Annotated in this window: 52 protein-coding genes (1 of these 52 running past the window's edge); 35 read left to right on the top strand and 17 right to left on the bottom strand. The window is 42.6% G+C overall.

Translation table 11 applies throughout. From position 1 onward, the window contains the following. The 6 genes from waaA to rfaD form a co-directional block, all read right to left on the bottom strand. A protein-coding gene (waaA, locus tag BLS03_RS18695) for a lipid IV(A) 3-deoxy-D-manno-octulosonic acid transferase (RefSeq protein ID WP_093277651.1) crosses the window boundary here: on the bottom strand, window positions 1-872 show its 5' portion. It extends 388 nt beyond the left edge of the window; 872 of the gene's 1,260 nt are visible here — the first part of the coding sequence; it begins with the start codon at window positions 870-872; the stop codon falls past the left edge of the window. Between the two features lie 5 nt (window positions 873-877). Then, window positions 878-1,912 carry a lipopolysaccharide heptosyltransferase II gene (gene waaF / locus BLS03_RS18690; protein ID WP_093277649.1) on the bottom strand — a complete coding sequence of 345 codons (1,035 nt, stop codon included), beginning with the start codon at window positions 1,910-1,912 and terminating at the stop codon, window positions 878-880. Further along, a complete protein-coding gene (locus tag BLS03_RS25920) occupies window positions 1,909-2,730 on the bottom strand; it encodes an O-antigen ligase family protein (RefSeq protein ID WP_281241243.1) in 822 nt (273 codons plus the stop codon). Before BLS03_RS25920 ends, waaF begins: the two co-directional genes overlap by 4 nt. Window positions 2,731-3,320: 590 nt before the next feature. Then, a complete protein-coding gene (lpxM, locus tag BLS03_RS18680) occupies window positions 3,321-4,298 on the bottom strand; it encodes a lauroyl-Kdo(2)-lipid IV(A) myristoyltransferase (protein WP_093277643.1) in 978 nt (325 codons plus the stop codon). Window positions 4,299-4,519: 221 nt separating this feature from the next. Beyond that, window positions 4,520-5,686, bottom strand: coding sequence for a nucleotide sugar dehydrogenase (locus tag BLS03_RS18675; protein ID WP_093277640.1), 1,167 nt, complete (start codon window positions 5,684-5,686; stop codon window positions 4,520-4,522). A 304-nt stretch (window positions 5,687-5,990) separates the two neighbouring features. Continuing rightward, window positions 5,991-6,932: an ADP-glyceromanno-heptose 6-epimerase gene (gene rfaD, locus BLS03_RS18670; RefSeq protein ID WP_093277638.1), complete on the bottom strand. Its 942-nt coding sequence runs from the start codon at window positions 6,930-6,932 to the stop codon at window positions 5,991-5,993. Window positions 6,933-7,140: 208 nt separating this feature from the next. On the opposite strand from rfaD, the gene BLS03_RS18665 reads away from it, so the two are divergent. The 21 genes from BLS03_RS18665 to BLS03_RS18565 all read left to right on the top strand — a co-directional run bounded on the left by BLS03_RS18665 (window position 7,141) and on the right by BLS03_RS18565 (window position 30,456). Next, on the top strand, window positions 7,141-8,331 hold the full coding sequence (locus BLS03_RS18665; RefSeq protein ID WP_093277635.1) for a UDP-N-acetylglucosamine 4,6-dehydratase: 1,191 nt from the start codon (window positions 7,141-7,143) through the stop codon (window positions 8,329-8,331). A 12-nt stretch (window positions 8,332-8,343) separates the two neighbouring features. Then, window positions 8,344-9,495: a LegC family aminotransferase gene (locus tag BLS03_RS18660; RefSeq protein WP_093277633.1), complete on the top strand. Its 1,152-nt coding sequence runs from the start codon at window positions 8,344-8,346 to the stop codon at window positions 9,493-9,495. A gap of 16 nt (window positions 9,496-9,511) precedes the next feature. Further along, on the top strand, window positions 9,512-10,687 hold the full coding sequence (gene neuC / locus BLS03_RS18655; protein ID WP_093277630.1) for a UDP-N-acetylglucosamine 2-epimerase: 1,176 nt from the start codon (window positions 9,512-9,514) through the stop codon (window positions 10,685-10,687). A gap of 25 nt (window positions 10,688-10,712) precedes the next feature. Beyond that, window positions 10,713-11,786, top strand: a complete 1,074-nt coding sequence (neuB, locus tag BLS03_RS18650) for an N-acetylneuraminate synthase (protein WP_093277628.1) — start codon at window positions 10,713-10,715, stop codon at window positions 11,784-11,786. Beyond that, on the top strand, window positions 11,779-12,432 hold the full coding sequence (locus BLS03_RS18645; protein ID WP_093277625.1) for an acetyltransferase: 654 nt from the start codon (window positions 11,779-11,781) through the stop codon (window positions 12,430-12,432). Before neuB ends, BLS03_RS18645 begins: the two co-directional genes overlap by 8 nt. Before the next feature lie 16 nt (window positions 12,433-12,448). Further along, window positions 12,449-13,510 carry a nucleotidyltransferase family protein gene (locus tag BLS03_RS18640; protein ID WP_093277622.1) on the top strand — a complete coding sequence of 354 codons (1,062 nt, stop codon included), beginning with the start codon at window positions 12,449-12,451 and terminating at the stop codon, window positions 13,508-13,510. Continuing rightward, window positions 13,510-14,505: a Gfo/Idh/MocA family protein gene (locus BLS03_RS18635; RefSeq protein WP_093277621.1), complete on the top strand. Its 996-nt coding sequence runs from the start codon at window positions 13,510-13,512 to the stop codon at window positions 14,503-14,505. The genes BLS03_RS18640 and BLS03_RS18635 overlap by 1 nt, the downstream gene beginning before the upstream one ends. A gap of 7 nt (window positions 14,506-14,512) precedes the next feature. Beyond that, a complete protein-coding gene (locus BLS03_RS18630) occupies window positions 14,513-15,202 on the top strand; it encodes an acylneuraminate cytidylyltransferase family protein (protein ID WP_093277618.1) in 690 nt (229 codons plus the stop codon). Continuing rightward, window positions 15,202-15,972, top strand: a complete 771-nt coding sequence (locus BLS03_RS18625; RefSeq protein WP_218122023.1) for an oxidoreductase — start codon at window positions 15,202-15,204, stop codon at window positions 15,970-15,972. The genes BLS03_RS18630 and BLS03_RS18625 overlap by 1 nt, the downstream gene beginning before the upstream one ends. A gap of 101 nt (window positions 15,973-16,073) precedes the next feature. After that, entirely contained in the window at window positions 16,074-17,645 is a 1,572-nt protein-coding gene (locus BLS03_RS18620) for a capsular polysaccharide export protein, LipB/KpsS family (RefSeq protein WP_093277613.1), read from the top strand. Continuing rightward, entirely contained in the window at window positions 17,638-18,819 is a 1,182-nt protein-coding gene (locus tag BLS03_RS18615; protein ID WP_093277611.1) for an MATE family efflux transporter, read from the top strand. Before BLS03_RS18620 ends, BLS03_RS18615 begins: the two co-directional genes overlap by 8 nt. After that, window positions 18,813-20,018: an O-antigen polymerase gene (locus tag BLS03_RS18610; RefSeq protein ID WP_093277609.1), complete on the top strand. Its 1,206-nt coding sequence runs from the start codon at window positions 18,813-18,815 to the stop codon at window positions 20,016-20,018. Before BLS03_RS18615 ends, BLS03_RS18610 begins: the two co-directional genes overlap by 7 nt. Before the next feature lie 10 nt (window positions 20,019-20,028). Continuing rightward, window positions 20,029-21,123, top strand: a complete 1,095-nt coding sequence (locus BLS03_RS18605) for a glycosyltransferase family 4 protein (RefSeq protein WP_093277607.1) — start codon at window positions 20,029-20,031, stop codon at window positions 21,121-21,123. 8 nt (window positions 21,124-21,131) lie between these two features. Then, window positions 21,132-22,169 carry a polysaccharide biosynthesis protein gene (locus tag BLS03_RS18600; protein ID WP_093277604.1) on the top strand — a complete coding sequence of 346 codons (1,038 nt, stop codon included), beginning with the start codon at window positions 21,132-21,134 and terminating at the stop codon, window positions 22,167-22,169. Further along, complete coding sequence (gene wbjC, locus BLS03_RS18595; RefSeq protein WP_093277602.1) at window positions 22,170-23,276, top strand: UDP-2-acetamido-2,6-beta-L-arabino-hexul-4-ose reductase; 1,107 nt, start codon at window positions 22,170-22,172, stop codon at window positions 23,274-23,276. An 18-nt stretch (window positions 23,277-23,294) separates the two neighbouring features. Next, window positions 23,295-24,428 carry a non-hydrolyzing UDP-N-acetylglucosamine 2-epimerase gene (gene wecB, locus BLS03_RS18590; protein ID WP_093277599.1) on the top strand — a complete coding sequence of 378 codons (1,134 nt, stop codon included), beginning with the start codon at window positions 23,295-23,297 and terminating at the stop codon, window positions 24,426-24,428. Next, window positions 24,428-25,642, top strand: coding sequence for a glycosyltransferase family 4 protein (locus BLS03_RS18585; RefSeq protein ID WP_093277597.1), 1,215 nt, complete (start codon window positions 24,428-24,430; stop codon window positions 25,640-25,642). Before wecB ends, BLS03_RS18585 begins: the two co-directional genes overlap by 1 nt. Before the next feature lies 1 nt (window position 25,643). After that, window positions 25,644-26,516, top strand: coding sequence for an NAD-dependent epimerase/dehydratase family protein (locus tag BLS03_RS18580; RefSeq protein ID WP_093277594.1), 873 nt, complete (start codon window positions 25,644-25,646; stop codon window positions 26,514-26,516). Continuing rightward, entirely contained in the window at window positions 26,509-27,057 is a 549-nt protein-coding gene (locus tag BLS03_RS18575; RefSeq protein WP_093277591.1) for a sugar transferase, read from the top strand. The genes BLS03_RS18580 and BLS03_RS18575 overlap by 8 nt, the downstream gene beginning before the upstream one ends. Before the next feature lie 31 nt (window positions 27,058-27,088). Beyond that, window positions 27,089-29,020, top strand: a complete 1,932-nt coding sequence (locus BLS03_RS18570) for a nucleoside-diphosphate sugar epimerase/dehydratase (RefSeq protein WP_093277587.1) — start codon at window positions 27,089-27,091, stop codon at window positions 29,018-29,020. Window positions 29,021-29,139: 119 nt separating this feature from the next. Next, window positions 29,140-30,456, top strand: a complete 1,317-nt coding sequence (locus tag BLS03_RS18565; protein ID WP_093277585.1) for an MBL fold metallo-hydrolase RNA specificity domain-containing protein — start codon at window positions 29,140-29,142, stop codon at window positions 30,454-30,456. An 87-nt stretch (window positions 30,457-30,543) separates the two neighbouring features. On the opposite strand, the gene pssA is transcribed toward BLS03_RS18565, so the two are convergent. Next, window positions 30,544-31,884 carry a CDP-diacylglycerol--serine O-phosphatidyltransferase gene (pssA, locus tag BLS03_RS18560; protein WP_093277583.1) on the bottom strand — a complete coding sequence of 447 codons (1,341 nt, stop codon included), beginning with the start codon at window positions 31,882-31,884 and terminating at the stop codon, window positions 30,544-30,546. Between the two features lie 89 nt (window positions 31,885-31,973). Beyond that, window positions 31,974-32,408 (bottom strand): GNAT family N-acetyltransferase, encoded by a 435-nt coding sequence (locus tag BLS03_RS18555; RefSeq protein WP_093277581.1) that lies wholly within the window; start codon window positions 32,406-32,408, stop codon window positions 31,974-31,976. Between the two features lie 150 nt (window positions 32,409-32,558). Between BLS03_RS18555 and murB the strand changes: the two genes are divergently transcribed. Further along, a complete protein-coding gene (gene murB, locus BLS03_RS18550; protein WP_093277579.1) occupies window positions 32,559-33,602 on the top strand; it encodes a UDP-N-acetylmuramate dehydrogenase in 1,044 nt (347 codons plus the stop codon). Next, the gene (gene birA, locus BLS03_RS18545) at window positions 33,599-34,561 is read left to right on the top strand and encodes a bifunctional biotin--[acetyl-CoA-carboxylase] ligase/biotin operon repressor BirA (protein WP_093277576.1); all 963 of its coding nucleotides are present in this window, start codon (window positions 33,599-33,601) and stop codon (window positions 34,559-34,561) included. Before murB ends, birA begins: the two co-directional genes overlap by 4 nt. 68 nt (window positions 34,562-34,629) lie before the next feature. Here the strand turns inward: birA and BLS03_RS18540 are convergent, their stop codons facing one another. Together BLS03_RS18540 and BLS03_RS18535 are read right to left on the bottom strand one after the other, a co-directional pair. Then, the gene (locus tag BLS03_RS18540; protein WP_093277573.1) at window positions 34,630-34,980 is read right to left on the bottom strand and encodes a DUF3135 domain-containing protein; all 351 of its coding nucleotides are present in this window, start codon (window positions 34,978-34,980) and stop codon (window positions 34,630-34,632) included. Window positions 34,981-35,185: 205 nt separating this feature from the next. Next, window positions 35,186-35,803, bottom strand: a complete 618-nt coding sequence (locus BLS03_RS18535; protein WP_093277571.1) for a helix-turn-helix transcriptional regulator — start codon at window positions 35,801-35,803, stop codon at window positions 35,186-35,188. Between the two features lie 275 nt (window positions 35,804-36,078). Between BLS03_RS18535 and BLS03_RS18530 the strand changes: the two genes are divergently transcribed. From BLS03_RS18530 to groL, 3 genes are all read left to right on the top strand, one after another. Next, window positions 36,079-37,164, top strand: a complete 1,086-nt coding sequence (locus BLS03_RS18530; protein ID WP_093277716.1) for an LPS O-antigen chain length determinant protein WzzB — start codon at window positions 36,079-36,081, stop codon at window positions 37,162-37,164. A 238-nt stretch (window positions 37,165-37,402) separates the two neighbouring features. Continuing rightward, window positions 37,403-37,693 carry a co-chaperone GroES gene (locus BLS03_RS18525; protein ID WP_068330739.1) on the top strand — a complete coding sequence of 97 codons (291 nt, stop codon included), beginning with the start codon at window positions 37,403-37,405 and terminating at the stop codon, window positions 37,691-37,693. 75 nt (window positions 37,694-37,768) lie between these two features. Beyond that, window positions 37,769-39,415, top strand: coding sequence for a chaperonin GroEL (gene groL / locus BLS03_RS18520; protein ID WP_093277568.1), 1,647 nt, complete (start codon window positions 37,769-37,771; stop codon window positions 39,413-39,415). Window positions 39,416-39,484: 69 nt separating this feature from the next. Here the strand turns inward: groL and BLS03_RS18515 are convergent, their stop codons facing one another. Beyond that, window positions 39,485-39,943 (bottom strand): hypothetical protein, encoded by a 459-nt coding sequence (locus BLS03_RS18515; protein ID WP_218122022.1) that lies wholly within the window; start codon window positions 39,941-39,943, stop codon window positions 39,485-39,487. A gap of 294 nt (window positions 39,944-40,237) precedes the next feature. On the opposite strand from BLS03_RS18515, the gene BLS03_RS18510 reads away from it, so the two are divergent. After that, window positions 40,238-41,683: an ATP-binding cassette domain-containing protein gene (locus tag BLS03_RS18510; protein ID WP_093277562.1), complete on the top strand. Its 1,446-nt coding sequence runs from the start codon at window positions 40,238-40,240 to the stop codon at window positions 41,681-41,683. 140 nt (window positions 41,684-41,823) lie between these two features. Here the strand turns inward: BLS03_RS18510 and glpX are convergent, their stop codons facing one another. Then, a complete protein-coding gene (gene glpX, locus BLS03_RS18505) occupies window positions 41,824-42,831 on the bottom strand; it encodes a class II fructose-bisphosphatase (protein WP_093277559.1) in 1,008 nt (335 codons plus the stop codon). A gap of 297 nt (window positions 42,832-43,128) precedes the next feature. On the opposite strand from glpX, the gene zapB reads away from it, so the two are divergent. Then, window positions 43,129-43,371 carry a cell division protein ZapB gene (zapB, locus tag BLS03_RS18500; protein ID WP_093277557.1) on the top strand — a complete coding sequence of 81 codons (243 nt, stop codon included), beginning with the start codon at window positions 43,129-43,131 and terminating at the stop codon, window positions 43,369-43,371. A gap of 130 nt (window positions 43,372-43,501) precedes the next feature. Here zapB and metF read toward each other — a convergent pair whose 3' ends face one another. The 3 genes from metF to BLS03_RS18485 all read right to left on the bottom strand — a co-directional run bounded on the left by metF (window position 43,502) and on the right by BLS03_RS18485 (window position 48,288). Next, a complete protein-coding gene (gene metF, locus BLS03_RS18495) occupies window positions 43,502-44,392 on the bottom strand; it encodes a methylenetetrahydrofolate reductase (protein WP_093277554.1) in 891 nt (296 codons plus the stop codon). A gap of 318 nt (window positions 44,393-44,710) precedes the next feature. Continuing rightward, window positions 44,711-47,122, bottom strand: a complete 2,412-nt coding sequence (locus BLS03_RS18490; RefSeq protein ID WP_093277551.1) for a bifunctional aspartate kinase/homoserine dehydrogenase II — start codon at window positions 47,120-47,122, stop codon at window positions 44,711-44,713. Then, window positions 47,122-48,288 carry an O-succinylhomoserine (thiol)-lyase gene (locus BLS03_RS18485; RefSeq protein ID WP_093277548.1) on the bottom strand — a complete coding sequence of 389 codons (1,167 nt, stop codon included), beginning with the start codon at window positions 48,286-48,288 and terminating at the stop codon, window positions 47,122-47,124. The genes BLS03_RS18490 and BLS03_RS18485 overlap by 1 nt, the downstream gene beginning before the upstream one ends. A gap of 262 nt (window positions 48,289-48,550) precedes the next feature. Between BLS03_RS18485 and metJ the strand changes: the two genes are divergently transcribed. Next, on the top strand, window positions 48,551-48,871 hold the full coding sequence (metJ, locus tag BLS03_RS18480) for a met regulon transcriptional regulator MetJ (protein WP_093277546.1): 321 nt from the start codon (window positions 48,551-48,553) through the stop codon (window positions 48,869-48,871). 113 nt (window positions 48,872-48,984) lie between these two features. Here the strand turns inward: metJ and BLS03_RS18475 are convergent, their stop codons facing one another. Both BLS03_RS18475 and rpmE read right to left on the bottom strand, forming a co-directional pair. Next, the gene (locus BLS03_RS18475; RefSeq protein ID WP_093277543.1) at window positions 48,985-50,259 is read right to left on the bottom strand and encodes a malic enzyme-like NAD(P)-binding protein; all 1,275 of its coding nucleotides are present in this window, start codon (window positions 50,257-50,259) and stop codon (window positions 48,985-48,987) included. Window positions 50,260-50,487: 228 nt separating this feature from the next. Then, window positions 50,488-50,706: a 50S ribosomal protein L31 gene (gene rpmE, locus BLS03_RS18470; RefSeq protein ID WP_093277540.1), complete on the bottom strand. Its 219-nt coding sequence runs from the start codon at window positions 50,704-50,706 to the stop codon at window positions 50,488-50,490. A gap of 300 nt (window positions 50,707-51,006) precedes the next feature. On the opposite strand from rpmE, the gene priA reads away from it, so the two are divergent. The 6 genes from priA to tnpA form a co-directional block, all read left to right on the top strand. Next, entirely contained in the window at window positions 51,007-53,208 is a 2,202-nt protein-coding gene (gene priA, locus BLS03_RS18465; RefSeq protein ID WP_093277537.1) for a primosomal protein N', read from the top strand. 334 nt (window positions 53,209-53,542) lie between these two features. Next, window positions 53,543-54,550: a DNA-binding transcriptional regulator CytR gene (cytR, locus tag BLS03_RS18460; RefSeq protein WP_093277534.1), complete on the top strand. Its 1,008-nt coding sequence runs from the start codon at window positions 53,543-53,545 to the stop codon at window positions 54,548-54,550. A gap of 112 nt (window positions 54,551-54,662) precedes the next feature. Next, window positions 54,663-55,220 carry a cell division protein FtsN gene (gene ftsN / locus BLS03_RS18455; RefSeq protein ID WP_093277532.1) on the top strand — a complete coding sequence of 186 codons (558 nt, stop codon included), beginning with the start codon at window positions 54,663-54,665 and terminating at the stop codon, window positions 55,218-55,220. Window positions 55,221-55,352: 132 nt separating this feature from the next. Continuing rightward, the gene (gene hslV / locus BLS03_RS18450; protein WP_093277529.1) at window positions 55,353-55,898 is read left to right on the top strand and encodes an ATP-dependent protease subunit HslV; all 546 of its coding nucleotides are present in this window, start codon (window positions 55,353-55,355) and stop codon (window positions 55,896-55,898) included. Between the two features lie 38 nt (window positions 55,899-55,936). Beyond that, window positions 55,937-57,268: an ATP-dependent protease ATPase subunit HslU gene (gene hslU / locus BLS03_RS18445; protein ID WP_093277527.1), complete on the top strand. Its 1,332-nt coding sequence runs from the start codon at window positions 55,937-55,939 to the stop codon at window positions 57,266-57,268. Between the two features lie 185 nt (window positions 57,269-57,453). Then, a partial coding sequence (tnpA, locus tag BLS03_RS18440) for an IS200/IS605 family transposase (RefSeq protein ID WP_143015644.1) occupies window positions 57,454-57,671 on the top strand: 218 nt, incomplete at its 3' end.

Raw genomic sequence — 57,671 nt, 5'->3', positions numbered from 1 at the left:
CGACGTTGAGTCTCAAAGCCTTGCTGCTGACACAGTTCAAACATAGCGTCAAAACGTTCTGGATGACGTGGAACCAAAATTAATAGCGCGCTGGGTTGCTTAGCAAGGACAGCTCGGTGGGCACTAAGTACCTGTTCGTCTTCGCCTTTGTGAGTGCTTGCGGCTATCCAAACCGGGCGGTTTTTTCCAAGTTGATGGCGCAGTGCGCTGCTTTGCTCGCGAATTTGCTTAGGAACTTGAATATCGAACTTTATTGAGCCAGTGACGGCAAGTTTGCTACTGTCGATGCCTAAAGCGGCGAAGCGCTCGGCGTCGGCCTCAGTTTGGCATAGGACTTGGCTTAACGTTGGTCGAACCAAGTTAAATATCGGTTGAATGCGTTGATAGCTTTGGCGTGATTTTTCCGATAAGCGCGCATTGATGATGGTAATCGGTATATCTGCTTTGGCGACGGTTTGCAGAGTATTGGGCCACAGCTCGGTTTCGATAATCAGTAATTTCTGCGGTTTGACTGCTTTGAGAAAACCGCGCACCGCGAAAGAAAAATCGATCGGCATGTAGCGATGTTCAACTAAATCGCCCAGCTTCTCGACTTGTTCAGCGCCGGTGCTGGTGGTGGTGGATACCACAATATCTTGTTCTGGATGTGCAGCTTTGAGTTCTTTGATAAGTGGTATCGCAGCAATGACTTCGCCAACGGAAACCGCATGAATCCACACAGGTGAGTGAGCGCTGACTTTTGGTGTCACGCCAAAATGCTCTTTCCAACGCTTCCCAAACGCGGGTTTGCCGGGCTTTTTTTTGTATAAAGATAACAGTAAAAAAGGCGCGACGAGCACAAGGACAGCGGTGTAAATAACTCGAGTTAACATAGCGATTAAATGATTCGATCCATTTTTTGAATGCCATTAATCACTTGCTGAGGCGACAATTCAGTTAAACACTTCAGGTGGTTAAAGCGACACTCACGTTTAAAACATGGTCGGCATTCAATATCGGTATGCACTATCTCAACGTTTTCAGCTAATGGTGGCGTGTATTTCGGCGATGTAGAGCCATATATCGCAACAACGTTGCATCCAACGGCTGCCGCTACATGCATCAAACCTGAGTCATTGCTTGCAACTGTCGAGCATGCAGCAAGAAGATCAACCGCTTCAATAAGAGACGTTTTGCCTGCTAATACGGTAACTTTTTCTGAGTTCGATACTTGGGCTTTGATTGACTCACAGGTTTGTAAATCTTTTTGCGATCCAAAAAGCCACACTTGTTTGCCATTTTTAACCGCAAATTCAGCTACTTCAGCATAATGGTTTTCTGGCCATTTTTTGGCTGGACCAAATTCGGCGCCAGGACATAAACCGATGACATCACTGTCGGTTTGTAATCCGAACTTAGCAAGTGTTTCAGATTGAGTGTTTTTATCTATGGTCAGTTTTGGTCTTGGGAGCTTATCCAATCCGCCTAAAGACTGAGAGTTTTGCATCTGCTGCTTTGGATAGGCGAGCGCGACATATCGTTCGACCATAAATTGAAATGACTTCTTATTGGGTCGAAGGTCATTAAGCAAAACATAGCGGCTTTCTCCTTTCCACCCCGTTCTTTTCGGGATATTGGCAAACCAAGGGATCAGTGCAGACTTTGCTGAGTTCGGCAAAATATAGGCGTGGTCATATTGGCCTTGCAGCGATTTACCAATTTTACGGCGACCAAAGAAATTAAATTCACCATGGCCAATTGGCATATCGATGGCGTTATTGATTTCCGGCATGCGCTCTAGAATGGGTTTACACCAAGCAGGAGCGATGACGTCAATGGATGCGTCGGGATGAAGTTTTTTCAGTGTGATGTAGAGAGATTGGGACATCACCATATCGCCGACCCATGACGGGCCAATGATTAATATTTTCACTTCGTTTCCTTACTACCTTGAACCGAATCTTCTTCAGAACGAATTGTTAGAGCGGCCAGTATTGCAAGGCCAAATGAAAAGACCAAGATGCCTGAATGATGGTTTAAGTAATGCTGGGTTAAGCAAAATCCCATGATCATCAAAATGTGCATGCATCCCATTAGGCTTAAAGCTTTTAATTGCGAGTTAGCGAGAGCTATGCCAAGGAGTAGTTTCTTATAGAACCATCTTAAAGGGACTAAGAACAGCACTAATAAAGCCAGAACCCCGACCAGTCCTTTAGTTTGTAACTCTTCCAAGTATTGGTTGTGTGCACGTTTGAATTGCAAGACATCTCTTGTGATCTGGTCTTTCTCAATCTGCTTCAATTTTTGGGCAGTAACGCCATCATGGCCAACCCCTAATATGGGATAATCCATACTTGTTAAAATCGCCGATTTCCACATCTCTATTCTCGCACCCGAGGATGTACTAAGTTGATTTTGTTTATATAAGGCAATGTCTTGGAATACTAAATCAATTCGCTGTTTTAGTTGTGGGGCTACTACAGATAACATTAAAGCAATAGCAGCAAGGGCGACAGCCAGTTTTTTTCTTTCTAAGCAGCGTTTATATGCCCATAAGCTTAAGACCATAATAAAGGGAGTTAGCAACCACGCCCCTCTGGCGCCAGATAATAGAGTGGCTAGAATTGCGAAAATCGAGCCAATTGCGCATATAATCGAGTACTTAAGTTTTCTTTCGTGAACATAGTGAAGGAAGCTGATTAAGCTTAGGGTTCCTAACCAAGCACAGATTCCGCCGATTTGAATCACCATATACCCATAATCGGAGAATGCTCGTATATTTAAGGCGTATGTAAAATAGATAGCAATTACGCCACTGATTACCGCGCCTAGAGATATCGACAGTGTGACCCAACTAAGTTTAGGTGGGTACCTATAGAGTAAGCCTAGTGTAAGGGCAGCGAGAAGCACTCTACTCGGGATGTCTATAATACTAAATGATTCCGAGTGAATGAGCATTTCTAAGAAGTACGCAACAAAGTAAGCGCATAGCGCGATAGTAATTAGCCTAACGTCTTTTGATGTGTTCCAAACTCGCCAAGTTAAAGGTAAGGTTACCAAAGATAAAACACCTAAGGTTAATGCGGCGAAGCTATAGGAGTTTGGAGTTACGGTGAGTGTCGCAAAAAACAAAGCACTTAATAAAGTAACCGAACCTCTTAACATGGCATTATGTCTTGCCACACTACGAACAGAAGAAAAGCACACTAGGAAGTAACCCTTAATAAATAAAATAACGTTGAAAAAACATGTATTTGAGTTTTAGACAAATTTTGCCCATTACGAATGGAAGATTAGCAGCTGTAACGAAATGAGGCAGAGTCTAAAACTCGAGATACATATCATTTCATTAAATTTTGCTTGGCAAGTTTGTAATAGTTCTTACCGTCTTGTTGAGTCTTGAGTAATTTGAGTATCCACATATATTGCTCTGGATACTGACCCGCCAGCTGTTCAATAAAGGCGTTCATTTTACGAGCATCCTGCAGTTCATTTCCTGTCGGAAAATTCTCAAAATCTGGATAAATTTCTATCACATAACGACCTGTTTTGGCATCGATCATTGCATAAACTGGAATGATTACCGCTTTACTAACTTTGGATAACTTTCCTAGCCCTGGTAATGTAGCTTTGGTTGTGGCGAAGAAGTCAACGAAAATACTATGTTCTGGGCCATGGTCTTGGTCAGGTAAGTAGTAACCTAAGTAGCCATCTCGAACCGATTTAATAAATGGCTTGACTCCTCCACTGCGTTCATAAACACGTCCGCCATACTGCACTCGTTGGCGATGCATTAACCAGTCCATCACTTCGTTACTCTGTTTTTTCGCCATTGCAGATACAGGCATACCTTTAGACGCAAGCAATATCGCTGGAATATCAATCGCCCAAGTATGAGGGACGAGAAGAATGGCGTTTTTTCCTTGACGCTGAGCATTGTGAATATTTTCCAGTCCACGGATTTCACACTGCTTATTAAGCCAATGTTTACTGCGCAGCGTGAGCAAGCTAAAACCGGTTAGAAATACTCCAGCGGTGGTAAGAGTCTCTCTTAGAATGTCTGCGCGCTGTTCGTCGGTTTTTTCAGGGAAGCAGAGCTCTAAGTTTACCCATGCCGTATTTGCAGTACCTTTACGCGATTTTACTAACCAATTGGCGACTTTTTTCGATAGCCAGTAGCGTACTGATACAGGGAGTAACGCGATTGGAATGAGCAAAACTAACGTTAGCCAAGTTCCCCAGTATTTTGGAGAAAGGAAGTGCCATTGGAACACCGGATTGTAAGCGAGAGGGTCGAAATCATTGCGTTGGGCAGACATAAAATACCAAGAATCAAGCGCAGTGCGCGGTTAGAAATGTCAAAGATAACAATCGCAAAGTATAGCAGCGAACATATGGGGATGACAGAGCGTAAGGAAGAGGAAATATGGTGTTATGAGCAGAACTTAACAGTATCTGGACATTAAACGGCAAGGCAGAGCCTTTATAAAAGTATAAAAGACTCTGCCTTGCATTAAACATTCATTAAATCGAATATCGTTTAGTCACTACCGAATAGATCGCGAGTGTAGACTTTAGCTTCAACGTCTTGCAAATCACCCGTCATACGGTTGGATACGATCACGTCAGCTTCTGCTTTAAATGCGCTAAGGTCAGTAATTACACGAGAATTGAAGAATTCAGACTCTTTCAATACTGGCTCGTAAACAATAACCTCAATACCTTTAGCTTTTAGGCGTTTCATAATGCCTTGAATAGAAGAGGCACGGAAGTTGTCTGAGCCAGCCTTCATTATCAGACGGTAGATACCAACAATCTTTGGATTGCGCTTCTGAATCGATTCGGCAACAAAGTCTTTACGCGTGGTGTTTGCATCAACGATGGCGCCAATAATGTTGTTGGGTACGTTCTCGTAGTTTGCAAGCAACTGCTTAGTATCTTTTGGTAGACAGTAACCACCATAACCGAATGATGGGTTATTGTAGTGATTACCGATGCGAGGATCTAAGCCAACACCTTCGATGATTTGACGACTATCTAAGCCGTGAATCTCTGCGTAGGAATCGAGTTCGTTGAAATAAGCAACACGCATTGCTAGGTAAGTGTTAGAGAACAACTTCACTGCTTCCGCTTCTGTTGAATTGGTAAATAGAACTTTGATGTCCTCTTTAATCGCCCCTTCAACTAATAGATCAGCAAATTTACGTGCGCGGTCTGATTGTTCACCAACAATGATACGAGAAGGGTGCAGGTTATCGTATAACGCTTTACCTTCGCGCAGGAATTCAGGTGAGAAGATGATGTTGTCGCAGTTCAACTGCTTCTTAATGTTCTCTGTGTAGCCCACAGGAATGGTAGATTTAATTACCATAGTTGCGTGTGGGTTAATTTCCATCACTTCTTTGATGACAGCTTCAACGGAAGACGTATTAAAGTAGTTGGTTTGAACGTCATAATCGGTTGGCGTGGCGATGATAACAAACTCTGCGTCTTTATAAGCCTGCTGCTTATCTAGAGTCGCAGTGAAGTTGAGAGATTTGTTAGCAAGAAAATCTTCGATCTCTTTGTCGACAATCGGTGATTGACCTTGATTTAGCATCGACACTTTTTCTTCGATGATATCCACGGCCACAACTTCGTGATGCTGAGCTAACAGCATCGCGTTGGATAGGCCAACGTAACCGGTTCCTGCAACTGCTATTTTCAAAATAAAACTCCAAGCTATTAAAAGTTCTTATAAAATTAGTTGGGGTAACGACTGATGTATGAAACCTTCTCAACGTCGAGTTTGGATCGTGGCCAGATCTGATTCCGCCTCTTGTAACAGATAACAAGTTGTATCAAAACTGGGTGAATCATTTGTGCTGCAAACATTACACTATTTGAGATAGTTTCTATGTATTAACAGGTAAGACGTTGAACAAAATACATAATGTTTAACCCCAACACTTTTGTATAATTTAACCGGATTTTAGTTATCAATCATGACTCGTTATTAAGAATTAATAAGATTACTTATTTATCGTTGCCATGTATTCTGCTACGCCTTCCGCAACGGTTTTAAACGTATGGTTGCAGCCAGCAGTTCTTAGTTTGGTTAAATCTGCTTGGGTATATTCTTGGTAAGCGCCTTTAAGGTGTTCTGGGAATGGAATGGTTTCGACTTGTCCTTTACCATGATGTTTGATCACTGCTTTTGCTATTTCATTAAACGACTCAGCATTACCAGTACCCAAGTTGAAAATGCCAGACTTTGCATTTTCCATAAACCACAGATTTACAGCTGCTACGTCACCCACATAGACGAAATCACGTTTAAAATGTTCACTACCAGAAAACAGCTTGGGATTCTCGCCCGCATTCATTTGATTGTTTAGGTGGAACGCGACAGAGGCCATTGAACCTTTATGTTGCTCTCTTGGGCCATAAACGTTGAAATAACGAAACCCAGTGATTTGCGACAAGGTTTCACCATGTGCCTTGGCATCTTCCCAGATACGGCGTACATAGTTATCGAACTGTTGTTTTGAGTAACCGTAAACGTTTAGAGCACCTTCGTATTCTTTTTCTTCGATAAAGGTATCGGTTTCGCCATAAGTTGCGGCGGATGAGGCGTACAAGAATGGAATTTCACGTTCTAAACAATAATGTAGCAACTCTTTAGAATACTCATAGTTGTTGAGCATCATATACTTACCATCCCACTCAGTCGTAGCAGAGCAGGCACCTTCGTGAAACACGGCTTCGATCGGACCAAAGTCATCGCCAGCCATAATCTGGGCAAGGAAGTCGTCGCGATCCATGTAGTCAGTAATATCTAGGTCCACCAAGTTTTGGAACTTTCTTCCATTTTTTAGGTGGTCAACTACGAGAATGTCTTTGATACCTTTATCGTTAAGAGCCTTAACAATATTGCTGCCAATCATGCCAGCACCACCGGTGACGATAATCATACTATTCCTTTGAGTTATTAGATCTGAGGCAACTATAACATGGCGCTAACTATTCGCCATGACTAGTGTTTTAAGATAGAATTTTAGCGGATTTTATACGTCGCCACTAGGCGAAAAGAGCATTTTGGGAGCTTTACCCAAGGGCGGTAGCGTGTCGTAATGTTTTTAGTCATTTGCAGAACACACATAAAGCGCAAGGATATTATAAATGAATAACGTCTTACCATTAATAGGTCGAACTCAAGCATTATTTGAGCGAGATATTGATGTACATAATAGCGAACTGGAAAAAATTGTATCGAATTCGAAGTTTCTCGTTTTAGGTGGTGCAGGTTCGATTGGTCAGGCTGTGACCAAAGAAATTTTTAAGAGAAATCCTAAAAAGCTACATGTGGTTGATATCAGTGAAAACAATATGGTTGAACTGGTTCGTGATATTCGAAGTTCTTTCGGATACATTGATGGTGACTTTCAAACTTTTGCTCTGGATATTGGCTCGATAGAATATGATGCTTTTATTAAAGCTGATGGACAATTTGATTATGTTTTAAATCTTTCTGCTTTAAAACATGTTCGCAGTGAGAAGGATCCATTTACGTTGATGCGTATGATTGACGTAAATGTGTTTAATACAGAAAAAACGATCCAACAATCAATAAACGCAGGTTCTAAAAAATATTTTTGTGTGTCTACAGATAAGGCTGCAAATCCAGTCAATATGATGGGTGCATCTAAGCGTATTATGGAAATGTTTTTAATGCGTAAAAGTGAACAGATAACGATTTCTACAGCCCGCTTTGCTAATGTAGCCTTTTCCGATGGTTCGTTACTACATGGATTTAATCAACGTATTCAAAAGCGTCAACCAATTGTCGCTCCAAATGATATCAAACGTTATTTTGTTACACCTCAAGAGTCTGGTGAACTATGCCTAATGTCTTGTATCTTCGGTGAAAATCGAGATATTTTCTTCCCTAAATTAAGTGAAGCGCTTCACCTTATTTCATTCGCTGATATTGCGGTCAAGTATTTAGAACAGCTCGGTTACGAACCTCATCTATGTGAGACAGAAGAGGAAGCTCGTCAATTAGCGAAGACACTTCCAGAGCAAGGGAAATGGCCATGTTTGTTTACTGCGAGTGATACGACTGGTGAGAAAGATTTTGAAGAGTTTTTTACAGACAAAGAACAACTGAATATGTCTCAATTTGAAAATTTGGGCATCATTAAAAACGAACCTTTTTATGATCGAGAGTTACTCACTTTATTTGAAGACAGTATTTCATCAATGAAAAGCCAGCGAGTTTGGACTAAGGAGCAAATTGTGAAGTTATTCTTTACCATGATCCCTGACTTTGGTCATAAAGAAACTGGTAAATACCTTGATAGTAAGATGTAAGCGGAGTTTGTAATGAAAGCGACATCTATTGTTGAATTTGTGAGAGATACCTATAAGACTAACGAGTTCATTCCGTTGCATGCACCTACATTTAGCGGCAACGAGCAGGCCTACGTAGCGGAAACTATTGAAAGTACTTTTGTCTCTAGCGTTGGGAAGTTTGTTGATGATTTTGAAAGAAAAATCGAGACATTTACTGGGGCCGTTAAAGCAGTAGCGACAGTGAATGGTACAGCTGCATTACATGCTGCTTTATATATGGCAGGTGTTAAGCAGGGCGACCTTGTTATCACACAAGCACTAACATTCGTTGCTACCTGCAACGCCCTTTATCATATGGGTGCTGAGCCGATATTTTTGGATGTGTCTCCTGTGAGTCTGGGGCTTTGTCCTAGAGCAGTGGATGAATTTTTAATTGAGAACGCAGAGCTAGCTGAGACAGGGTGTTTTCATAAAAAAACAGGTAAGCAAATTAAAGCAGTGGTTCCTATGCACACATTTGGGCATCCAGTAGAACTTGATGAATTGGTTGCAGTTTGTCGAAAATGGAATATTGCTTTAGTAGAGGATGCTGCAGAGAGTTTAGGCTCCTTTTACAAAGGTAAACATACTGGGACAATTGGTGACTTTGGTGCAATGAGTTTCAATGGTAATAAGATCATTACTACTGGTGGTGGTGGTATGGTTTTATGTAAGACTCAAGAGCTAGGATTGCGAACCAAACATGTGACAACAACAGCTAAGGTTCCTCATCCTTACGAATTTTTCCATGATGAGCCTGGTTTTAACTACCGAATGCCGAATCTAAATGCGGCACTAGGTTGTGCTCAAATGGAAGTGCTTGAAACATATCTAAATCAAAAAAGACGGCTTGCAGAATGCTATGGTAATTTCTTCAAAGGAACTGATTTCAAGTTTATCACTGAACCAGACTATGCCCAGTCAAACTATTGGTTGAATGCGATCATTTGTCCAAGTAAAGAAAGTCGAGAAGAGGTTCTTGCAGATACAAACAGTTCTGGAATTATGACTCGACCAATTTGGAAGCTTATGCATAGGTTACCAATGTTTCAAAATGCAATACGCGGTGAACTTACATACTCGGAATTTATTGAGGCGCACCTGATAAATCTTCCAAGTACGCCAGTTAAAATTGAAAGTTAAGTAGGTTTATACGGGCATGACGCAGATAAATAAAAAGGTTGCGGTCTTTACTGGAACCAGAGCTGAATATGGTCTTTTGTTTTGGCTTTTAAAGGACATACAAAGTGCTCCTGACTTAACGCTTCAATTGCTGGTTTCTGGCATGCATCTTTCCCCAGAGTTTGGTGATACTTACAAACAGATTGAAAAAGATGGCTTCAATATTGATGAAAAAATTGAGATTTTGTTATCTTCGAATTCAGCTGTAGGTACAGCGAAAAGCATGGGACTGGGTGTGCTGGGCTTTACAGATGCGTTGTCACGGTTGGCACCAGATGTTCTTATTATTCTTGGGGATCGTTTCGAAGCTCTTGCTGCTGCACAGACGGCTATGATACTCCGCATCCCAATAATTCATTTGCATGGTGGCGAGATAACAGAAGGCGCTTACGATGATGCTATCCGTCATGCCATTACCAAGCTAAGTTATTTACACGGCACGTCAACGGATGAATATCGAAATAGAGTTATTCAACTGGGTGAATCGCCAGAACGAGTAAAAAATATTGGTGCGATTGGTTTAGAGCATTTAAACCGAGCCACTTTTATGACTGTTTCTGAACTACAGGATTCTTTGGGCTTTGAGCTATCTGGCTCCTATTTTGTTGTAACTTATCATCCAGTGACGCTGGGAAATGAATCTCCTGAGAAAAGTTTTCAAGCATTATTAGATGCATTGGATGAGTATCCTAACTATCAAATTATATTGACCTACCCTAATGCCGATGATGGCGGTCGACGCATCATCCCTATGCTAGAAGCATATGCTGCGAGTCAACCTAAGCGTGTGTTAGCAATCCCGTCTCTTGGCCAAGTTCGTTATTTAAGCTCAGTAAAACATGCAGTGGCTGTGATTGGTAATTCTTCTAGCGGTATCATCGAAGTTCCGGCGTTCGATGTTCCTACCGTAAACATTGGTTCTCGACAAAAAGGGCGTTTAGCGGCTAAAAGTGTTCTTAATGCCGATGCTACGAAAGAATCCATTAAAAAAGCAATAGATTCAGCAGTTAGTCGTGACTACAAAGCAGTGGGTGAAACTATTGTTAACCCATACGGGCAAGGGGATAGCAGCAAGCAAATCATTGAGATGATTAAAGGGTTACATTTTGAACCTTGTAAATCATTCTTTGACGTAAATATTGAACCTGATTGAAATAAGAAAGTAGAGTGAGACAATAATGACTTTAATTATTGCCGAAGCAGGTGTGAACCATAATGGTCAAGAAAAGTTAGCTTTTGCTTTGGTTGATGTAGCCCATAAGGCTGGAGCGGATATTGTTAAGTTCCAGACTTTTAAAGCTAAAAATTTAGTAACAGAAGAGGCGAAACAAGCTGACTATCAAGTAACCAACACTCAAAAACAAGAGTCTCAGTTGGCAATGTTAAGTCGTCTAGAGCTTTCATTTGAGGTTCATCACAAGCTCATTGAATATTGTAATTCTTTGGGGATCGAGTTTTTATCGACAGCTTTCGACTTGGAAAGCCTAGCATTTTTAGTCAATGACTTAGGTCTAACTAGACTAAAGTTGCCTTCAGGTGAGTTAACCAACGCCCCACTTGTGCTTGCTCACGCACGAACTGGATGTGACCTTATTGTTTCAACCGGAATGGCGACTCTTTCTGAGATTGAAACTGCATTAGGTGTGATTGCCTATGGCTATACGGCAGATGAAGAAAAAGAACCTTCCATGCAATCTTTTCAAGAGGCATATGCATCAGACTCTGGTCAGAAAGCGCTCAGGGAAAAAGTCACAATACTTCATTGCACGACTGAATATCCGGCACCAGTAGAAGAAATTAACCTGAAAGCAATGGATACTCTTGGGCAAGCATTTGGTTTAGCTTCAGGTTATTCAGATCATAGCGAAGGTATAACTATCCCAATAGCAGCAGTTGCCCGTGGTGCAGTATTAGTCGAAAAGCATTTTACATTAGATAAAAATATGGAAGGCCCTGATCATAAAGCTTCTCTTGAACCCCAAGAGCTTGAAGCGATGATAAAAGCTATTCGTCAAGTCGAAATAGCATTAGGTTCCAATGTAAAAACACCAACAGTATCTGAAGTAAAGAACAAGTCGGTAGCAAGGAAAAGCTTAGTGGCAGCAACAGATATCAGAGAGGGTGAAGAGTTAACAAAATCGAACCTTACGATTAAGCGCCCAGGCTCAGGTTTATCACCATATCTTTATTGGGATTTTATCGGACGTAAAGCCACTAAAAGTTATAAAGCTGGAGAGCTAATCATTGAGTGATAAGCCAAAGCTTCCTATCGTAATGATAGGCGGAGGCGGCCATGCTTCCGTTTTGACTGAAATACTACTTTTTCAACAGAGAGAGATTCTTGCGGTTATAAGTCCTGAAAATATCAATCAACGTTCAGTATTTAAAGGTATTAGACATTTAAAAAAAGATGACGATGTACTGGCATTTGACAAAGATAAAGTTCTCTTAGTTAACGGTATTGGGATGATGCCTAGATCTGGTTTGAAGAGGAAAATTAACGAGCATTTCCTTTCGTTAGGTTACCAGTTTGAGACTGTTATATCAGATAATGCCTTTGTGTCACCCTTTTCCAAAATAGAGAATGGGGCTCAAATCCTTCCAATGTCCATTATTCAAACGGGTGTTACAGTAGGTAGCCATAGTATCATAAATACAGGTGCTCTTATCGAACACGATTGCATTATAGGAGCATACAATCACATAGCTCCCAGAGCGACACTCTGTGGCCAGGTAGAGACCGATATTGGTGCGTTTATTGGTGCCGGAGCAACACTGATCCAAAGCTTATCAATTGGGAAGCACGCAGTCGTTGGTGCAGGAGTGTGTCTTAAACAATCTTTAAAATCTAATTCTATTGCTTACCCTACTAAAGTAATGACGAAAAAACATTCTTAGAAAATAAAGGTATAACATGAGTCATTGTTGGCAAAAAACGCTGATTTCCGAAACCAGTACAATCAAACAAGCGTTAGAAATTATTAACAGTGAAGCTTTACGTGTTGCTGTCGTTGTTGATCACAACCAAAAATTACTCGGAATGGTTACAGATGGTGATATTAGAAGGGGCTTACTTAATGATCTGCTGCTTACCGATTCTGTTGCCAAAGTTATGAACTTAAATCCGATCACGGCCTTGCAATATACATCTAAAGAACAACTTGTAAGACTAATGGATCAAAAGCAGATACTATCGGTTCCATTGTTAAATCGCGATGGACAAGTTGTCGGTTTGGAAACGCTGCATAGCGCACTAAGTAAAGAAAAGTATAGAAACCCAGTATTTATCATGGCTGGCGGGTTTGGAACTAGACTGAGACCGTTAACAGATAACTGTCCAAAACCTATGTTAAAAATAGGTGATAAACCTATTTTAGAGACAGTAATCAGAAGTTTTATCAAGGCTGGTTTTAGCGATTTTTATATTTCGACACATTATATGCCAGAGCAAATTCACCAACATTTTGGTGATGGTAGTGATTTAGGCGTTAGCATATCGTATGTACATGAAGAGATGCCACTGGGTACTGGAGGTGCCCTGGGATTGTTACCTGAAGATATGCCAAGAGATCTACCATTAATTATGATAAACGGGGACGTGTTAACAAAGGTAGATTTTCAGCGTCTTCTTAGTTTTCACTTAGAAAATGATGCAGATGCAACGATGTGTGTTCGTGAATATGATTATCAAATACCATATGGAGTCATCAATGGTGATGGGAACCGCATAACAAGTATGGTAGAAAAACCAATACAACGATTTTTCGTAAATGCAGGTATTTATGTACTGTCACCACGTATTATTCATTCGGTAGAAAAAAATCAGAAGATAGATATGCCTACTTTGCTTGAGAGCCACATGGAAGAGCGCCAGAAAGTGCTCATGTTCCCAATCCATGAATATTGGTTAGATATTGGTCGTATGGACGATTTTAAGCAAGCACAGATAGATATCCATACATTAGGGTTAGATTAATGGATCGTGTTGCTGTTATTGGTCTAGGGAATATTGCTACTCGCCATCGCCGAAATTTAAAGCAGTTGTTCCCCAATGTGAAAATCTATGCAATGTCCTCGAGTGGTCGTATTCCTCATGATTCAGTAGAGAACGCAGACTGTCTGGTAGATTCAATAGATTCGCTCATAGGAAATCATGTTCAATTGGTGATAGTTGCATCACCCGCGCCATTCCATATGAAACATGCAGAGCGGTTTATTCAAGCCGGTATCCCAACTCTTATTGAAAAACCAGTGACCTCTTCGTTAGACGATGCAAAGCAGTTGATGTCGGTAATAGAAAAATATCAGACTCCAGTTGCTATCGGTTATTGTTTACGTTATTTACCCTCTTCTATTGAAGTTAAGAAAGTCATTGAATCCGGAAAACTTGGACATATCTATCACGCAAGTGTTGAAATTGGCCAATACCTACCTGATTGGCGTCCGAGTAAAGATTATCGGGAAAGCGTTTCTGCACGTTCAGAGTTGGGGGGGGGAGCCTTGTTGGAATTGAGTCATGAACTTGATTATACACAATGGTTACTCGGAAATTTGAATTTAGAGCATGCTATATTGCGTCGCACGGAAGAGCTAGATTTAGATGTAGAAGATACAGCAGACTTATTATTTCGCACGGATGACCACGCTGTTGTTTATGTTCACCTTGATTTCTTGCAGCGAAAAGCTTTTAGACGTTGTCGCTTTGTTGGAAATAAAGGGGTTATTGAATGGGATCTAATTAGCAACGAAATCCATTTTATTACTCCTGAAGTAAAGGAAGTTCTCTACAGCCAACCCGATTGGGATAAAAACCAAATGTATACCGCAATGATTTTAGACTTTATTGCACATATTAAAAAACAACCTAATCAATGTGTATCTATTTCCGAAGCAATAAAAAGTGTCGAGCTAATAGAGAAAATCAAAGAGAATTCTCCCATTATGTCTATTTTTAGCTCTTCAGAAGGTTAAATATTTAATGAAAAATTATGCTTTTATTTTTGCGCGTGGCGGTTCCAAAGGTTTACCAGGAAAGAATATTAAGCCCCTCGCAGGGAAGCCATTATTACAATATTCAATCGATACAGCTCTAGCCTGCCCTTCCATTGAGAAAGTATTTGTTTCGACAGATGATATCCAAATAGCAGAAGTAGCTCGTTCAGGTGGCGCAATTGTCATCGAACGCCCTGACGAGTTGGCAAATGATACAAGCCCAGAGTGGTTATCTTGGCGCCACGCAGTAACATGGGTTCAAGAGAATTATGGCTTATTCGATAGATTCATTAGTCTTCCTGCAACGAGTCCATTAAGAAGTGTGGAAGATGTTGAGAATGCAATACGTAAGTTAACTGTTGTTGATGCGGATATATGTATTTCTGTTACACCTGCCAGCAGAAGTCCATACTTCAATATGGTAAAGCAAACTGATTCTGGATTGGTTGAATTGGTGAATCAGCCTAGTGACGAAGTTACTCGTAGGCAGGATGCTCCAAATGTATTCGATATTACCACAGTTGTATATGTCACGACTCCAACCTTTGTATTGAATCAGTACGGTATTTTTTCTGGCAATGTTACCAGCATTGAGATACCAAAAGAGCGAGCTGTAGATATTGATGACATATACGATTTCAAATTAGCACAGGTACTTATCCAGGAACATAAATAATGGAAGACTTAAAGAATAAAACTATCTTAGTGGCTGGTGCTGGTGGGCTTTTGGGATCAAGGTTAGTCTCTGCTTTACTAAAGAGTGATGTGAAGGTCATCGCCGTTGATATTGATTTAACCGTTATGACATCTCGATTAAGCGAACTTGGTGTTGATCTTAACCAGAAGCAACTTATATGTAGTGAATTAAATGTCACTAATGAAGAAAGCATAAAAAGTTTTTTTTCTCAATCAGATATTATAATTGATGGTGCAGTTAATACGACTTATCCAAGGAATAAAACTTATGGTAAACATTTTTTTGATGTGAGTTTAGAAAGTTTTAATGAAAATTTATCTTTGCATCTAGGTAGTGCATTTTTGTTTACTCAGCAATGTGCTTCATATTTTGATAAACATCAAACCCCATTTTCTCTAGTTAATATTTCTTCAATTTATGGTGTTATAGCTCCAAAGTTTGAAATTTATGATAATACATCGATGACTATGCCTGTTGAATATGCAGCGATCAAGTCTGCTATCCTTCACCTTAATAAATATGTTGTTTCGTACGTAAATGACAGTCGTTTTCGTATTAATTGCGTTAGTCCAGGTGGCATTTTTGATAATCAACCAAATGATTTTTTGGATGCATATAGGAAGCGAACTCACGGTGCTGGTATGCTAGATGTCAATGAAATTATCGGTTCTGTACTTTTCTTATTATCTGAAAATTCACGTTATGTTACGGCTCAAAATATCATTGTTGATGACGGATTTAGTTTATAGCTCGTATTAAAAATTAAGCATGCTAATATTTTATCTCTATTAGTATTTTATTTTTTGATTTACATGGCTATTTTTACGGTTTATTTATTTTTAGGTTTAGTATGAGTTTTTTTAACAGGGTAAAAAAATTATTCAATAAATATTATTTATCAGAAGAAGAAAGTAATTTTATCAAGTTGAATTCTCAACAGTGGAGTGACTTATCTCGGCCTGACAGTGTTGGTTCAATTCTGATTGAAGGTTTTTTGGATTCACCTACGAGTATTGTAGAAAAAGCACGATTAGCAAAAGCCGCACAAGTTGCAACAGGATTGCCAATAAAAGTGTTCGTCAGAGGGCTAGTGGATAGAACTAGTAATGTCATACCAATATATAAGTCTTTTAAGATCGAAGAATTTTACAATTGGTGGAGAAACTACGTTAATCCAAATATTGTTTTTCCGGCGATAGTGAAAACTTTGATTGTAGTTTTCGTTAATAAAACTGGTGAGAGACTTGTAAATTACTCTATAAATAACTTACAGGTAGGTGATTTAATATATGATTCTCTAGTTAGAAATATTCCTAATAGCTATAGTATCAAAAAGTTAAATATTTTCACACACGGAAGAATCATATTTAGAGCTTTTTGTTTTTATTACTCAAATAAGAAAATAATTCAAAAAAACAATGCATCTATTCTAGTAACAAGCCATAACGTATACTCTGAGTACGGAATGATGTGTCGGCAAATACATCATCATGGTGGTATTGTTTTATTGAAAGATATGGATGTATATAAATTATACACACCAGATGGAAATATAAATGAGCATTTTTTGAAAATAAAAAATGACGATTTCGATTATTTTTTGAAAAATAGTGATATGGAGAATGAAAAAAAATACTTCATGTCAAGAGTATTAGGTATCAACGATCAGGTTGATGTAATAAATGCCTATAAAGACAAAAAGAAATATTCAAGAGAGGAGACGTTAAAGATAACGAATAAGCTTGATAAAGATAAAAAAAATGTCTTTGTTATGGCTCATGCATTTTCTGATGCCCCACATGTTGGAGAGGGAATTCTTTTTTTAGATTATTATGATTTTCTTGAAAAGACGCTTATAAGATTAAATGGTAATGAAAATATTAACTGCTTTGTAAAATCACACCCTAGTTCTTATATGTGGGGGGAAAAGGGGGGAGTAGAGACAATTATAGAACAAAATAATTTAAATCGTATTGTCATACTTCCTTCTGATTATAGTAGTGCTTCAATAATTGATTCGGCAGATTATATCGTGACCGCCAAAGGAACTGCAGGTATAGAATTTAGTTGCGCTGGAATTCCTGCAGTAACAGCCGGTAAAGGTTATTATTATGGTTTTGGTATTTGCATCGAACCCAATGATGTAGAGGAATATTATCGAGTTCTCGATGATATTACAAATATTGAACCACTAGATCATGATAAAATTAAACGAGCACATATAGTGCTTTATCATAGTTTTAATAATTTATACCATTCGGATGTATTACCGAAACGACAAATTCGCCCTGGTGATGATTACAATTCTTTATTTAGATTAAAATATAAAGAGATGGGCAATAACATACAGTCTGGAATTAATATGAAAGATGACTTTTATAATAAAGTTATCGATGATGTGAAAAGAGCTCGAAGTGAGTAAGTTATTCTATATTGCTGTTAACTATGGAATTCAAGGGGTAAATATACTTCTGAATTTAGTTTTCATGTACCATCTCCCTGCTAAAACTCTTGGTGATATTGCTCTCGCTAAGGTATGGCTTCAGGGCTTAGATTATACTCATCTAGGTACACGTTTCTCTCTTGATAGATATCTTCCTGTAACAAGAAATGAAAAAATTAAAGGAAGTTACTTATTCGTATCACTTTGTGTTATGACTATTGTAAGCTTTTTATTTTTTGTTTTATTATTTATATATAATGATGATAATAAGGTCTTATTAAGTTTTACTGTAGTCGGGCTTTTTCTTTCTTATATAAATATTATAAAAGCTTATCATAGAGCTACTGGGCGATTGGAAATAGTAAATATTTTATTGCTCAAATGTTATTTTTTACCTCTTTGTATCTCCTTATGTTCAGTTTTTTATTCTTTTAAAGCATTTTTGATAGTGTACCCTTTGTCGTTTCTTATGGCATTCGGTTACTTTGCTATTCCAATTGTTACTAGGGACTTTCATTTTCCTTCTTCAAAATATTTGAGGACTGTGATTATGGGGAGAATGTTCTCTACATCTAGGATGCTATTTTTTGTTTCTATTTTAAACTACTCGTTTCTTGTGGTTGATAGATTATATGTTGAAGAAAAATTTGATAGAATGGCTCTTGGGGAATACAGTGTTGTTATGTTTATATTTGCCTCTTTATTTACCGTTCCATCTATACTTACAGAACTAATTTTTCCAAAAGTTGTTATTCAAGTAATTGAAAAAAACCGAATATTTTTTCTTAAAGAGAAAAGTATCGTTTTCTTTGGTTCTTTATTTTCCATTGTTTTAGCAAATACACTTATGTATTTTCTCTTACCATATACTAAGTATGAGAATCTCTATCCATTAATGGTAATAGCGTCGTTAGGTGTTATTCCGTATTCAATTACAGCTATTCTCTATCACGTTATTAACGCGTTAGATTTAAGGAGATTTCTAGTTTTTTCTTTGATAGCTTCATTGTTTACATATATGTCTCTTCTGTTTTTTGCTACAAATGATTCTTTGGAGTCAGTTGTTTGGATTAAGACGTTATCTGGCTATATTTTGTTACTATTCTATATGTTAATTATCGTTTTTAATAAAAAATGGAGTGAAAAGTGTTAAGCTTTATATATCTTTTTGCTTCATTTATTATACTTATAAGTGGGCGATTTATTTTAAAAAATATAAACCATCCACTTATATTGGCTTCCAGTCTATGGTTTTTATTAGTAGCTATATCTTCATATGAACCTTGGTTTAACCGTGAACTCCAAACTCATTGGTCTATTGCTACCCATGTAGTAATGTGGGTAGGAGGGCTCTCTATTTTATTGCCTGCATATGTATTCCCCTCTGTCGGAAAGTACGATATTAGGAAAATATATATAACTAAAAAATATAGGCTAACGATCGATTTTCTTGCGTTGTGTTCTGTATTTGTATTTATTATGAGATTTAAATCTCATATATTATCTCCGACAATACTTCATACAGGACTAGGTATTGATATAAAAGAATTAGTTCCACCAGGTATTACTGGTTTACATTATATTGATTTACTAACTCCTATCATTGGGATCTGCTATTTTTTTGAATTAATGTTTTCTGCTGTATTAACTCGCAGAAGAATTACAGTCATAGTTTTTTATTCTTTATATACAATAATTACTATTGCATTATATAAAGTTTCTCGAGATGAATTAACACAGTATTTGGCAGGAGTTGTTTTTTTATTTTATATTGGTCGTCCACGTCATAGAATTAGGTTCTTTTTTATAATAGCTATCATATTGTTGTCTGTTGTTCTTATGACAATGTCTAGATTGTCAGATAATAGTGCTGTTTTTTCACAGTTTTCTGGAAAGTGGGGTACTGTATTTAGTATTTTTTACACTTATACTGCATATAATTTTGAAAATGTTAATAAACTTGTAAATAGTAGTTTTCATGAGACATACATATGGTCTTCTCTTAAGTTCTTACTAAGATTTCCGTATTCTTCAGATTATGAACTGAATAATTTCCATATTGTAATGGAAGAGTCGTCTTTTTTTAATGCCAAAACCTACCTTTATTTTTTCTATCATGACCTGAAGTTATTAGGAGTGTTTATATATTCTTTTTTGATAGGTTTATTTATTCAGTTTTTTTATAGGAAAGCAATACGAAACACAAGGTATCTTTTGATCATTGCAGTTTGTTGCAAAGGACTTTTTTTTATGTTCTTTGGTAATTTCTTTTTTGTTGATTTTCCATATTTTTTCGTTTATCCGGTAACTCTTTTCTTCACGATTCTTTTATTTCGAAAAGTACATATTTGAGAACACTATCATGAGTAATTTAATTTTCGCTGGTAATCTTCATGCAGGCGGTGGCGTTCAAGTAGCGATCTCATTTATTCAAGAGATTTCACAAAGTGATATAATCTCGAAGGAGAATACCGATTTACTCGTTTCAAGTCGTATAGATAGTGAACTGGCAAAGCTTGGAGTCGATACATCTTGTTTCAAAAGGTATTACGTCGAAGATTTTTTTGGTGCTTTTCGTAAAGGAAAAATTCCATCTGGATCAGAATACAATACTTGTTTTGTAGTCTTTGGTCCAATATATTATAGGCTTCCAGCAAAGCGAATTATTGTCGGTTTTGCACAACCATGGATCGCTTATTCGAAAAATGATGCCTATGATAAGTTAAGTTTTTTAAATAGAGTTAAAAATAAAATAAAATATAAAATCCAAGAATTATTGTTTAAAAATTATGAAGTGTTAGTTGTAGAACATGAACATATAAAAAAAGCGTTAGTATCGAAAGGATTTAATAATAAGATTCATGTCGTTTCTAATACAGTGAGTAGCTATTTTGATGGGGGTGCTCCCTCTATAATTTGTGATTTTCCTATATTAGATGAGGATGCTCCAATATTAGGATTTGTCGGTAGAAATTATACGCATAAAAATCTCGATATATTGGGAGCTGTTAGTGACATATTAAGTGAAAAGTTTAACTTCAAAGTGAATTTTGTCTTTACATTAACAGCCGAGGAAATGCAGACTCTTGATTTTATTGATAGGAAAAATTTTCATAGTGTGGGTGAACTGACAATAGACCAATGTCCAGATTTTTACCATAATATTGATGCTCTAATATTTCCTAGTATGCTTGAGTGTTTTTCTGCAGCCCCACTAGAAGCCATGAAGATGTCAGTTCCTGTAATTGCTGCAGACTATCCATTTGTAACTGAAGTATGTACGGACGTTGCCGTATATTTCGATGCAACAGATGCATATGATATTGCAGAAAAAATATATGATTCTTTTGAAAATAAAGTTTTTTCTTCTGAGCGTCTAGAGCGCGGAAGAAGTATCTCTGAATCAATCCCAACACCTAAGCAACGAGCATTGCATTATTGGGAAATTATTAACTAAGGCTCATTATGTTTAATAACAAAATATTATTGATAACAGGTGGAACCGGTTCGTTTGGTAACGCAGTGTTAGATCGTTTTTTGGATACGAATATTAAAGAAATTCGCATTTTTTCCCGAGACGAGAAAAAACAAGATGACATGCGAAAAAAATACAATAACAGTAAGCTAAAATTCTATATTGGCGACGTCCGTGACTACCAAAGTATTTTAAATGCTACTCGTGGTGTGGATTATATCTACCATGCAGCCGCATTAAAGCAGGTTCCCTCTTGTGAGTTTCATCCAATGGAAGCTGTGAAGACCAATGTTCTCGGAACAGAAAACGTATTGGAAGCGGCAATCCAAAATGAAGTTAAGCGAATCGTCTGTTTAAGTACTGACAAAGCGGTATACCCAATCAATGCTATGGGTATATCTAAAGCTATGATGGAAAAGGTTATTGTCGCCAAGTCTCGTAATGTCGATCCTGAAAAGACGGTTATATCTGCCACCCGCTACGGTAATGTTATGGCTTCTCGTGGTTCCGTTATCCCACTCTTTTTGCGCCAAATTATTAGCGGTCAGCCTATTACCATAACCGATCCTAATATGACTCGTTTTATGATGACGTTAAATGACGCTGTAGATTTGGTTTTACATGCTTTTGAGCATGGAACCAACGGCGATATTTTTGTCCAAAAGGCACCAGCAGCCACAATTGATGTCTTGGTGAAAGCGTTGCTTCAAATTACTAATAGGCCTGACCACCAAGTTAACGTTATAGGGACGCGCCATGGAGAAAAGTTATTTGAGGCATTGTGTAGCCGAGAGGAAATGTTTGTAGCAGAAGACCAAGGTGATTATTATCGCGTCCCTTCTGACAATCGTGATCTTAATTATTCTAAGTATCATGAGGAAGGGGATAAAGATTTATCCTTGGTAGAAGATTATAACTCACACAATACAGAACGGTTAGATGTAGAAGGCATGGTTCAACTATTGCATAAGTTAGATTTCATCGCAGATATTGCTGCTGGCAGTCTAGTTGTTCCTGAAGGAGTTTAAATGAAAATTGTAGTTACGGGAGCAAAAGGGTTTATAGGCAAAAACTTGTGCATAAAGCTTAGAGAACAGGGTTTCGAAGATCTTGTTGAAATAGATCGGGAAACTAAACGAGAACATCTTATAGATGCTCTAAGTAACGCCGAATTTGTGTACCACTTAGCGGGAGTAAATCGCCCTTTAGATGAAGAAGAATTCCAAACAGGTAATACAGATTTTACGGCGTTTATTGTTGAGCAGCTAAAACTGTCAGGCAAAAAAGCAGCTTTGGTTGTGAGTTCTTCGACACAAGCTCAAAAAGATAATTCTTATGGCAAGAGTAAGCTTCTGGCTGAAAAAGCTGTTGAGCAATATGGTGAAGAGACCGGGGGAGCATATTATATCTACCGTTTTCCCAACGTTTTTGGTAAGTGGTGCCAACCAAATTATAATTCTTTCGTGGCTACCTTCTGCTACAACACACTAAACGATATTGACATAAACATTCATGATTCTAACGCGCCAGTAACGCTGGTTTATATAGATGATGTTTGTAAACAGTTAGTTGAACTCCTAACGAACAGTACTATTCCTGCTGGATATTTAAAAATTGAACCAGAATACTCGACCACGGTTGGATACGTTGCAGAAGTTTTAGCCGATTTTAAACACAGTAGAGAGAGTCTAGTTACAGAGAATGTCGGTTCAGGGCTTATACGGGCTCTGTATTCAACTTATCTTAGTTATATGAAACCGGACCAGTTCAGCTATAAAATTCCTAGTTATGGTGATGAACGCGGTGTTTTTTGTGAAATGTTGAAAACAAAAGAATCAGGCCAGTTCTCTTTCTTCACTGCGCATCCAGGAATTACTCGTGGTGGGCACTACCACCATAGTAAAAATGAGAAATTTCTTGTTTTGAAGGGTTCTGCTTTGTTTAAATTTGAGCATATTTCTACTGGCGAGCGTTATGAACTTAGAACTGATGGCAGTTCCCCACAGATTGTTGAAACAGTTCCCGGATGGTCACATGACATCACTAATATCGGCAATGAAGAAATGGTTGTTATGCTCTGGGCTAACGAAATTTTTGACCGTGACGCTCCTGATACTTTTGCGCGTCCATTGTAATGGTTTAAGAGAATTAAAATGAAAAAAATGAAAGTCATGTCGGTAGTGGGTACTCGCCCTGAGATTATTCGCTTGTCGCGTGTATTGGCAAAATTAGATGAGTATTGTGAGCATACTTTAGTTCATACCGGACAAAACTACGATTTCGAGCTTAATGAAGTTTTCTTTAACGATCTTGGAGTTCGTAAACCTGATTACTTTTTGAATGCTGCGGGTAAAAACGCAGCTGAAACGATTGGTCAGGTTATCATTAAGGTCGATGAAGTATTAGAACAACTAAAGCCGGAGGCAATGTTAGTTTTGGGGGATACAAATTCCTGCCTTTCTGCATTACCTGCGAAGCGACGCAAAATTCCTATTTTTCACATGGAAGCGGGCAATCGTTGCTTTGACCAACGCGTTCCAGAAGAAACTAACCGCCGTATTGTCGATCATACTTCTGATATTAATTTGACATATAGCTCCATTGCTCGTGATTACCTATTATCTGAAGGCTTACCTGCTGATCGCGTTATAAAGACGGGTAGCCCTATGTTTGAAGTGCTTAATCATTATATGCCTCAAATTGATTCTTCTGATGTCTTATCGCGTTTAGGTATAAAAAAAGATCAGTATTTTGTTGTAAGCGCACATCGTGAAGAAAATGTTGATTCTCCGAAACAACTAGCAAAACTAGTCGGTATATTGAATACAGTAGCAGCACACTATGATCTGCCTGTAATTGTCTCTACTCATCCACGAACGCGCAATCGAATTGAATCGCAAGGAATTCAATTCCACGAAAATATTCGTCTCCTTAAACCGTTAGGCTTCCACGACTACAATCACCTGCAAAAGAATTCAAAAGCTGTGTTGTCTGATAGTGGTACTATTAATGAAGAATCGTCAATTATGAACTTCTCGGCCTTAAATTTAAGGGAAGCTCATGAACGCCCTGAAGGTATGGAAGAAGCATCAGTAATGATGGTAGGGCTAGAGGTCGAACGTGTTATGCAGGCTTTGCAAGTTTTGGAAAGTCAACCTAATGGAGAAATGCGTTTATTACGTCAAGTCTACGATTACAGTATGCCAAATGTCTCTGATAAGGTGGTCAGAATTATCCATTCTTATACTGATTACGTAAAACGGGTCGTTTGGAAAGAGTATTTTTAATGAAGATACTTGTTGTTACTCAGTATTTTTGGCCAGAAAATTTTAGGATTAATGATTTGGTTGTCTCTTTAAAAAATGAGGGACATGACGTTACTGTTCTCACTGGAAAACCAAATTATCCAGATGGCGATGTATTTCAAGAGTACATAGATGAGCCAAATAACTACTCAAACCTATCTGGTGTTGATGTGTTCCGAGTTCCTATGCGACCTCGAAAAAAGGGTAGTGTTAATTTATTTTTGAATTATGTATCTTTTGCTTTTTCGGCAACGTTTAATGGCTCTCGGTTGTTGAAGAATAAAAGCTATGACGTTATTTTTGCTTGTCAATTGAGCCCTATCACTTCTGTTTTACCTGCCATTTTTATAAAAAAGCAGAAAAAAATACCGCTAGTTATGTGGTCTCTAGATTTATGGCCAGAATCTCTACAAGCAGTTGGTATAGTGAAGTCACAACGAGTTATTCATTGGGTCAGAAAACTTGTTAGATATATTTACGCTCAATGTGATCTGATACTTGCTCAGTCTGAAGAATATATAGATGCGATAAGAAAGACAGATTTATCAAATACTCCAACAATGATCTTTCCTAATTTTGCAGAAGATATATTTGGAGAAATACAAGTAAAGGAAAATGATAGTAGTAAGATAAAAGTATTATTTGCCGGTAATATTGGCGATGCTCAAGATTTTGATGCTGTAGTTGAATGTTCAAAATTGATTAAAAAGAATAAGCTAAATGTCCAAATTCAGGTCGTTGGTGATGGGCGTAAACGGCATGAACTGGAACAAAATATCGTCAAATATGAACTACAAGACTATTTGGTTTATCATGGAAAATTTCCTTTAGAGGATATGCCTAGGTTCTATTCTCAAGCGGATGCAGCTTTAGTCTCGTTAAAAACAAATGATATATTTTCAAGGACTATTCCGGGAAAGGTGCAATCATATATGATGGCTTCTTTACCTATCATTGGGATGATAGACGGCTCTACTGCGGCGTTAATTGCTAAAGCGAATTGCGGATACTGTTGTAAGTCTGGAGATTTTCATTCTTTGTATGAAAATTTGGAAAAATTTTCACTATTGAATGAAAAAGAAAGAATTAACTTGGGTTGTAATGGTTACCAATATGCTAGCGAGTATTTTAATAAAGATTCCTTAGTCTCTAAACTGTCAGATGCATTAGAAGAAATATCAAAAAAAGGTTTGTGATATGTCATCAATTTTGGTTACAGGTGCAACTGGATTTATTGGTAGTCATTTTCTACAAGGAAATAATGATGTAAAACGAATTTTAGTTAGAAAGGAAAATACATCGTTAGTAGGAGTGGAACAATATATTTTAGATGATGTTATTAACTTTAATGACCCTAAAATATTTGATGGTTGTGATACTGTAGTATATCTTGCTGGGATTGCTCATGATGAATTACGTAATGTTGATGATGCTAGAATTAACGAAGTTAACAATATTTCAGTGATCAACTTTGCTAAGTTAGCTTCTGAAAATGGAATTAATAGGTTCATTTATTTGAGCTCAACAATAGTATATGGTTTAGCCTCGTCTTCATTTGTTAATGAAGAAACTAAACTGCTTCCTAATGATTCATCTGCACTTGCAAAAGCTCAATGTGAGAAAGCCTTGACTACCATTTCTGATAATACACAAATGAATGTTGTTATACTTCGATCTCCACTTGTTTATGGAATGAATGTTAAAGGTAATTTAAGAACTTTAATAGATTTAGTCAGTCGACTTAGGTTTTCACCATTTGGTTCAGTTAATAACAAACGTCATTTTATTTCAGTAGATAATCTAGTTAATGTTATAAATAGAGTCGTTGAACCTTGTGAAAATAACATATCTGGTGTGTATTTAGTTTCTGATGCTCATCCTTTGTCGACAAAGGAATTGGTTGATAAATTGTTTTTACCTAAAAAGGTTTATCATACTCCAATTCCATTGGCACTTTTTAAGTTATTGTGTATAAACAAAGAAAAACTGTATAAACAATTGTTTTCTGATTACATAATAGACACCAATAAATATAATAAGATTTTTGGGAATGACAACGATCATGATTAGATTATTTGATTTTGTATTGGCTTTTATAGGTTTGGTATGTTTTTCCCCTATTCTGTTAATAGTATTTTTAGTTGGGTTATTTGATACTGGTCATCCTATTTTTATTCAGAAACGAGTGGGAAGAGGCCAAAAAGCATTTAATCTTATTAAATTTCGGACAATGTCACTAGACACTCGTTCTGTGGCAAGTCATCTAGCCAATGAGTCTTCCATTACCAAGTTGGGTGGATTTTTACGCAAAACGAAACTTGATGAACTTCCACAATTAATAAATGTGGTTAAAGGTGAGATGAGTTTGGTGGGCCCTCGTCCAAATTTATTTAATCAAGAAGAGCTCATCGAAGCGAGAGAGCGACTTGGTATTTATGATGCTCTACCAGGGATAACTGGGCTTGCTCAAATCCAAAATATAGATATGTCAACACCAGATTTATTGGCAAAAGTAGATAGAGAAATGATCGATACCTTAAGTGTGAGAAACTACTTTAAATACATAATAAAAACTGTAACAGGTTCTGGTTCAGGTGATGCTATTAAATAATGCTTGTAATGTCTGTCTCTGAGAAAAAATAATGAATAAACTTAACTTTATTTGGGGAATGCCTCGTTTTTATAAGCGGTTAATTAGTATCACAATAGATATTATTTTTATTGTGGTTTCTGCATATGGTGCTTATTGGGCTCGAATCGGGACGGTTGAACCTCTGTCTTCACCTATAGCTCGATACGTTATTTTGGCGACAATTATAACGACTATTGCTGTTTTTATTAAGCTGGGGCTTTATCGAGCAGTATTGCGCTATTTAACTTTTCAGGCATTGGCAGTAATTGCATTGGGGTCGTTGATCTCTGCTATGTCAGTGGCAGTATTCGCGTTTTATTTTGATGCATTTGTACCTCGCTCAGTTCCTTTCATTTATGGTTTGTTCTTGTGCTTTTTATGTGGATCTTCGCGTTTAATCTTTCGATTTCTTGTTAGTCAGGTTGATGCAAAGGGAAAAAAACAAGTACTTATTTATGGTGCAGGGGCTGCTGGTCGGCAGTTGGCTCATGCATTAAGAACTTCTGAAACGCATCGTGTTGTTGGTTTTATAGATATAGATAGAGCTCTCCGAAACTCGGTTATTATGGGTTTAACGGTTTACGATGTAAGCAAAGTCAACTATTTAATCGAAAAATATGGCATTAAACAGATATTGCTCGCAGTACCTAATGCATCACGAACTCAGCGTCGTGAAATTTTGGATTCGTTAGTGCCATTTCCGGCTGAAGTGCTAACTATTCCTGATATGCAAGATATTGTGGAAGGACGTGCAAGCATTGATGAGTTCAAAGATGTCGATATAGAAGATTTGCTTGGTAGGGATCCTGTTGAACCAGAACCGACTTTGATGAAAGCCAATATTACAGATAAGGTTGTGATGGTGACTGGTGCTGGTGGCTCTATCGGTTCTGAGTTATGTCGTCAAATCATCCGGCAAAAACCTAAAGTACTGGTGCTTTTTGAATTATCAGAATTTGCTTTGTATCAAATCGATAGAGAATTATCCCTATTGATTGAAAAATATAAGTTAAATTTGACTGTTGTACCTCTTTTGGGGTCAGTTCAGCGTATTAACCGCCTATCAACAGTGATGAAATCTTTCTCAGTTCAAACGGTTTACCACGCCGCGGCATATAAGCATGTTCCTCTTGTTGAGTATAATGTTGTCGAAGGTGTGAGAAACAATGTATTCGGCACTTATTACGCAGCAAAAGCCGCAGTAGAAGCCAATGTGGAATCATTTGTTTTGATTTCAACAGATAAAGCAGTGAGACCCACAAATGTTATGGGGGCGACTAAGCGCATGGCAGAACTTGGTTTGCAGGCAATCTCGCAAACGGGTACCTCAACGCGATTTTGTATGGTTCGGTTTGGTAACGTACTTGGCTCATCTGGCTCAGTTATCCCTCTGTTTAAAAAGCAGATAGCAAAAGGCGGCCCTGTAACAGTGACTCACCCAGATATTATTCGCTACTTTATGACCATACCAGAAGCGGCTCAGCTGGTAATACAAGCCGGGGCGATGGGTAAAGGTGGTGATGTATTCGTTCTGGATATGGGAGAGCCAGTCAAGATCACTGATTTAGCCAAAAACCTTATTCAGCTATCGGGCTTAGAAGTGAAATCAGATGATAATCCTTACGGCGACATTGAAATTAAATTTACCGGACTTCGTCCTGGAGAGAAGTTGTTTGAAGAGCTGTTAATTGGCGACAATGTAAACCAAACTGATCATTCTCGAATCATGACTGCCCAAGAGGTTTGTTTATCTCCTAGTGAATATGACGCGTTATTCCAAAAGTTAGATACAGCTTGTCACGACTTCGATCATCAAACAATTCGTAATCTTCTTCTTGAAGCTCCTACAGGTTTTAACCCTACTGACGGTATTGGTGATTTGGTGTGGAAAGCTTCCCATGACCAAGACGAATCTGAAGTAAATCAAGAAGTCATACATTAAGTTGCTTAATTTGTTATTTGATGTGTTAGGGCAGTCGCGTAGCCTGAGATGTACCTGTTCTACTTATTAATTTTACTGTAGAGATAAGGCTTCTATTAATTAATAAGTGGGGTCGGACAATGCAAGTTATTCACCACGGTGGAAAGGATACGGTGACGGGTTCTTGCCATGAGCTGGTACTGGATTGTGGGAGCGTTCTTGTCGACTGCGGTCAGTTTCAGGGGCATGACGCAAAGCTGTTGGAGATTGATTTTCCTATTGAGCATATCAAAGCGTTAATCGTGACCCATGCTCACATTGATCATATTGGTCGAATTCCATGGTTGTTAGCGGCGGGCTTCAAGGGACCGATATATTGTTCGCATGCGACTGCTGAACTCATACCGCTTATGTTAGATGATGGGTTAAGTTTGCAGTTGGCGATGGGGCGCTCAAAGCGAGACCAAGTACTTAATGTGATTCGAGATCTGATTAAGCCTGTGGCGTATGACGTTTGGCATCAAGTCGAGGGGCTAGATGCGCCACATTATTTTCGGCTTAATCCGGCCGGGCATATTCTGGGCTCTGCATTTATTGAGTTTCAGCTTCCCAATCAAGAAATCGTGGTGTTTTCGGGCGATCTTGGCCCATGTGATAAGCCACTGCTTCCCGACCCTATTTCACCTTCTCGTGCTGATTATCTATTCCTCGAATCGACTTATGGTGACAAGTGCCATGAGACGGTATCAGAGCGAGGGCATAGGTTAAAAGCGATTATAGAGCGTTCTCTTCAAGACGGCGGAACCATCATTATTCCTGCTTTTAGTGTTGGACGTACTCAAGAGCTACTGTTTGATATTGAGCAGTTAATCCATTCTCTGCAGTTGGATGCCCAAATCCCAATTATCCTTGATTCTCCGATGGCAAACGAAGTCACACGTGCTTATCGAAAGTTTAAACAACTATGGGCAACGGAAGCCAAAGAGCGCTTGGATGCTCATCGTCATCCTCTATCGTTTGAACAATGCGTCACGATTAAAGATTTTCGACAGCATCAACGGCTGGTGAATCGTTTGGCATCAACAGGTGAAATGAGCATAGTGATTGCCGCTTCGGGAATGTGCCAAGGCGGTCGAGTGATGGCTTATTTACAATCACTATTGCCTGATGCGCGCACGGATGTGATTTTCTCAGGTTATCAAGCTGAGGGTACGTTGGGGCGTGAACTGCAGATGGGAGCTCATGAAGTTGAGATTGACGGTCAGAAGGTTAAGGTTAACGCCAACATTCATTCTATGTCTGGTTATAGCGCCCATGCCGACCAAACTGATTTAGTGAAGTTTGTCACTGGGATTGATAACAAGCCAAGACAGATTCATTTAATTCACGGTGAAACGGAGAGTAAGTCGTCACTCGCACAGCAGCTCAAAGATTTAGGCTATCAAGTCGTTATTTAATCTCAAGAGATGATGTGGGTTGAGTCACCCTCGTAGAGAAGTAGAGAAGTAGAGAAAAGGCCAGTGAATAACTGGCCTTTTTTGTGTCTAGAGAATTTGTTTGAGAACTCGGTCGGCTTTGACTCGAGTAATCTTACGCATCAGTTTCTGCACCGCTTCAGGATAGTTCTCGACTTTTTCCAGTTGCTTATAAGTACAGATAAGTTGGGTGTGCTGAAGAATATTCTCCGCTTCTTTTTCAAACTGCGGCGTCAGATGGTGGTAATGGTCTTGGATTAAAATCGCGTTTTCCAAATCCAATTTCCAAGCTCGCGGGTTGAGGTTATTACCCGTAATGAGCATGTAGCGCTTGTCTACCCAAATGCCTTTCAAATGGAAACTGTTGTCTTCGTGTTTCCACAGGTGGATAGACAGTTTGCGGCTGGCAATATTGGCTTCATTATTTTTGGCAAACTGGCGCAAATTACGTTCGTAAAGATAAGGCAGCCCACCAATGGTTTTGAAGGTTTGAGTCGGCGGAATGTAGAAGTCATTGGCGGTTTTATCCCCAACAACAATCGTGACCTTAACACCACGTCGTAGAGCGCGGCGTACTTCTTTAGCGACGCTGCGCGGAAAGTTAAAATACGGAGTGCAGATGAAAATTTCATCGCGCGCGATTGACAATAAGTGGTTGATGCCTTGGTTTAGGCGATTACGCTTTTTACCTACGCCAACAATCGGAGTTAGCGCGACTTGTTGTTCCGAGACTGGCTCCGATTCAAACTCATACATGGCTTTACCAAGTAGAGTTCTAAACTGGCGAATGTCCAGTTTGATGTCTTTGGTGCTCGGTTTGTTCTCGCTCGCAAGGTTATGAACTGCAGCCTGAGCAATCATCTGTTCATCGACAAATTTTGCCATGCTGTCCGCTAACTTGGCGTTGCCAATAATCTGATAGCGGTCAAAGCGATAGCGTTCTTTGTAATTCAGGTAGATGTTGTTTAGGCTGGCGCCGCTGTAGATCACCTGATCGTCAATCACAAAGCCTTTAAGGTGAAGTACCCCAAAGACTTCACGGCCGCGCACTGGCACGCCATAAACTGGAATCTTGTGTTGATGCTGCTCTGCAAAATCTCGGTACATGGCGGCATTAGTTTCACCCGGGGCTGCGCCAATCAAACCGCGCTGTGCACGATGCCAATCGACACACACTTTAATTTCAAGTTCGGGATTACGTTGTTTGGCAGCATAGAGCTCTGAGAGGATTTCGCGACCAGCTTCATCATCTTCCAAATAAAGCGCAACAAGATAGATTCGCTTGCTGGCCTCCCTGATTGCTTGGATCAGGCGCGTTCTGAAATCAGCTGCTGTAAAGAGCGTTTCAAATTGAGCAGGATCTTGAGCAATGGTCGGTAGCTGATTGAATAGGTTCCTATTGCTTATCATGTTAGATGGTTTACCTTAACTGTGTGCAAAATTGCAGACTCCGCATAGTATCAAATCTCAATCTACCATGGCTAGAAATCGCCGCGAAATCATTGAATGTCTGCTAAGTAATGCATCGGAATCAAATTTTTACCGCTATTCGTATAGCGAATAAACAAAGTTTTTAATGCGTTAGGCAATTGGTCGACGTCGATGACTTGAAAATGATGTTGAGCATAGAAGTCGCTAAGATGCGGGTATGCAAAGCAGTAATCTGCCGAACTCAGCGTTTGTGCTTGGCAAAAACGCATCAGTTGATGCGCAAACCCTGAGCCTCGGTGAGACTGTGCAACCGCCATTCCCGTCAGTAAACGATACTGCTCTATGGAACGAAATCGAACAACTGCAACCAGTTGCTCTTGATGATATCCCACAAAAGTCAGTTCGTCTCTTTTTGCCTTGGCTACCGGATAGTGAGTTTTGTAAAAACGTGTGATCAGTGGGTATTTCAACGGGTCGAGGCGTGAAATGGTCAGTGAGTTCATGGTTGTGGGATTGCCTTTAGTTGAAATGCTGCGAGCCGTGTCGCTATGTGTGATATGGTGTTGAATCACAGCAGGTTTGACACTGGCGTGTTGTTCGCTGCTTTCCCTATCCTGTAGAATACTTGAAGTTTAATTGAATTCATCAAGCCCATGCAATCACAAAGCCCTGCGAATTTATCTGCCTACCACACGTTTGGTATTGAACAAACGTGTCAGCATCTTGTTACGGTTCACTCAGTACAAGACATCATTCAAGCTTATCAGCAACCACAGTGGCAAGCCTTACCTAAGCTGATGCTTGGTAAAGGCAGTAATATGCTGTTTACCGAGCCGTATCAAGGTGTGGTGATGGTTAATCAGCTGCTAGGAAAAAGCGTCACCGAATCTGAGCATGCTTGGCATCTGCATATTGCCGCCGGCGAAGATTGGCCTGCGCTTGTCGAGTGGAGCTTAGCTGAGCATATGCCGGGGCTTGAAAACCTCGCTTTAATACCTGGCTGCGCGGGCTCGGCGCCGATCCAAAATATTGGTGCTTATGGTGTCGAGTTTAAAGATGTGTGTGAATACGTTGATATATTGCATTTAGATAGCCTGACAACGCAAAGGTTGAGTAATCAAGAGTGCCAGTTTGGTTATCGAGATTCGATTTTTAAACATGATTTATATCAGCGTGCAATCGTGGTGGCGGTTGGGCTTCGCCTGAGTAAGTCATGGCAACCCAAAGCAGAATACGGTCCATTAAAAGCGCTCGCAGAGGATGCGATTACTGCGCAGGCGATTTATGACATCGTGTGTCAAACTCGTATCGACAAATTGCCAAACCCTAACGAGCAAGGTAACGCTGGTAGTTTTTTCAAAAATCCAGTGATTAGCTTGGCGCACTACCAACAGTTAAAAGCGGCATTTCCCGAACTGGTGGCGTATCCGGCTCAGGATGGTATGAAGGTCGCGGCGGGTTGGTTGATTGACCAGTGCGGCCTGAAAGGGGTCAGTGTTGGCGGCGCGCAGGTGCATCCTAAGCAAGCGCTAGTGATCGTCAATGCCAATCATGCTAGCGCGAGCGATGTGGTTCAGTTGGCGGCGAAAGTGCGCGACCACGTATGGCAACGCTATCAAATTCACCTTGAACATGAAGTGCGCTTTATGGCCAATCAACAAGAAACCTATTTAGACCAGTTAATGGAACGTCGATGAAAGAGCACACGGTAAAATTAGCGATATTAAAGCAGCTTTCTCAAGGCGGCTTCCACTCTGGCGAAGAGCTTGGTCAACAGTTTGGCGTTTCGCGCGCTGCGATCAGTAAGCACATCAAAGGTATTCAGCAATGGGGTGTGGATATTTTCCGCATTCAGGGTAAAGGCTACCAATTGGCGAAGCCGTTGCAGTTGCTGGATGAGAAGATGCTCAGCGAAAATACAACCAAGCCGTTGGAGTTGATACCGATCATCGACTCGACCAACCAATATTTGCTTGAACGAGTGGATTCGTTGCAATCCGGCAGTGTTTGTATTGCTGAATATCAAGGCAAAGGACGCGGTAGGCGTGGCCGTGAATGGGTGTCGCCATTTGGCTCCAACTTATATATGTCGATGTTCTGGCGCCTTGACGCGGGCATGGCGGCAGCGATGGGGCTAAGTCTTGTTGTTGGTGTTGCCGTGGTAGAAGCACTGCAAGAAGTTGGCATTGAAGGGGTTAAATTAAAGTGGCCAAATGACCTTTATTATCAAGATAAAAAACTGGCGGGCATTTTGGTTGAGATGTCAGGTCAAGCTGGCGCGGCGGCAAATTTAGTTATCGGCATGGGGATGAACCTGATGATGCCGGCTCAAACGCCCGGCATTACCCAGCCGTGGACTTCGGTTGAGGAGATTCTGCAAGGTCGTAGTTTTGACCGTAACCAGTTGGCGGTTGCACTCGTGAATGCGCTGCATCAAGTGCTCAGTGATTATGAACTGCATGGTATGAACCATTTCGTTGAACGCTGGAACCCATTAGATAACTTCCTTGGACGCAAAGTAAAACTGTTAATGGGCGAACGAGAAATTGTGGGTATTGAGCGCGGAATCAATGAGCAAGGCGCAGTGCTGCTTGAAACAGAGCAAGGTATCGAAGCCTTTATTGGTGGGGAAATCTCACTACGTGGTCAAGATTAACTAATGGTCTTTACTAGCAAAGCCGCTGCTCAATAAAGCGTATTGAACAATAAGATTGGCGAATCGAGTTATCGCCAATCTTTGTTTTTATGGTTTGGAAAAGGAATGATGTCAGCCACATCTTTGGGTTGCATTTGCGTAGGGGAGCCTTCTAACGCACTTTGAAATTTACACATCTGCTCGGAAAGCTCAGACATCAGTAGCACATTAGCTTGGTTGGGGTTCTTACACTTTTTGACCACCAAATCGATGTGACTTTGCTGTGCCCACAACCTATCTTGCATGGCTCTAGATGCCGATAAAATCATCTCTTCGCACATATCGCGCTTAAACTGCTCAAATGCAGCTGGGTTTTTCTGTGCTAATTCAACCAATTCATCGAAAGGTGGCAGCTTTTGTTCTGGAGTTGCTTGGTACATGAGTCTTCCTTGCTCAGCGACGTTCAAGTGATGTCAAAGTACTATAAGCATACGCAAGGAATTAGCGTTTGGCAGAGTGGATAATGCTATTCTCAATTTTAAGACCGAATTAGGGAGCAGTGTCATTTTCTTGCACAGCAGCAATTGCAATGTACCAAGTCTTAGCTATACGAAGTTGTATTGAAGGATCGCTGGTGGGTGAGCGTTAGCGCGGAATCACGCGATAGGTGCAACGACGCTGGCCTTGAATAATGTGTTCGCTGCGCTCGATTTGACAGTCGTCACCAAGCAAAGCCTGAAAGACGTTCAATTCCGACTTACACAGACTTGGGCAGCGTGATGCCGCTTTGCAGATTGGACAGTGGTTTTCAATCAGTAGATAGCCATCGTCACTTTGCTGCAATTCGGCCATATACCCTTCCTGCTCTCGCAGTTCGACCAATATCTGAAGCTTCTCTTCAAGAGATTTTGCTGAGATTAAAGTTTGCCTATAGGCTTCAATAGTGTGCTGTTCACGTTCAGCCGTGACTTTTGCAATCCCGTCTTGACCAAAAACCGCTTCAACCGCATCGATCATCTGAATGGTTAATTCACCATGGCGGTCAGCAAATTGCGCATGCCCTTTCTGAGTTAAAGACCAATGACGAGTAGGGCGACCAACTTTTACTTTTACATCATGGAACGCAAGGATACCGTCATCCTCAAGGCCTTGAAGATGTTGACGGGCACCCATGGTAGTCATATCCAACTCTTGTGCTAGTTGTTTAGCGGTCACTGCGCCGTCACGTTTGATGGATTGTAAAATCCGATCGATTGTCTTCATATCAAGCCTCTTCTCTTCACTTGGTCATTATGTCGGATCAAGTTAATAAAGAAAAGTATTTACAATTTAAGCGAGTTATCTATGACGGCATTTATGGGAAGCAGAATGGTTAGGTCTCATGTTTAATATACGCTCTGCGTTTTGTCAGAGTTAGGTCATTTGTCTCATTTATGAGGCTGCTTTTTGGGTGTGTGGATGTATAGTAAGCCGCTAAATAATGAGCAGAAAGGCGATACCGAGTGGTTAACTCTAATCCAACAAATTTTAACCAGAATATGGCTCAGAGCCGCGATGAAATTGATCTTAAAGAGCTCGTTAGCGCGCTTTGGGCAGGAAAGCTAAGTATTGTTATTTTTACTCTACTTGGCGCGGCTTGCGCGATTAGTTATGCCTTACTTGCGCAGCAATGGTGGTCTTCCCACGCATTGATTTCATCACCTTTACCACAGGATATTGCGGCATATCGAGAGCAAGTAAAACAGTTCCAGCCAGTTTTTGATGTTTATCAAGATGACGGAACTGTATTGGTGAGTACGGAGTTGGATGCGTTGGTTAATCCCAATGTGTTATTTCAGCGCTTTATTAGTGCTTTCAACTCAAATAATAACAAAAGTGATTTTCTTGATACCAGTGTGCAGTTCCAAACTTTTAAAGTCGCTTTGGAGCAACAAGGGCTGGATGAAGATAGCTTGAAGGATAGTTTGCGCAGCTTATATGCCGAATGGTTTCAAAGAATATCAGCAACTCTTAGTGAGCCTAATATTCCTAGTTCACCATATAGATTAAGTTTGCAATCCACTACTAAAACGAGTAGTTATGAGTTGCTCATTGACTACCTTGACTTGATTCAAGCACACCAGAATGCGGATGCATTGAATAACCTGGAGTCTTTGGTTCAAGCTAAGAAGAAAGAACTGATCCAGCAAAAAAATATTCTGGAGACTCAAGCTAAAGGTGAGTTGGAAGTTGAAGCTGAAAGGGCTAAATATGCTTTAGAGATTGCGAAAGCAGCTCAAGTTCACCGACCAATACTGTCTGGTAACAACAAAGACGAGTTATTTGATATAGACTTGGGCACCAAGGCTTTGGATGAAAAAGTAAAAGTTTTAAAATCGGTGAAAAATTTAAGTGTTGTCGAGCCACGTTTAGAGCAAATTAACGCCAAATTAAAAATGCTTGATGCCTTGAAAGTTGATCGTAATGTTCGGTTTCAAACCTACAAGCTCCTAGAAGATGTGGAACAACCTATTTCTCGTGATAAACCCAAACGAGCATTAGTCGCTGTGCTTGGTACGTTTTTTGGTGCAATGTTCGGTGTTGGAATCGTATTAATTCGTTTTGCATTTCGAAAAGAAAGTTGAGTTAAACTTTTTATAAGTAATTATTCAGGCTCCTATTTAGGAGCCTGATTCTTTTCGGCGCCACAGCATCCATCACGTACCATGTTCGGTTCATTTCGTTAATCAAATCACAATTTTTTCTTCTGCTGCCCTTGGAAACCTGATCACACTCCCCAACATATGTATCACAACGCTTTGATACCTTTGTGGTATCGCGCATTCATCAAATCAACATGGAAATATTCAGGAGAGACGACCGATGAACATTCGTCCATTACACGACCGAGTTATCGTAGAGCGCCAAGAAGTTGAATCGAAATCAGCAGGTGGCATTGTTCTTACCGGTTCTGCTGCGGAAAAATCAACTCGCGGTGTGATTCTGGCTGTAGGCAAAGGCCGCATCCTAGAAAACGGCACAGTTCAGCCGTTGGACGTTAAAGTTGGCGACACTGTGATCTTTGCAGAGGGCTACGGCACTAAAACTGAAAAGATCGACGGTAAAGAAGTTCTGATTATGTCTGAAAACGACATCATGGCTATCGTTGAATAATTTAAGCACTCGTTGAGTAGTTCAATTCTGAATCACAGCGAAAACGACAATCGAATTTAGAAAGGAAACAAAAACATGGCTGCTAAAGACGTTAAATTTGGTAATGACGCACGAGTAAAAATGCTAGAAGGTGTGAACGTTCTGGCGGATGCAGTAAAAGTCACTCTTGGCCCTAAAGGCCGTAACGTAGTACTGGACAAATCGTTCGGTTCACCAACCATCACTAAAGATGGTGTTTCTGTTGCACGTGAAATCGAACTTGAAGATAAGTTCCAAAACATGGGCGCACAAATGGTGAAAGAAGTTGCGTCACAAGCAAACGACGCAGCGGGTGACGGTACTACTACAGCGACCGTATTGGCTCAATCTATCGTTAACGAAGGTCTAAAAGCGGTTGCTGCGGGTATGAACCCAATGGATCTTAAACGCGGTATCGACAAAGCAGTTGCTGCAGCGGTTGAAGAGCTGAAAAAACTGTCTGTACCTTGTGAAGACACTAAAGCTATCGCTCAAGTGGGTACTATCTCTGCGAACTCTGATTCAACGGTTGGTAATATCATTGCCGAAGCAATGGAAAAAGTAGGCCGTGACGGCGTTATCACTGTTGAAGAAGGCCAAGCACTACGAGACGAGCTTGATGTGGTTGAAGGTATGCAGTTTGACCGTGGTTACCTATCACCATACTTCATCAACAACCAAGAAGCGGGCAGCGTTGAACTAGAAAGCCCATTCATCCTATTGGTTGATAAGAAAATCTCGAACATCCGTGAATTGCTTCCAACGCTAGAAGCGGTTGCAAAAGCGTCTCGTCCTTTACTTATCATTGCAGAAGATGTCGAAGGCGAAGCGCTAGCGACTTTGGTTGTTAACAACATGCGCGGCATCGTGAAAGTTGCGGCAGTTAAAGCACCTGGTTTTGGTGACCGTCGTAAAGCGATGCTACAAGATATCGCGATTCTAACTGGCGGTACTGTGATTTCAGAAGAGATCGGTCTTGAGCTTGAAAAAGTGGCACTTGAAGATCTTGGCCAAGCGAAACGTGTAACGATCACCAAAGAAAACACTACGGTTATCGACGGTGCTGGTGAAGAAACCATGATTCAAGGTCGTGTGACGCAAATTCGTCAACAGATCGAAGAAGCGACTTCTGACTACGACAAAGAGAAACTTCAAGAACGCGTAGCTAAGCTAGCTGGCGGTGTTGCGGTTATCAAAGTTGGCGCAGCAACTGAAGTTGAAATGAAAGAGAAGAAAGACCGCGTTGAAGATGCGTTGCACGCGACTCGCGCAGCCGTTGAAGAAGGCGTGGTTGCGGGCGGTGGTGTTGCACTGATTCGCGCGGCTTCAAAAGTGGCTGACCTAGTTGGTGATAACGAAGAGCAAAACGTTGGTATTCGCGTAGCCCTTCGTGCAATGGAAGCGCCAATCCGTCAGATCACCAAAAATGCGGGTGACGAAGATTCTGTTGTTGCCAACAACGTGAAAGCTGGCGAAGGTAGCTACGGCTACAACGCAGCGACAGGCGAATACGGCGATATGCTAGAGATGGGTATCCTTGACCCAACTAAAGTGACTCGTAGCGCACTACAATTTGCCGCATCGGTTGCTGGTCTAATGATCACAACGGAAGCTATGGTTACTGACCTACCGCAAAAAGATGGCCCTGCAATGCCTGATATGGGTGGCATGGGCGGTATGGGTGGCATGGGCGGCATGATGTGATCATCCCTCATTGCTAGCCACTGCGTAGCAAAACAGCAAACCGCGCCATTAGGCGCGGTTTTTTTATGCCTATTGGTTGCTTTCGAGAAGGTCTGTTTGTTCTGGGTCCGGCACATATTTAAGAAATACGCCTAGAGCGATCAGCAAGAATGCGGCGCTAGCGATAATCGCCACCGGGTACATTAAATTTCCGGCTAGCTCCATCTGGCTGTATTTGATCACCATGATAAGCCCTTCAAGAGCGAGCGACACACAAGCGGTACCGATAAAGCGCGGCAGTGTACGGCGCAGCAAAACCACCACATCATGCTGATCTTCATCGCCATACTCTTTATTGATCACCATGGCCAGTTCAAACACCGCAATAGCGATGATGTTTGAGTTAATGATTTTAATGATCACTTCGGTTAAGTCTTCGCCGTGAATATAAAGCTGATAGGCGGAAAAGAAACTAGAAATAATCACCAGCCCCGCCAGCGCATAAAAGATATATGAGAATACTCGAGCGAAAAGTTTTCGAATCGTCATAGGCTTCTTCCTGTTGGTTACAAGGGAGAACAGTGAATCAAACATGCCGCATATCAAGCGTCGACAATGCGTATAACTGAATGATTATCCTCACTGCTTTTATTATTGTGCTGAATATATAACTTATTTTGTCAGCGCAGGATTAATAAAACATGAACAGCGCAACTTGATTGAATATTGTCGTTATCTTGGGCGAGTCGAGGCTTGGAATTGAAGTGCTATTCTTCGGGCGACGTAGCAATTTCATCATCATTGATGCACTATGGAACGAGGCGAATCAACTAGGGAAAGCAGATGAAGATCAAAGGGCTAGGATATAAAAAAGGCGATATGTCATTGACGATAGAGGACTGGCATCTCGCGCCCTCAGAGCATTGGGCAGTGTTTAGTGCTCATAGCCATTGTATCTCTGCTCTGGTTGATATTCTTAGTGGTCAAGTGTTGGTTGATAGTGGTGAGATGAGTGATGTTCCATCGCGAATTGGATGTGTTTCGCTTGCCTTGCAGCAGCAATTACTTGAGCAGGAGTTGGCGCAAGAGGAAACCGATTTCCAAGACCACATCGATTATGGTTCAACGGTTGAAGAGCTAATTCTCGCCGCCGGAGCGACCCAAGAGGCACTTGAGCCGCTACTTTCGCAAACCGATTTGCAGGCTCTGCGCACTCGACCATTTCGTCAGTTATCGACTGGTGAAACCCGTCGCGTGATGCTGGCTCGTGCAGTGGCGCAAAAGCCAGAGATGCTGATTTTAGATGAGCCTTATTCTGGCCTCGACATTGCTCATCGTAAAGCCTTAACCGAACTTCTAAACCAATGCGCGCAAACTATGCAGCTGGTGGTGATCACTTCACGAGAAGATGAGCTGCCCGACTGCATCACTCACGTGGCGCTGTTTGGTGCCACTCAGCTGGATCAGAAGCTGTCAAAAACGCAGTTTGTCGACCATCCATTAATGCAGCAGCTTCGAGCGCTATCAAGTAGCCAAAGTGAAGCGATTGTTGAGCTGGTGGCGATGCAAACTGAGCAGGCAGAGGTGCCTGATCCTTTGGTGGCGATGAACCAAGTGAAAGTCGAATATGTCGACGGGTTGATTTTTGATAATGTGAATTGGCAAATTCGTCGCGGCGAACACTGGCAAATTCGCGGCCCGAACGGATGCGGCAAGAGCACTCTGCTTGGTTTGATTCTTGGCGATCATCCGCAATGTTATAGCAATGATATTCAAGTGCTCGGCATGCAGCGTGGCAGTGGGGAAAGTATCTGGCAAGTCAAAAAGCGTATCGGCGTGGTGTCGTCTTCTCTGCACTTGCAGTATCGAGTTAACTGTAGTGCGCTCGATGTCATTCTATCAGGCTTTTTTGATTCGATCGGTTTGTATGAAAAACCAAGCACGAAACAAGTGCAGTTGGCGCGCCAATGGCTGCAAGTTCTGGAAATGAGCCATCAAGAAAAGACCGGATTTAAATCCCTCGATTATGGTCAGCAACGTCTGTTGTTAATCGGACGGGCGCTGATTAAACAGCCGGCATTGCTGATTCTTGACGAGCCATACCAAGGTTTGGATTACCTCAATCGTAAATTGGTTCTGTTTGCGCTCAATCGCATTGCAAGTGCCAATTTAACTCAGTTGTTGTATGTCACTCACCACCAAGAAGACGCGCTGGATGCTATCGATAACTTTATTGATTTTGAACAAGCCGATCAGGGCCATCGCGTAGTTATTCGTCGAACTCAATAATTGTCATTCTGAACCCGCGAAGCGCCGATTCAGAATCTTGGTGTCAGTGAAGAGCTAGACCCTGATACAAGTGCAGGGTGACGCTAGAGTACAAGGTTACTCGCGTTCGGGGGATGACAGCAGTCATCCCCCGTTATGCTCTAAAGAATTAAGTCCAGCACTTCTGGATCTTTGCGATCGAGGTAGTGAATGGATTTGATGCGACGAATCGTACGGCATCGACCACGAATCACCAGCGTTTCTGTGGTGGCGATATTACCTTTACGGGTAATGCCATCAAGCAAATCGCCTTTGGTAATACCGGTTGCTGCAAATACGACGTTGTCGCTACGCGCCATATCTTCCATCTTGAGCACCACTTCAGGGGTGACGCCCATCTCTTTACAACGTTTGATTTCGTTGGCGCCGTGAATGCGGTTGTCGTCGGTTTCGCCTTTGACTTTTTGGCGCGGCAGTAAGCGAGCGTTCATGTCGCCGTCAAGGGCGCGAATGACCGCCGCTGATACAACACCTTCAGGCGCTCCGCCAATGCAGTACATCACATCAACTTCGCTATCTGGCATACAGGTTAGAATCGAGGCCGCGACATCACCGTCTGGCACTGCAAACACGCGAATGCCCATGGCTTGCATTTCGGCGATGATTTTGTCGTGACGCGGTTTAGCTAAAGTTACTACCACGAGGGTATCTAGAGATTTGTTCAGCGCACTAGCGATGTTCTCAAGGTTTTCTTTGAGAGGTTTGTTTAAGTCGATGCAACCTTTGGCGCCAGGACCGACGACCAGTTTCTCCATGTACATATCCGGCGCTTTGAGAAAGCTGCCTTTCTCGCCCGCTGCTAACACCGCCAACGCGTTGGATTGGCCCATTGCGGTCATGCGTGTCCCTTCGATAGGGTCAACCGCGATATCGACTTCGTCACCGCCAATACCGACTTGTTCGCCGATGTACAGCATAGGTGCATCGTCAATTTCACCTTCACCGATAACGATCTCGCCTTGGATCTCGGTTTTGTTGAGCAGCGTGCGCATCACTTCAACTGCGGCACCATCGGCGGCGTTCTTGTCGCCACGACCCAACCATTTATACCCTGCTAACGCGGCTCCTTCCGTTACTCGAGAAAAGGCCATTGCTAAATCGCGCTTCATGTGCGGACTCCAAAAATTCATCAACCAAAAGGAAAAATAAAACTGCTAGGATTTTATCATATCCGATTATCGAGATTGATTTTTTTGCAACAAAGGGACTTGAAGTGATTCAAAGCAAGCTTTTAAAGTGGTGACGGAGAAGGAAAAAACCAATTCAGGTCAAAATCGTGTCAAATAGCGTTGTTTTTTTAGCCGAATAGCACGCATTTGCAAATATAGCGCGTGTGTCCAAGGTGCTGGCTAAGTAGAATGAACGCAAGGCGACACTAAACCGAATGATATTAAGGGTAGACGAACATGTCTTTTGAAGTACTAGAGCAATTAGAAGCAAAAATCCAAACTGCAGTGGACACCATTGCCCTGCTGCAAATGGAAGTTGAAGAGCTAAAAGAAGAGAAAGCGAAACTGGTTAGCGAAGCGCAAGAGCTACGCAACAGCCGTGAAGCACTAGAGCAAAAAGCTCAGCAAGTTCAACAAGAACACAATGCATGGCAAGAGCGCATTCGTGGCTTGCTTGGCAAGATGGAAGAAGTCGAATAATTGGTTTGAAGTGATGTGTTGTTTGTAAGTGGTCGCCAATCAGACGGCTTAAGGTTAACACGGATCTTGAGAACATAAAAAACGCCAACATTATCGTTGGCGTTTTTTTGCTTAGGAGAGGGAGCTACGCTTAGGCTTTTGGTCGTACGCCAAGGGTGTGGCACAGCGCGTAAGTCATTTCTGCACGGTTTAGGGTATAGAAGTGGAAATCTTTCACTCCTTCACGGCTTAGTACTCGCACCATATCGATGGCTTGGCTGGCGCCGACGAGTTGACGAGTGGTCGGGTCGTCGTCTAAACCTTCAAACTGGCGAGCCATCCAACCTGGAACTTTAACGTTGTTTTGCGCCGCAAAGCGCGAGGCTTGTTTGAAGTTCGATACCGGCAGAATTCCTGGAACAATTTCCACATCAATACCTGCCGCAACGCAGCGGTCACGAAAACGTAGATAGCTTTCGACATCAAAGAAGAACTGAGTAATCGCGCGGCTAGCACCAGCATCAACTTTACGTTTTAGGTTCAGCAGATCGGCTTGGGCGCTTTTGGCTTCCGGATGGACTTCTGGAAATGCAGCCACGGAAATATCAAAGTTATGGCGTGATTTCAGAAGCTCAACCAAGTCAGAGGCATACATTGCAGGAGCGCCGCCGCCAGGAGGAATATCACCACGCAGCGCAACGATGCTTTCAATGCCGTTTGCCCAGTAGTCATCGGCGATTTGAATCAGCTCTTCGCGACTGGCGTCAATACAGGTTAGGTGTGGTGTTGCGACTAGCCCGGTTTGTGCTTTGATCTCTTTGATGATCGAGTGAGTGCGGTCACGCTCGCCAGAGTTTGCACCGTAAGTCACCGAAACAAATTTCGGTTGCAGTGTCTTTAGGCGATGCACTGAATTCCACAGGGTTTCTTCCATCTTTTCGCTGCTCGGTGGAAAAAACTCAAATGACACATTGATGTTGTCTGATAACTCAGCGATGTTCTGGTTTAGGGCATCAATGTGCCCTGCGTGCGTGTATCCCATTTTTCTCTCCCGTGGTGACCAACCACAAAATTTAGCGTGATTCCATTTCTGACGTTTAGACGTCTATATGTCCAGAGAATGTCTTGAATAGGTTTTAATGTCAACTATCTCAACATGAATTTTTCTCAAGTTAATAATGAGTAATGCTCAATATGAGACGGCGTTTTGAAAAACAGACATAACCACAAGCATATAGGGCTTTGTATAAAGTGAAAACTGCAGAGAAAAAACAGCCACCAAACCGTCTTAAGTGTGGTGGCTGAAGTAGCACTGCTCAGCAAGAGCAGATTTACCGTCAATGATGTGCACGAGGTAAGCTTAAAGCATGCCTGCCAGGCGGTTAAGGTCTGATTGAAGCGCGCCAGCAGTGACTTCGCGCCCAGCCCCCGGGCCGCGAATGACCAGCGGATTATCTTTGTACCACTTACTTTCGATAGCGAAGATGTTGTCACACGGCAAAAGGTTGGCCAGTGCGTGCTCTTTATCGAGCGCTTCGACACCAACGCTGGCTTGACCGTTTTTCTCAAGGCGCGCGACATAGCGCAGTACTTTCTCTTCGCGTTGCGCTTTTTCCAAGCGCTCCGCCAGACGCTCACTGAGCAGTTGGCTGTTATCGAGAAAATCATCCAATGACAGTTCAATTAGCTCGTCGGGCACTAGTGATTCGACTTTGACTTGCTCAGGTTCAAGCGTCAGCCCTGATTCGCGCGCCAAAATCACCAGTTTACGCATGACGTCGGAACCATCGAGATCTTGGCGTGGGTCCGGTTCGGTAAGGCCTTGTTGCCACGCCAAATCCACCAATTCGGCAAATGGGACGCTACCATCGTATTGCTGAAACAGCCAAGATAAGGTCCCTGAGAAAATACCGGATACCGCGACAATGTCATCACCACTTTCTCGCAGATCGCGCACTGTGTGGTTGATCGGCAGCCCAGCGCCTACCGTGGCGTTGTACAGCCAGTGGCGGTTGATTTTGGCAAACGCATCTTGCACTTGGTGGTAGTACTCACCAGATGCAGAGCCTGCCACTTTGTTGGCCGAAATCAGGTGCATGCCTTGCTCGGCAATTTCGAGATAGCGGCTTGCCAGTTCTTTACTGGCAGTCACATCAAGCACTACTGCGTCATCGTAATCTTGCAGGGCGCCAACTTTTTCGATCCAGTCACTGCCTTCATAGCTGACTGACTCATCGTCAAACTGACTATCAATGCTGGAAACGTCGATGCCTTGCTCGTTAAACCAGTATCTATCGCTGCCAACGACGGCGACCAGCTCAAAGTTCATACCGTGACGCTTTTCCAGCTCGGGCTTTTGCTCGTTGAACAGTTTTAACCAGCTTGAGCCGATGTTGCCTTTGCCACACAAAGCGATGGCAATGCGTTTCTGAGCTTGGAACAGCTGAGTGTGAATGCCGTCGACCAGCGCTTGAGTGTCCGTAGTGCGTAGCACCGCGACCAGACTCAGCGATGATTCGGTTTCTGAGATGAACTCAACCGGTGCATTTTTCAGTTGTTGATAGAAGCCGTAGCAGTGGTGCGGGTTTTTGGTCACGCCTGCGCCTACTGCGGCGACTAAGCAGTAACCTTCTTTGAGCTTTAGCTCAGCTTCGGTGGCGCTATCTTGCAAAAAGCTCAGTGCACCGCTGGCGATTTCAGCGGTATAAGCGAGCTGCAGAATATGCTGATCGCTTTGCGCTTCAAACGCCAGTGGCTGCAACTGCGCACGTTTCAGTGACGCCAAAACATCTTGTTGGTGACGAGCGAAATCATGGCCTGCGGAGAAATTCAGTTCGATCAGTAGCACGTCATCCAACGAGGTAATGATTTTCGCGCCGCGTCCAGATGCCAATACGCGCTCAATGCGCGTCGAGCCAGATTCTGGCTGATAGCTACAACGCAAGTGTAAATCCATCGCGCTCTGCGCCACAGGTTGTAGGGTGCGACTATGCAGCACTGGTGCCGCTAAGCGTGCTAACTCGCTGGCTTCATCTAGGCGTAGCAAAGGCAGCAGGCAAGCTTCAGAAACAATTCGTGGGTCGGCGCTATAAACCCCGGCAACGTCACTCCAAATTGTTACCTGTGCGACTTGCGCCAACGCGCCGATAATGGTTGCGGAGTAGTCAGAGCCGTTGCGTCCCAGCAGTACAGTATGGCCTTGAGTGTTTTGTGCCATAAAGCCTGTGATCACAACTCGGCGCTGTGAATGCTGAGCCAAAATTTCTTTTAGCAGCGGGTATGACGCACCTTGGTCAATTTCAGGTTGGGTACCAGTTTCTGCACGTAAAAAGGAGCGCGAGTCTTGAGCGATGCTCGCCAAGCCCATTTGGTTGAGTAGCGCTGCCAGCAAACGTGCTGACCACGCTTCGCCGTGGCCGAGCACCGCGGCTCGCTGCTCTTGAGTAAACGGGGCGGTGAGTTCACCTAAAGTAGTGAACTCGTCGTTTAAGGTCGCAAGTAGCGTTTCTTGTTGCTGCTCTTCAAGCAATTCGGTGATCAGCTCAGATTGATACTGACGCAGAGATTGCAACACTTCATGGGCAATACGGCCATCTTTGTTGAGCGCATCGACAAATTCAATCAGGCGGTTGGTGGTTTTACCCGCCGCCGAGACAACAATTAGATCATCACTGCCAGAGTACTGCTTCAAAATATTGGCGACACGACGGTAGCATTCCGGATCGGCTAGGCTACTGCCACCAAATTTATGTAACTGACGAGGGTGGGTCATTAACACCCCTCCTTAGAAAGAGTAAAGGCTTGGTTTAAATCGGCAATCAAATCTTCGGCATCTTCAAGGCCGACAGATAGGCGTAGCAATTGATGTGATACGCCAGCTTCTGCCAGTGCTGCTTCTCCCATGGCGCGGTGCGTCATGGTTGCTGGGTGGCAAATTAAGCTTTCCACGCCGCCTAGTGATTCCGCTAGCGAGAACAGTTTGAGGTTGCTGACGAAGGTTTTGAGCTGTTCGTAGCTGCCAGCAAATTCAAAGCTCAGCATTGAGCCAAAGCCTGACTGCTGTTTTTTCGCGATGTCATGGCCTGGGTGATGAGGCAGGCTTGGATGGAAAATTGCGCCCACCAGTGGTTGAGTCTGTAGATATTGCAGAATCTGCTGCGAGCTCTCTTCGTGAACGCGCATACGAGCGCCTAAGGTGCGAATACCGCGCAGAGTCAAATAGCTGTCAAACGGTGTGCCGGTTGCGCCGATACAGTTGCCCCACCAAGCGAGTTTCTCGGCGTGTTCCGCATCTTTGGCGATCACCACGCCGCCAATCACGTCGGAATGACCGTTAATAAATTTGGTGGTGGAGTGAATCACAAAGTCGGCGCCGAGCTCTAATGGCTTTTGGTACACAGGTGTCAAAAAGGTGTTATCGACCGCGACCAAAGCGCCAACTTGTTGCGCTTTCTTGCAGGTTTCGGCGATATCGACCACGCGCACTAGCGGGTTTGATGGGGTCTCCAACAAAATCAGTTTTGGCTTTTTGGCAATCGCGGCGTCAAAAGCTGTTGGGTTGGATTGATCGACAAACTCGACTTTAAAATCGCCTTTTTGAGCGCGGGTATTAAACAGGCGATAAGTACCGCCGTAACAGTCGTGCGGCGCCACAATCAGGTCGTCTGGGCCAATGAAGGCAGAAACCCAAAGGTTGAGGGCTGATGTACCACAGTTGGTCACCACAGCGCCGCTGCCGGATTCCAATTCATACAGAGCTTGCTCAAGCAGACCGCGATTTGGGTTGCCCGAACGGGTGTAATCGTATTTAGGTACTTCGCCAAACGCAGGGAAACCATAGTTGGTCGACAGATAAATCGGTGGCACAACTGCATGGTGTTGAGTGTCGGATTCAATTCCGGTTCTTACCGCAATTGTGGCAGGTTTGTGAGTACTCATAGGATTTCCTTGCGAACAGAATGACTTGTTAATGGGAATGCGCTATACATGGTAACCGATAGGTTATAGAGTGAGCATTGCTGGGCGATTTTTATTCTAAATCTGCGCTGCAAAACATTCCAATTCCTTAATTCCCACACTTTACTTTGCTAAAAATGAGACGTCAACACTTCTAGACGTCTATATGTCTTTGCTTATAGCCTTAAAAGCCGCTAAAATTGTAAGCCTTAAACGAATCCAATAACTTTGATGAAGGTGCGCAATGGCAGACTGGAATGGGGATTACATTAGCCCATACGCTGAACATGGCAAAAAAAGTGAGCAAGTAAAAAAAATTACCGTTTCTATCCCCTTGAAAGTGCTTAAAGTATTGACTGACGAACGTACTCGCCGTCAGATCAACAATCTGCGCCACGCCACCAATAGTGAGCTATTGTGCGAAGCGTTTCTGCATGCTTACACGGGGCAACCACTGCCAACGGATGAAGATTTGCGTAAAGACCGCCCAGACGATATTCCAGCAGAAGTGAAGAAAATCATGACTGAAATGGGTATTGAGTTCGAAGCGTACGACGAAGAGTAAGTTTTCGATATTGATTCAATATCGCTTATGACAGATATAAAAAAAGGTTGGCTTAATGCCAACCTTTTTGTTTGTGTGACACCTGGATGTGAATTATCCAGCCTCATTCTGGTTTAGTCTTGCATGTAGCCTTCAGGCATATCGATGCGCGCGACGCCAGAGTCAACCGCAGCTTGAGCAACGGCGCGAGCAACGCGTGGTAGCAAGCGTTTGTCCATTGGTTTTGGAATGATGTAATCGCGGCCAAAGCTTAGGCTGGTGACGCCCGCAGCTTGCAACACTTCTTCTGGAACCGGTTCTTTGGCAAGTTGACGAATCGCATCAACTGCGGCCAGTTTCATTTCATCATTAATTTCACTGGCGCGAACATCAAGCGCACCGCGGAAGATGAATGGGAAACACAGCACATTGTTGACTTGGTTCGGGTAATCACTGCGGCCAGTACCCATGATCAAATCATCGCGAACTTCGTGAGCCAGCGCAGGTTTGATTTCAGGATCTGGGTTTGAACATGCAAATACCACAGGTTTGTCCGCCATCAGTTTCAATGCTTCAGCTGGCATTAGGTTCGGGCCAGAAACACCGAGGAACAAATCCGCACCTTCAATCACGTCTTCTAGCGTGCGTTTGTCAGTGTTATTGGCAAACAGCTGTTTGTATTCGTTGAGATCGTCACGACGAGTGTGGATCACGCCTTTGCGATCCAGCATGTAGATCTTTTCACGCATCGCGCCACATTTGATCAGTAGCTCCATACACGCGACCGCTGCAGCGCCTGCACCTAAACAGACGATAGTCGACTCTTCGAGTTTTTTGCCTTGCAGTTCAATGGCATTCAACATGCCTGCTGCAGTCACAATTGCAGTACCGTGCTGGTCATCGTGGAACACTGGCACGTCACAGCGCTCGATAAGACGCTTTTCAATCTCAAAACAATCGGGTGCTTTGATGTCTTCTAAGTTGATACCGCCAAAGGTGTCAGCGATGTTTGCAACGGTATCGACGAACTCGTCGATGGTGCGGTGTTTGACTTCAATATCAATCGAATCCAAGCCAGCAAATCGCTTGAACAGAAGTGCTTTCCCTTCCATTACTGGTTTTGAAGCCAGTGGTCCTAAGTTCCCTAGACCAAGAATTGCAGTCCCGTTTGAGATCACTGCAACCATATTGCCTTTTGCTGTGTAGCGATAAACTGTGTCTGGGTTCTGAGCGATTTCACGAACAGGTTCAGCCACGCCTGGGCTATAGGCCAACGCGAGATCATGCGCAGAGTTGGCAGGTTTGGTCAGTTCAACGGAGATTTTACCTGCCGTTGGCTTTGCGTGGTAATCAAGGGCCTGTTGGCGGAATTGTTCTTCCGGTGATAACGCTTGGGTGTCATCAGACATAAGTTAAATGCTCATTTGTTGGGGGAAATATTAGTGTAATGTATGCTTTTCGGGCTGCCTAGATGTAAAGCTGACTTAGATCAGTCAAAGCACGAAAATTTGGGGAGATAAGACCAGATGTCGTATTGTAACGTGTATTTTTGCCGACGTTTGCGGCATAAACCCTAAGTGCAGAGATCAAAAAAGGACGCCTGAGCGTCCTTTTTGTTATCAGCGAAGAGGTAAAAATTACTTCTTGCTTGATAGTGCGCCGAAACGCTTGTTGAAGCGGTCAACACGACCACCGGTATCAACGATACGTTGTTTACCAGTGTAGAATGGGTGACATTTGTCACACACGTCTAGGTGGATAGCTTCTTTGTCTAGCGTTGAGTTGAACTCAAAAGCGTTTCCGCAAGAACAAGTTGCTTTAATTGCTTTGTATTCTGGGTGGATACCAGTTTTCATGGGAGAACCTCAAATTAGGCCGTGTCGCTATCCGAATCTGTGCCGGACACCACACGTAGTTAACAATTTATATGCTGAGATACCGCTGCTCGATCAAACGAATAAGCCATATCATCAAGGCGCAGTATAGTAATGTTTCCGAGTTCGCGAATCAATAGCTTTGCAGTGATTGTTTGCTACTTTTTTCGCCATTTTAGTTTTGAGGCGAGATAACCTTGTGATGTAGTGAGTGGCTATTAACTGGCACAGCGATCGATTAAACTGTGTTTTGTTACCAGAAACCGAGAGTTAGCCGTTTTTATGCAGCCTGCCATTGCGCGTGTCGCGTTACCTGTTCCTTTGGATAAACTGTTTGACTACACCATTCCTGCCACGGCCAAACCTGTGGTTGGTGGGCGTGTGTCAGTGCCGTTTGGACGCCAAACACTGGTGGGGATTGTGGTGGAATTGAGTGATCACTCAAGCTTTGCCGCCAATCAATTAAAACCGCTCTATCAAGTGCTGGACAATGCGCCGCTGTGGCCCGAACCGCTGTATAAACTGCTGCGTTGGTGCAGCCAGTATTATCAATATCCGCTTGGCGATACCCTAAGTAATGCATTGCCAAGCGCGCTGCGTAAAGGCAAAGCCGCTGAGTGGGCCAGCGTGATTGAGTGGCAGGTTACAGAAAGCGGCAAAAATCAATTGATGCAAGGCTTTGGCCGCGCAGTACAGCAAGCCAAAGTGATGCAAATGCTGGCATCCGGGCCGTTGACTCAGCAAGCTTTTATCGATGCTGAAGTGTCAAGTTCGGTGCTCAAAACTTTGAGCGATAAAGGCTGGATCAGCCGTCATGAAAAGAAGCCGCAGCGAGCTGTTTGGCCAGTTGAGGTCGAAGCTCAAGTTGAGAAACCGAAACTTAACCAAGAGCAAGCGGTCGCTATCGCGTCGGTCAATAGTCAACGAGAATTTGGTTGCTACCTGCTCGAAGGGGTGACGGGATCGGGAAAAACCGAGGTGTACCTTAATCTGATTAAGCCGGTACTTGAGCGTGGTCAGCAAGCGCTGGTTCTGGTGCCTGAAATCGGCTTAACTCCGCAAACTATCAACCGATTTAAAAAACGTTTTACCGTGCCAGTGGAAGTGGTGCATTCCGGATTAAATGACACCGAGCGGCTTAATGCTTGGTTGGCAGCCAAAGATAAATCGGCAGGCATTATTATTGGTACACGATCGGCGCTGATGACGCCGTTTGCCAATCTCGGCATCATTATTGTCGATGAAGAACATGACGCCTCTTATAAACAGCAAGACAGTCTGCGTTATCATGCTCGCGATGTAGCGGTAATGCGCGCCAACCAAGAGAACATACCTGTGGTGCTCGGCTCAGCGACGCCGGCGCTCGAAACACTCTACAATGCACAAAGCGGTAAATATCATCATCTTACTTTGACCCAGCGAGCGGGTAATGCGCTGCCAACCACCAATAAAGTGCTCGATATTAAAGGCTTATATCTTGATAGCGGGCTTTCGGCGCCTTTGATTGCCGAAATGCGTCGTCATCTTGTCGCGGGTAATCAGGTGATGCTGTTTTTAAACCGTCGCGGTTTTTCTCCGGCTTTGATGTGCCATGAATGTGGCTGGATTGCCGAGTGTCAGCGCTGTGATGCTTATTACACCTATCATCACGCCAGTAATGAAATTCGTTGCCATCATTGTGGTTCTCAGCAGCCAGTGATTCACCAATGCCAAGGTTGTGGTTCGACTCACTTAGTCACCGTCGGCGTTGGTACTGAGCAGCTCGAAGCTAAGCTTGCTGAGCTGTTTCCTGAATACAAAGCGATTCGTATTGACCGTGACAGCACGAGGCGTAAAGGCAGTTTAGAAACGGCTTTGGAGTCGATTCGCAAAGGCGAATATCAGATTCTGATCGGTACTCAGATGCTGGCCAAAGGCCACCATTTTCCAGATGTGACGCTGGTGGCGCTACTGGATGTTGATGGCTCTTTATATAGTAGTGATTTTCGCGCCTCGGAGCGTTTGGCGCAGTTGTTTATTCAGGTTGCAGGGCGAGCCGGACGCGCAAGTAAACCCGGCGAAGTGATTTTGCAAACTCACCATCCAGAACATAGCCTGCTACAAGCGTTACTCGAAAAGGACTATCGCCATTTTGCCGAATCGGCGCTCAGTGAGCGCAAGGTTGCCGCGCTGCCGCCATTTTCTTATTTGACTCTGTTCAAAGCCGAAGCGAATCAGTCGGCGTTAGTGGAAGACTTTTTACGCCAAGTGCGGCAAACTTTGGAAATCAACCCGGTCTTTGAACAAGGTTGTATGGTGCTGGGGCCAACCCCATCACCGGTTGCCAAGCGAGCAGGGAAATATCGCTGGCAACTGTTAGTCCAGACTCAATCTCGGCCAGTGATGCAAAAACTATTAAATAGCGCCAAGCCTGTGATTCAGATGCTGCCGAATGCGAAAAAAGTGCGTTGGTCGATGGATATTGAGCCGCAAGACTTGAGTTAATGGTAAGCCGCGTAGGTGTTAACAGCGTTAACTGTGCGTGGTGCATTAGCGGCATTGTGGGCGTATCAATTAAAAGACTTGTCACCATTTTTCATTTATTTGTGATGTTAATCACCAATAAACTGCCTTTTTTGTTAATCTAGCCGTAACTTTATGTTTCGAAATGAATAAACTATGTTCTGTAAACTTTGTTATTCATTCTTATGAATAAGGTAAACGTTTTCGTAATGCAATTAAGTTAATATAAGAAATGAGCTTTAGTTCATCAGCAGAATGTATATCTAAAAGAGTAGCGTCTTGGCTACAGTAAAGGAATTGAGAGGGTTATTTTTTTATGGCGACAATGAAGGATGTTGCCCAGCTAGCAGGAGTCTCAACCGCGACCGTATCTAGAGCGTTGATGAATCCTGAAAAAGTGTCTTCAGCAACGCGTAAACGAGTCGAAGACGCCGTACTGGAAGCTGGTTATTCACCAAATTCTTTGGCGCGCAACTTGCGCCGAAACGAATCCAAAACGATCATTGCGATCATTCCGGATATTTGTGATCCCTATTTCACTGAAATCATTCGTGGTATTGAAGATGCCGCCATGGAACATGGTTATATCGTTCTGCTTGGCGACAGCGGACAGCAACGAAAGCGTGAGAGTTCATTTGTGAATTTGGTCTTTACCAAACAGGCAGATGGCATGTTGCTTTTGGGTACCGACTTACCGTTTGATGTCAGTAAGCCGGAACAAAAAAACCTTCCACCTATGGTGATGGCGTGTGAATTTGCACCTGAGCTGGAGTTGCCGACCGTGCATATTGATAACCTTACTTCAGCATTTGAAGCGGTTAACTATTTAACCCAGATGGGGCATAAACGCGTCGCACAGATCTCTGGTCCGGAAACCGCAGCCTTGTGCCAGTTCCGCCATCAAGGATACCAGCAGGCGCTGCGCCGTGCGGGCATCACGATGAATCCGAGTTACACGTTCCATGGGAACTTTAGCTTTGAAGATGGAGCGAAGGCGATTCGTCAATTGCTGGCTCTGCCTGAAGCGCCGACAGCGGTGTTCTGTCATAACGATTCGATGGCAATAGGGGCGATTCAAGAGGCGAAGAAACTTGGATTACGCATTCCGCAAGATCTCTCGATTGTTGGGTTTGACGATATTCAATACGCGCAGTATTGCGATCCACCGTTAACCACCATTTCTCAACCTCGCTATGAGATTGGACGTCAAGCCATGCTGATGATGCTTGAGTTGCTGCGCGGCCACGATGTTCGTGCCGGCTCGCGTTTGCTCGAAACTCAACTGGTAGTACGAGAAAGCGCCGCTCCCCCTCGTTTAGTCTAAATTGACCAGCGGCGCGAAATGATTTAACGCGCCGCTTCCATTTCAAAGCTGTCATCCTTTCGTATTCTGCATTACCATATCGGACTATGTATTTAATTGTTGATGTACGACAGTGGCAAATAAAGATTATGTAAAGCGTGGTCGCGGCACTCCGGCAAAAAAGCCTGCAAAAAAATCCGCACCAGGGCGTAAACCATGGCGCAGTGGATTGATTGCCGTGGCACTCGTTGGGGTATTTGGCTATGGATTGTATATTCTCGGTAATGACCCTGAGCCGCCGAAACCTGCGGTGCAAGAAGTAGAAACTGTGCCCGTTGCGCCAGCAAAACCTAAACCTCAAGAAGTCATACCAACGCCTCCGCAAGAGAAATGGGATTATGTCGATTCTCTGCCGAATCGCGAAATTGAGGTTAAAGCGAAGGAACAAGTGGTTTCTGAAATTCCGTACATCATGCAGTGCGGCGCTTATAAAACCATGGCGCAAGCGGAAGAACGCAAAGCCAATATTGCTTTCCAAGGTTTAACCAGCAAGATTCGCAAAAAAGAGAATAGCAGTTGGTATCGAGTGACTTTGGGGCCTTACAAGTTTAAACGTGAGGCGGAACGCGATAAGCACAAGCTTCAGCGCGCTAAGATCGAGCCTTGTGCCATCTGGAAAGATAATCAGTAATCGTTATGTAAAGGCCAGCAATCTTGTTGGCCTTTGCTTTTTTATTCTCGCTACATCCTCACCTTGAATTTCACGGTCACTATCCTCATATAAACGTTATCTCCCTAGTGAAACGAATAAAGAGGCTCCCACGTGACTACTATCGTATCTGTTCGCCGTAATAATAAAGTTGTCATCGCCGGTGACGGCCAAGTCTCTCTTGGTAATACAGTCATGAAAGGCAATGCACGTAAGGTGCGTCGCCTATATAACAACAAAGTATTGGCTGGCTTTGCCGGCGGTACGGCGGATGCCTTCACCCTGTTTGAGCGTTTTGAAAGCAAATTGCAAATGCACCAAGGCCACCTTACCAAAGCGGCGGTCGAGCTGGCTAAAGATTGGCGCAGCGATCGTGCGCTTCGTAAACTTGAAGCACTATTGGCAGTTGCCGATGAAACGGCATCGCTGATCATTACTGGTAACGGTGATGTTGTGCAGCCAGAGAACGATCTGATTGCGATCGGCTCTGGTGGTAACTTTGCTCAAGCTGCCGCGATTGCCCTATTGGAAAATACCGAATTAGACGCGCGAGAAATCGCAGAGAAATCGCTCAAGATTGCCGGTGATATCTGTGTGTTCACCAACCAATTCCACACTATCGAAGAACTAGAAACAGACGCTGAATCAGCTGAAAAATAAACCGATAGCGTTAACCGAATTAAATTAAGGAATTCTCTATGTCTGAAATGACTCCACGTGAAATTGTTCATGAATTGAATCGCCATATTATTGGCCAAGATAACGCCAAACGTTCAGTCGCCATTGCGCTGCGTAACCGCTGGCGCCGTATGCAGCTTGAAGAGAGCTTACGTGTCGAAGTGTCGCCAAAAAACATTTTGATGATCGGTCCGACCGGTGTTGGTAAAACCGAAATTGCCCGCCGCTTGGCAAAATTGGCCAATGCGCCGTTTATGAAAGTCGAAGCGACCAAATTTACTGAAGTGGGTTACGTGGGTAAGGAAGTCGAAACCATTATTCGCGACCTCACTGACGTAGCAGTTAAAATGACTCATCAGCAAGCGATGGAAAAAGTGAAATTCCGCGCTGAAGAGCAAGCAGAAGAGCGTATTTTGGATGCTCTGCTGCCGCCAGCGCGCGATGCTTGGGGCCAAAATGAGCAAAGCGATGAGCAATCATCTACACGTCAAGCGTTTCGCAAGAAGTTGCGTGAAGGCAAACTCGACGATAAAGAAATCGATATTGAAGTCGCGGCGCCGCAAATGGGCGTTGAAATCATGGCCCCTCCTGGCATGGAAGAGATGACTAACCAGTTGCAAGGTATGTTTGCTAACCTAGCGGGCGACACCAAGAAAAAACGCAAGATGAAAATCAAAGACGCGTTTAAAGCGCTGACGGAAGAAGAAGCGGCGAAATTGGTTAACCAAGAAGAGCTAAAAGAGCAAGCGATCTATAACGTTGAAAACAACGGCATCGTGTTTATCGATGAAATCGATAAGATCTGTAAGCGTGGCGAAAGCTCCGGTCCTGATGTGTCTCGTGAAGGGGTGCAACGTGATTTGCTACCGCTTATCGAAGGCAGCACCGTCTCGACGAAACACGGTATGGTACGCACTGACCACATTCTGTTTATTGCCTCAGGCGCGTTCCAAGTGGCGCGTCCATCAGACTTAATTCCAGAGTTGCAAGGCCGTCTACCGATTCGCGTTGAGCTGGATGCGCTGTCGTCTGATGACTTCAAACGTATTTTGACTGAGCCAAAAGCGTCGTTGACTGAGCAGTACATAGCGCTAATGAAAACAGAAGATGTCACGATTAGCTTTACCGACGACGGTATTCAGCAAATTGCTGATGCTGCATGGCAAGTGAACGAAACCACTGAAAATATCGGTGCCCGTCGCCTGCACACTGTGATGGAGCGTTTGATGGACGAGATTTCGTTCGATGCCACCGATAAGTCGGGCTCAAGCTTTGAGATTGACGCGGCTTACGTGAAAGCACGTTTAGGCGGCTTTATCGAAGACGAAGACTTAAGCCGCTTTATTCTGTAAGCGCTGCACGAACTCAACGTTCAAAAGCACGATCAAAAAAGCTCGCCAATTGGCGAGCTTTTTTATTGTCAGCTCTAAACCACCGCCTAGGGCGGTGGTGATTGTCCCTTGGGGCTATTGCCCGAAGGAATGCCCATGTTAGAAGTAAGTCTCTTATTCACCACAAGTAAGAGGAAACTAAAAACATGGGCGACTACAGAAGTTCATCACATGTATATTGGCGTTGTAAATACCACATAGTATGGACGCCGAAGTATAGATTTAAGATCTTGAAAGGTAATGTAGGTAAGGAGCTTTACCGCTCGATCTACATTTTGTGCAATATAAAAGATTGTGAAGTCTTGGAATTAAATATTCAGCCAGATCACGTTCACTTGGTTGTGATAGTCCCACCGAAAGTATC

The organism is Vibrio xiamenensis (assembly GCF_900100015.1).
GTDB lineage: Bacteria > Pseudomonadota > Gammaproteobacteria > Enterobacterales > Vibrionaceae > Vibrio > Vibrio xiamenensis.
This window is presented reverse-complemented; position numbering and strand designations above follow the sequence as displayed.

What these genes read in the sequence shown, in the direction of transcription:
- BLS03_RS25920 (WP_281241243.1), bottom strand. Translation starts at nt 2,730, where the DNA reads ATGGTGATTCAAATCGGCGGAATCTGTGCTTGGTTAGGAACCCTAAGC.
- lpxM (WP_093277643.1), bottom strand. Translation starts at nt 4,298, where the DNA reads ATGTCTGCCCAACGCAATGATTTCGACCCTCTCGCTTACAATCCGGTG.
- rfaD (WP_093277638.1), bottom strand. Translation starts at nt 6,932, where the DNA reads ATGATTATCGTCACCGGTGGTGCTGGCATGATTGGCAGCAATATTGTT.
- BLS03_RS18665 (WP_093277635.1), top strand. Translation starts at nt 7,141, where the DNA reads ATGAATAACGTCTTACCATTAATAGGTCGAACTCAAGCATTATTTGAG.
- BLS03_RS18660 (WP_093277633.1), top strand. Translation starts at nt 8,344, where the DNA reads ATGAAAGCGACATCTATTGTTGAATTTGTGAGAGATACCTATAAGACT.
- neuC (WP_093277630.1), top strand. Translation starts at nt 9,512, where the DNA reads ATGACGCAGATAAATAAAAAGGTTGCGGTCTTTACTGGAACCAGAGCT.
- neuB (WP_093277628.1), top strand. Translation starts at nt 10,713, where the DNA reads ATGACTTTAATTATTGCCGAAGCAGGTGTGAACCATAATGGTCAAGAA.
- BLS03_RS18640 (WP_093277622.1), top strand. Translation starts at nt 12,449, where the DNA reads ATGAGTCATTGTTGGCAAAAAACGCTGATTTCCGAAACCAGTACAATC.
- BLS03_RS18635 (WP_093277621.1), top strand. Translation starts at nt 13,510, where the DNA reads ATGGATCGTGTTGCTGTTATTGGTCTAGGGAATATTGCTACTCGCCAT.
- BLS03_RS18630 (WP_093277618.1), top strand. Translation starts at nt 14,513, where the DNA reads ATGAAAAATTATGCTTTTATTTTTGCGCGTGGCGGTTCCAAAGGTTTA.
- BLS03_RS18625 (WP_218122023.1), top strand. Translation starts at nt 15,202, where the DNA reads ATGGAAGACTTAAAGAATAAAACTATCTTAGTGGCTGGTGCTGGTGGG.
- BLS03_RS18620 (WP_093277613.1), top strand. Translation starts at nt 16,074, where the DNA reads ATGAGTTTTTTTAACAGGGTAAAAAAATTATTCAATAAATATTATTTA.
- BLS03_RS18605 (WP_093277607.1), top strand. Translation starts at nt 20,029, where the DNA reads ATGAGTAATTTAATTTTCGCTGGTAATCTTCATGCAGGCGGTGGCGTT.
- BLS03_RS18600 (WP_093277604.1), top strand. Translation starts at nt 21,132, where the DNA reads ATGTTTAATAACAAAATATTATTGATAACAGGTGGAACCGGTTCGTTT.
- wbjC (WP_093277602.1), top strand. Translation starts at nt 22,170, where the DNA reads ATGAAAATTGTAGTTACGGGAGCAAAAGGGTTTATAGGCAAAAACTTG.
- wecB (WP_093277599.1), top strand. Translation starts at nt 23,295, where the DNA reads ATGAAAAAAATGAAAGTCATGTCGGTAGTGGGTACTCGCCCTGAGATT.
- BLS03_RS18585 (WP_093277597.1), top strand. Translation starts at nt 24,428, where the DNA reads ATGAAGATACTTGTTGTTACTCAGTATTTTTGGCCAGAAAATTTTAGG.
- BLS03_RS18580 (WP_093277594.1), top strand. Translation starts at nt 25,644, where the DNA reads ATGTCATCAATTTTGGTTACAGGTGCAACTGGATTTATTGGTAGTCAT.
- BLS03_RS18575 (WP_093277591.1), top strand. Translation starts at nt 26,509, where the DNA reads ATGATTAGATTATTTGATTTTGTATTGGCTTTTATAGGTTTGGTATGT.
- BLS03_RS18570 (WP_093277587.1), top strand. Translation starts at nt 27,089, where the DNA reads ATGAATAAACTTAACTTTATTTGGGGAATGCCTCGTTTTTATAAGCGG.
- BLS03_RS18565 (WP_093277585.1), top strand. Translation starts at nt 29,140, where the DNA reads ATGCAAGTTATTCACCACGGTGGAAAGGATACGGTGACGGGTTCTTGC.
- pssA (WP_093277583.1), bottom strand. Translation starts at nt 31,884, where the DNA reads ATGATAAGCAATAGGAACCTATTCAATCAGCTACCGACCATTGCTCAA.
- BLS03_RS18555 (WP_093277581.1), bottom strand. Translation starts at nt 32,408, where the DNA reads ATGAACTCACTGACCATTTCACGCCTCGACCCGTTGAAATACCCACTG.
- murB (WP_093277579.1), top strand. Translation starts at nt 32,559, where the DNA reads ATGCAATCACAAAGCCCTGCGAATTTATCTGCCTACCACACGTTTGGT.
- birA (WP_093277576.1), top strand. Translation starts at nt 33,599, where the DNA reads ATGAAAGAGCACACGGTAAAATTAGCGATATTAAAGCAGCTTTCTCAA.
- BLS03_RS18540 (WP_093277573.1), bottom strand. Translation starts at nt 34,980, where the DNA reads ATGTACCAAGCAACTCCAGAACAAAAGCTGCCACCTTTCGATGAATTG.
- BLS03_RS18535 (WP_093277571.1), bottom strand. Translation starts at nt 35,803, where the DNA reads ATGAAGACAATCGATCGGATTTTACAATCCATCAAACGTGACGGCGCA.
- BLS03_RS18530 (WP_093277716.1), top strand. Translation starts at nt 36,079, where the DNA reads ATGGCTCAGAGCCGCGATGAAATTGATCTTAAAGAGCTCGTTAGCGCG.
- BLS03_RS18525 (WP_068330739.1), top strand. Translation starts at nt 37,403, where the DNA reads ATGAACATTCGTCCATTACACGACCGAGTTATCGTAGAGCGCCAAGAA.
- groL (WP_093277568.1), top strand. Translation starts at nt 37,769, where the DNA reads ATGGCTGCTAAAGACGTTAAATTTGGTAATGACGCACGAGTAAAAATG.
- BLS03_RS18515 (WP_218122022.1), bottom strand. Translation starts at nt 39,943, where the DNA reads ATGACGATTCGAAAACTTTTCGCTCGAGTATTCTCATATATCTTTTAT.
- BLS03_RS18510 (WP_093277562.1), top strand. Translation starts at nt 40,238, where the DNA reads ATGAAGATCAAAGGGCTAGGATATAAAAAAGGCGATATGTCATTGACG.
- glpX (WP_093277559.1), bottom strand. Translation starts at nt 42,831, where the DNA reads ATGAAGCGCGATTTAGCAATGGCCTTTTCTCGAGTAACGGAAGGAGCC.
- zapB (WP_093277557.1), top strand. Translation starts at nt 43,129, where the DNA reads ATGTCTTTTGAAGTACTAGAGCAATTAGAAGCAAAAATCCAAACTGCA.
- metF (WP_093277554.1), bottom strand. Translation starts at nt 44,392, where the DNA reads ATGGGATACACGCACGCAGGGCACATTGATGCCCTAAACCAGAACATC.
- BLS03_RS18490 (WP_093277551.1), bottom strand. Translation starts at nt 47,122, where the DNA reads ATGACCCACCCTCGTCAGTTACATAAATTTGGTGGCAGTAGCCTAGCC.
- BLS03_RS18485 (WP_093277548.1), bottom strand. Translation starts at nt 48,288, where the DNA reads ATGAGTACTCACAAACCTGCCACAATTGCGGTAAGAACCGGAATTGAA.
- metJ (WP_093277546.1), top strand. Translation starts at nt 48,551, where the DNA reads ATGGCAGACTGGAATGGGGATTACATTAGCCCATACGCTGAACATGGC.
- BLS03_RS18475 (WP_093277543.1), bottom strand. Translation starts at nt 50,259, where the DNA reads ATGTCTGATGACACCCAAGCGTTATCACCGGAAGAACAATTCCGCCAA.
- rpmE (WP_093277540.1), bottom strand. Translation starts at nt 50,706, where the DNA reads ATGAAAACTGGTATCCACCCAGAATACAAAGCAATTAAAGCAACTTGT.
- priA (WP_093277537.1), top strand. Translation starts at nt 51,007, where the DNA reads ATGCAGCCTGCCATTGCGCGTGTCGCGTTACCTGTTCCTTTGGATAAA.
- cytR (WP_093277534.1), top strand. Translation starts at nt 53,543, where the DNA reads ATGGCGACAATGAAGGATGTTGCCCAGCTAGCAGGAGTCTCAACCGCG.
- hslU (WP_093277527.1), top strand. Translation starts at nt 55,937, where the DNA reads ATGTCTGAAATGACTCCACGTGAAATTGTTCATGAATTGAATCGCCAT.